General features: G+C 73.2%; 43 protein-coding genes and 3 pseudogenes (1 of these 46 running past the window's edge). 27 read left to right on the plus strand and 19 right to left on the minus strand.

Annotated features, from left to right (window positions below; genetic code table 11):
- Positions 1 to 256: 256 nt before the first annotated feature.
- Positions 257 to 847 (minus strand): hemerythrin domain-containing protein, encoded by a 591-nt coding sequence (locus ABZ920_RS09900; protein ID WP_361501014.1) that lies wholly within the window; start codon positions 845 to 847, stop codon positions 257 to 259.
- An 8-nt stretch (positions 848 to 855) separates the two neighbouring features.
- Complete coding sequence (locus ABZ920_RS09905; protein ID WP_361501017.1) at positions 856 to 2,055, minus strand: hypothetical protein; 1,200 nt, start codon at positions 2,053 to 2,055, stop codon at positions 856 to 858.
- Positions 2,056 to 2,491: 436 nt separating this feature from the next.
- Between ABZ920_RS09905 and ABZ920_RS09910 the strand changes: the two genes are divergently transcribed.
- From ABZ920_RS09910 to ABZ920_RS10020, 23 genes are all read left to right on the plus strand, one after another.
- Positions 2,492 to 3,415, plus strand: coding sequence for a GNAT family N-acetyltransferase (locus ABZ920_RS09910; RefSeq protein WP_361501019.1), 924 nt, complete (start codon positions 2,492 to 2,494; stop codon positions 3,413 to 3,415).
- Positions 3,416 to 4,051: 636 nt separating this feature from the next.
- On the plus strand, positions 4,052 to 4,765 hold the full coding sequence (locus ABZ920_RS09915) for a GAF and ANTAR domain-containing protein (protein ID WP_361501022.1): 714 nt from the start codon (positions 4,052 to 4,054) through the stop codon (positions 4,763 to 4,765).
- A 1,171-nt stretch (positions 4,766 to 5,936) separates the two neighbouring features.
- Positions 5,937 to 7,400 (plus strand): sugar transferase, encoded by a 1,464-nt coding sequence (locus tag ABZ920_RS09920; protein WP_361501025.1) that lies wholly within the window; start codon positions 5,937 to 5,939, stop codon positions 7,398 to 7,400.
- A 73-nt stretch (positions 7,401 to 7,473) separates the two neighbouring features.
- Positions 7,474 to 8,790 (plus strand): nucleotide sugar dehydrogenase, encoded by a 1,317-nt coding sequence (locus ABZ920_RS09925; RefSeq protein WP_361501028.1) that lies wholly within the window; start codon positions 7,474 to 7,476, stop codon positions 8,788 to 8,790.
- Positions 8,780 to 10,042 (plus strand): glycosyltransferase family 4 protein, encoded by a 1,263-nt coding sequence (locus tag ABZ920_RS09930; RefSeq protein WP_361501031.1) that lies wholly within the window; start codon positions 8,780 to 8,782, stop codon positions 10,040 to 10,042. The genes ABZ920_RS09925 and ABZ920_RS09930 overlap by 11 nt, the downstream gene beginning before the upstream one ends.
- On the plus strand, positions 10,039 to 11,400 hold the full coding sequence (locus tag ABZ920_RS09935) for a polysaccharide biosynthesis protein (RefSeq protein ID WP_361501034.1): 1,362 nt from the start codon (positions 10,039 to 10,041) through the stop codon (positions 11,398 to 11,400). The genes ABZ920_RS09930 and ABZ920_RS09935 overlap by 4 nt, the downstream gene beginning before the upstream one ends.
- Positions 11,397 to 12,953 carry a Wzz/FepE/Etk N-terminal domain-containing protein gene (locus ABZ920_RS09940; RefSeq protein WP_361501037.1) on the plus strand — a complete coding sequence of 519 codons (1,557 nt, stop codon included), beginning with the start codon at positions 11,397 to 11,399 and terminating at the stop codon, positions 12,951 to 12,953. Before ABZ920_RS09935 ends, ABZ920_RS09940 begins: the two co-directional genes overlap by 4 nt.
- A gap of 3 nt (positions 12,954 to 12,956) precedes the next feature.
- Entirely contained in the window at positions 12,957 to 14,891 is a 1,935-nt protein-coding gene (gene asnB / locus ABZ920_RS09945; protein WP_361501040.1) for an asparagine synthase (glutamine-hydrolyzing), read from the plus strand.
- A gap of 17 nt (positions 14,892 to 14,908) precedes the next feature.
- Complete coding sequence (locus ABZ920_RS09950; RefSeq protein ID WP_361501043.1) at positions 14,909 to 17,098, plus strand: bi-domain-containing oxidoreductase; 2,190 nt, start codon at positions 14,909 to 14,911, stop codon at positions 17,096 to 17,098.
- Positions 17,095 to 19,047, plus strand: coding sequence for an alginate lyase family protein (locus tag ABZ920_RS09955; RefSeq protein ID WP_361501045.1), 1,953 nt, complete (start codon positions 17,095 to 17,097; stop codon positions 19,045 to 19,047). Before ABZ920_RS09950 ends, ABZ920_RS09955 begins: the two co-directional genes overlap by 4 nt.
- A gap of 9 nt (positions 19,048 to 19,056) precedes the next feature.
- Positions 19,057 to 20,577 carry a right-handed parallel beta-helix repeat-containing protein gene (locus ABZ920_RS09960; RefSeq protein WP_361501048.1) on the plus strand — a complete coding sequence of 507 codons (1,521 nt, stop codon included), beginning with the start codon at positions 19,057 to 19,059 and terminating at the stop codon, positions 20,575 to 20,577.
- A gap of 1 nt (position 20,578) precedes the next feature.
- Positions 20,579 to 21,811 carry an O-antigen ligase domain-containing protein gene (locus ABZ920_RS09965; RefSeq protein ID WP_361501051.1) on the plus strand — a complete coding sequence of 411 codons (1,233 nt, stop codon included), beginning with the start codon at positions 20,579 to 20,581 and terminating at the stop codon, positions 21,809 to 21,811.
- 2 nt (positions 21,812 to 21,813) lie between these two features.
- Positions 21,814 to 23,088, plus strand: a complete 1,275-nt coding sequence (locus ABZ920_RS09970; protein ID WP_361501054.1) for a glycosyltransferase — start codon at positions 21,814 to 21,816, stop codon at positions 23,086 to 23,088.
- The gene (locus ABZ920_RS09975) at positions 23,085 to 24,374 is read left to right on the plus strand and encodes a class I SAM-dependent methyltransferase (RefSeq protein WP_361501057.1); all 1,290 of its coding nucleotides are present in this window, start codon (positions 23,085 to 23,087) and stop codon (positions 24,372 to 24,374) included. The genes ABZ920_RS09970 and ABZ920_RS09975 overlap by 4 nt, the downstream gene beginning before the upstream one ends.
- Positions 24,371 to 25,195: a glucose-1-phosphate cytidylyltransferase gene (locus tag ABZ920_RS09980; protein WP_361501060.1), complete on the plus strand. Its 825-nt coding sequence runs from the start codon at positions 24,371 to 24,373 to the stop codon at positions 25,193 to 25,195. The genes ABZ920_RS09975 and ABZ920_RS09980 overlap by 4 nt, the downstream gene beginning before the upstream one ends.
- Positions 25,192 to 25,839 (plus strand): PIG-L deacetylase family protein, encoded by a 648-nt coding sequence (locus ABZ920_RS09985; protein WP_361501063.1) that lies wholly within the window; start codon positions 25,192 to 25,194, stop codon positions 25,837 to 25,839. Before ABZ920_RS09980 ends, ABZ920_RS09985 begins: the two co-directional genes overlap by 4 nt.
- A gap of 3 nt (positions 25,840 to 25,842) precedes the next feature.
- Complete coding sequence (locus tag ABZ920_RS09990) at positions 25,843 to 26,868, plus strand: SDR family oxidoreductase (protein ID WP_361501066.1); 1,026 nt, start codon at positions 25,843 to 25,845, stop codon at positions 26,866 to 26,868.
- Positions 26,856 to 28,139, plus strand: coding sequence for a DUF4910 domain-containing protein (locus ABZ920_RS09995; protein WP_361501069.1), 1,284 nt, complete (start codon positions 26,856 to 26,858; stop codon positions 28,137 to 28,139). Before ABZ920_RS09990 ends, ABZ920_RS09995 begins: the two co-directional genes overlap by 13 nt.
- A complete protein-coding gene (locus ABZ920_RS10000; RefSeq protein ID WP_361501072.1) occupies positions 28,136 to 29,464 on the plus strand; it encodes a hypothetical protein in 1,329 nt (442 codons plus the stop codon). Before ABZ920_RS09995 ends, ABZ920_RS10000 begins: the two co-directional genes overlap by 4 nt.
- On the plus strand, positions 29,461 to 30,408 hold the full coding sequence (locus ABZ920_RS10005) for a glycosyltransferase family 2 protein (protein WP_361501075.1): 948 nt from the start codon (positions 29,461 to 29,463) through the stop codon (positions 30,406 to 30,408). The genes ABZ920_RS10000 and ABZ920_RS10005 overlap by 4 nt, the downstream gene beginning before the upstream one ends.
- Positions 30,405 to 31,637, plus strand: coding sequence for a polysaccharide pyruvyl transferase family protein (locus ABZ920_RS10010; protein WP_361501078.1), 1,233 nt, complete (start codon positions 30,405 to 30,407; stop codon positions 31,635 to 31,637). The genes ABZ920_RS10005 and ABZ920_RS10010 overlap by 4 nt, the downstream gene beginning before the upstream one ends.
- Positions 31,638 to 31,648: 11 nt before the next feature.
- On the plus strand, positions 31,649 to 32,200 hold the full coding sequence (gene rfbC / locus ABZ920_RS10015) for a dTDP-4-dehydrorhamnose 3,5-epimerase (RefSeq protein ID WP_361501433.1): 552 nt from the start codon (positions 31,649 to 31,651) through the stop codon (positions 32,198 to 32,200).
- A 7-nt stretch (positions 32,201 to 32,207) separates the two neighbouring features.
- A complete protein-coding gene (locus ABZ920_RS10020) occupies positions 32,208 to 33,572 on the plus strand; it encodes a glutamate-1-semialdehyde 2,1-aminomutase (RefSeq protein ID WP_361501080.1) in 1,365 nt (454 codons plus the stop codon).
- Positions 33,573 to 34,255: 683 nt separating this feature from the next.
- Here the strand turns inward: ABZ920_RS10020 and ABZ920_RS10025 are convergent.
- The 10 genes and pseudogenes from ABZ920_RS10025 to ABZ920_RS10070 all read right to left on the minus strand — a co-directional run bounded on the left by ABZ920_RS10025 (position 34,256) and on the right by ABZ920_RS10070 (position 43,875).
- Entirely contained in the window at positions 34,256 to 34,939 is a 684-nt protein-coding gene (locus tag ABZ920_RS10025; protein ID WP_361501083.1) for a phosphatase PAP2 family protein, read from the minus strand.
- 396 nt (positions 34,940 to 35,335) lie between these two features.
- Positions 35,336 to 36,451 (minus strand): MerR family transcriptional regulator, encoded by a 1,116-nt coding sequence (locus ABZ920_RS10030; RefSeq protein ID WP_361501086.1) that lies wholly within the window; start codon positions 36,449 to 36,451, stop codon positions 35,336 to 35,338.
- Positions 36,445 to 37,227, minus strand: a complete 783-nt coding sequence (locus ABZ920_RS10035; RefSeq protein ID WP_361501436.1) for a HEAT repeat domain-containing protein — start codon at positions 37,225 to 37,227, stop codon at positions 36,445 to 36,447. Before ABZ920_RS10035 ends, ABZ920_RS10030 begins: the two co-directional genes overlap by 7 nt.
- Before the next feature lie 221 nt (positions 37,228 to 37,448).
- Positions 37,449 to 38,498, minus strand: coding sequence for a CU044_5270 family protein (locus ABZ920_RS10040; protein ID WP_361501089.1), 1,050 nt, complete (start codon positions 38,496 to 38,498; stop codon positions 37,449 to 37,451).
- Positions 38,495 to 39,100 (minus strand): RNA polymerase sigma factor, encoded by a 606-nt coding sequence (locus ABZ920_RS10045; protein ID WP_361501439.1) that lies wholly within the window; start codon positions 39,098 to 39,100, stop codon positions 38,495 to 38,497. Before ABZ920_RS10045 ends, ABZ920_RS10040 begins: the two co-directional genes overlap by 4 nt.
- A 297-nt stretch (positions 39,101 to 39,397) precedes the next feature.
- The gene (locus ABZ920_RS10050) at positions 39,398 to 39,916 is read right to left on the minus strand and encodes a hypothetical protein (protein ID WP_361501092.1); all 519 of its coding nucleotides are present in this window, start codon (positions 39,914 to 39,916) and stop codon (positions 39,398 to 39,400) included.
- A 206-nt stretch (positions 39,917 to 40,122) separates the two neighbouring features.
- The gene (locus tag ABZ920_RS10055; protein WP_361501095.1) at positions 40,123 to 40,281 is read right to left on the minus strand and encodes a hypothetical protein; all 159 of its coding nucleotides are present in this window, start codon (positions 40,279 to 40,281) and stop codon (positions 40,123 to 40,125) included.
- 99 nt (positions 40,282 to 40,380) lie between these two features.
- Positions 40,381 to 40,899 carry a hypothetical protein gene (locus ABZ920_RS10060; RefSeq protein ID WP_361501098.1) on the minus strand — a complete coding sequence of 173 codons (519 nt, stop codon included), beginning with the start codon at positions 40,897 to 40,899 and terminating at the stop codon, positions 40,381 to 40,383.
- Positions 40,900 to 41,105: 206 nt separating this feature from the next.
- Positions 41,106 to 42,593: pseudogene (locus ABZ920_RS10065) on the minus strand (hypothetical protein); the annotation flags it as partial.
- Positions 42,594 to 43,050: 457 nt separating this feature from the next.
- Positions 43,051 to 43,875 (minus strand): SDR family oxidoreductase, encoded by an 825-nt coding sequence (locus ABZ920_RS10070; RefSeq protein WP_361501101.1) that lies wholly within the window; start codon positions 43,873 to 43,875, stop codon positions 43,051 to 43,053.
- Positions 43,876 to 44,123: 248 nt separating this feature from the next.
- Here ABZ920_RS10070 and ABZ920_RS10075 point away from each other — a divergent pair.
- A pseudogene (locus ABZ920_RS10075) lies at positions 44,124 to 44,430 on the plus strand (transcriptional regulator); the annotation flags it as partial.
- A gap of 164 nt (positions 44,431 to 44,594) precedes the next feature.
- Here ABZ920_RS10075 and ABZ920_RS10080 read toward each other — a convergent pair.
- A complete protein-coding gene (locus tag ABZ920_RS10080) occupies positions 44,595 to 45,110 on the minus strand; it encodes a GNAT family N-acetyltransferase (RefSeq protein WP_361501103.1) in 516 nt (171 codons plus the stop codon).
- Between the two features lie 331 nt (positions 45,111 to 45,441).
- Here ABZ920_RS10080 and ABZ920_RS10085 point away from each other — a divergent pair.
- Positions 45,442 to 45,810: pseudogene (locus tag ABZ920_RS10085) on the plus strand (NAD-dependent DNA ligase LigA); the annotation flags it as partial.
- Between the two features lie 63 nt (positions 45,811 to 45,873).
- On the opposite strand, the gene ABZ920_RS10090 reads toward ABZ920_RS10085, so the two are convergent.
- The 6 genes from ABZ920_RS10090 to ABZ920_RS10115 all read right to left on the minus strand — a co-directional run bounded on the left by ABZ920_RS10090 (position 45,874) and on the right by ABZ920_RS10115 (position 55,877).
- Positions 45,874 to 47,109: a beta-ketoacyl-[acyl-carrier-protein] synthase family protein gene (locus ABZ920_RS10090; protein ID WP_361501106.1), complete on the minus strand. Its 1,236-nt coding sequence runs from the start codon at positions 47,107 to 47,109 to the stop codon at positions 45,874 to 45,876.
- Positions 47,106 to 47,363, minus strand: a complete 258-nt coding sequence (acpP, locus tag ABZ920_RS10095) for an acyl carrier protein (protein ID WP_361501109.1) — start codon at positions 47,361 to 47,363, stop codon at positions 47,106 to 47,108. The genes ABZ920_RS10090 and acpP overlap by 4 nt, the downstream gene beginning before the upstream one ends.
- Positions 47,364 to 47,419: 56 nt before the next feature.
- A complete protein-coding gene (locus ABZ920_RS10100) occupies positions 47,420 to 50,017 on the minus strand; it encodes an aminotransferase class III-fold pyridoxal phosphate-dependent enzyme (RefSeq protein ID WP_361501112.1) in 2,598 nt (865 codons plus the stop codon).
- 69 nt (positions 50,018 to 50,086) lie between these two features.
- Positions 50,087 to 52,582, minus strand: coding sequence for a hypothetical protein (locus ABZ920_RS10105; protein ID WP_361501115.1), 2,496 nt, complete (start codon positions 52,580 to 52,582; stop codon positions 50,087 to 50,089).
- A gap of 253 nt (positions 52,583 to 52,835) precedes the next feature.
- Positions 52,836 to 55,112 (minus strand): MMPL family transporter, encoded by a 2,277-nt coding sequence (locus ABZ920_RS10110; RefSeq protein ID WP_361501118.1) that lies wholly within the window; start codon positions 55,110 to 55,112, stop codon positions 52,836 to 52,838.
- Positions 55,113 to 55,247: 135 nt separating this feature from the next.
- Entirely contained in the window at positions 55,248 to 55,877 is a 630-nt protein-coding gene (locus ABZ920_RS10115; RefSeq protein ID WP_361501121.1) for a helix-turn-helix domain-containing protein, read from the minus strand.
- A 152-nt stretch (positions 55,878 to 56,029) separates the two neighbouring features.
- On the opposite strand from ABZ920_RS10115, the gene ABZ920_RS10120 reads away from it, so the two are divergent.
- Entirely contained in the window at positions 56,030 to 57,157 is a 1,128-nt protein-coding gene (locus ABZ920_RS10120) for an MFS transporter (RefSeq protein ID WP_361501124.1), read from the plus strand.
- On the plus strand, positions 57,154 to 57,671 hold the 5' portion of the coding sequence (locus ABZ920_RS10125) for a thioesterase family protein (RefSeq protein ID WP_361501127.1). 298 nt of this gene lie beyond the right edge of the window; 518 of the gene's 816 nt are visible here — the first part of the coding sequence; it begins with the start codon at positions 57,154 to 57,156; the stop codon falls past the right edge of the window. Before ABZ920_RS10120 ends, ABZ920_RS10125 begins: the two co-directional genes overlap by 4 nt.

The raw sequence follows: 57,671 nt of genomic DNA on the forward strand, positions 1-57,671 counted from the left end.
CCGGCCCAAGTCCGCCCGCAGGGCCAACGGACCGGGCCTACCCCAGGGCTGCCGGCCCAAGTCCGCCCGCAGGGCCAACGGACCGGGCCTACCCCAGGGCTGCCGGCCCAAGTCCGCCCGCAGGGCCAACGGACCGGGCCTACCCCGGGGCTGCCGGCCCAAGTCCGCCCGCGAGGCCATCGGACCGGGCCCGCCCCGCGGGGCCGTCGGACCGGGGACGGTGCTCCCGCGGGCGGGGGCGACGCGCAAGCGCCGTTCAGTCCTTGCCCATGACCTTCCGGACGGCGTCCCTGGTGCGGTCCATGAGGGCCGCGACCGGTCCGAGGGCCACGTTGGCCACCCCGGACTCGACTCCGGGGTGGGGCCGGGTCGGGGCCATGGCCTCGGCCGCCTTGACGGCCTTGGCCATGGCGGCGAGAGCGGTGACGTCGGTGCTGCGGCGGATGTGGGCGAACTCGTAGCGCTCCTCGGCGCGGGCGTGCTCCTGCACCTCCGTGCGCAGCGTTCTCAGCGCGGGCAGGAAACCGGGGTCGTCGGTGTCCATGTCGTCGAGGGCCGCGAGGGTCTCCTTGGCATGGTGTTCCTCGGAGAGGCGGTCCTCGACGACCTGCGCGCCGCCCGGCAGGGCGCGCCGGGCGAAGGGGTGGACGACCTCCTCCTCGGCGGTCTCGTGCACGGCGAGCAGGCGCACGAGATGGCGGAAGGCGGTGCGGCGCTCCTCACCCTTGCTCCGCTCGACCTCGTCGAAGAGGTTGCGGATGTCGCCGTGCTGCCGCATGAGCAGGGCGACGACGTCGATGTCCGCGGCCTGGTCCTGACCGGCCTGGGGGGTCTGCAGCTTGGTCATGCGCCTCCTCACTTCTCCCGCATGGCGGGGTCGGGGTGCTCGCCCTCGGACTGCAGGCGGTACTCGCGGCCGAACATCCCGTCGTGTTCGGCCATGACCCGCTCGCTCGGCGGCTCCTCGCCCCCGTGGATCTGCTCCTGCATCTTCTCGAACCGCTCGTGCGCCTCGCGCACGTACCCGGCACCGAGCGTGGTCAGGTCCATCTGCGTGTCCAGCAGCTCGCGCAGGTACTGCTTGTTCGGCTCGAAGGTGAGCACGTTCGGCAGCTCCGGCGCCAGGACCTCCTGCGGGTCGCGGCCGTCGTGACGGCGCATCAGGTCGCAGGCGATGTGCAGGTGCTCCAGCTCCATGTTCAGGTGCAGCTCCCAGATCGCCCTGACCTTGGGGTCGCTCTCCTGCTCCATGAAGGAGTAGTACAGGTAGCACTCGTTGTACTCGTGGTTGACGAGCTGCTCCCACCACGTCTCACCCGGGTCGACCAGCGACTCGTAGTGGGTGACGTGTTCCTCCTCGATCAGCCCGATCTCCTGGTAGAGCTGACGGGCGATCGGCTCCATGTAGGTGGGGCCGGTGTTCATGTAGAAGTTCATCGTCTGCTGCTCCGCCGACATGATCGTCAGCGCGTGCAGCTTCGACAGCGGGTTCGTCGTGTTCTTGTCGTACGGGTCGCGGACGTTGTCGACCGGGTCGCGGTGGTGGTACTTCGTGGGCCGGCCCGGCATCACCTCGGTGAGGTTGTCGACGATCGACTCCGCCTTGCGGTGCTCGATCATCTCGTACAGGTTGGCGTACCGGTACAGGTGGTCGAAGTCCTCCAGCACGCCGAACTGGTACGCCTGCTTCAGGTACGGGTCCGGCTCCATGCGCGCCACCCACGCCGTCAGGTCGACGGCGACCTGCTCGTAGGCGATCGTCGTCTCCAGCACCGAGGAGACCCCGGGCAGCAGCCAGTTCACGACCTTCTGCTGCTGGGCCTCGATGTAGCGGGTCCTGGCGAGCTGCCGCTTCACCTCGATGTCTGCCGTGTTGCGGGCGAGCTGGTGGCTGAAGAGGATCGCCTCCACCTCGATCCCGTTCATGGTGATGATCCGACAGCGGGTGTACGGGTCACACCGGTCGGGGTCGATCGGCTGGACGTTCAGCTCACGCCAGCTGCGCAGCTGACGGTCCAGCGGGATGCCCCGCTGCTCGAGTGGATTGAAGGTCATGTGGGGGTGCCTCCCGGGGGCAAGGGCAACTCGTGCGCCGGCGGGTTCCCCGCCGTGGTCGACACGCACAGGTCTGCTCCCGAGTCTGTCCACGAGCGAACACTTCCGGCCACCGCTGGAGCCCGAACCGCGCAGGGTTCCCCCTGCCGGGTCAGCCCGGATGCCCTGTCGGCCGACCTATGACATGACCGGATCGGGGCGGTCTCCGGTCGCGGACGGCGGGCGGGACGGAGCCGCCGGCGGTCCGGGGCGGCCGGGGCGGCACGCACCGCCTGACTCCCTCGTGCCGCGTCGTGACCCGCTCATGCCACACGACGTGCCGCTCATCCACACGACGTGCCGAGGACGGCTCCGCGCGCGGTGGTACGGACGAGGCCGCAGCGTCCCGATGGTCGACCGGGTCGACTTGGAGGTGCGGATGACGCAGGGTTCACCCATGTCTGCTCATTCAACGACGTGGCTGCCGATCGGCTACCGCAGCAGATCGGCGACCCTCGCCGACGCACCCGCGATCCACCGCCTGATCACCGCGTGCGAGTACGCACTCCACGGTCGCGCCGCGACCGGCTCCGACCGCACGGCCGCCGATCTCACCGTGCCCGGTCTGGACTGGGACCTGGACACGGTGCTCGTGCACGACTGCGGGGGCGAGCTGGCCGGCTGGGGCCGGGTGAAGGGCCGGCGCGCCACGGCCCACGTGCACCCGGGTCACACGGGGCGGGGTCTCGGCGGTGCGCTGCTCGGCTGGGCGGAGGCGCGGGCGCGGCAGCTCGACGGCGACCGGCTCGCCCAGACGGTGCCCGACAGCGACCACGCGGCGATCGCGCTCCTCAGGTCCCGCGGGTACTCCCGGCTCGTCACCGAGTGGCTGCTGGAGATCGCGACGCCCGTCGAACCGGAGGTGCCCGAGCCGTCGGCGGGCATCACGGTCCGGGCGTTCCGCGCCGGCGACGCACGGGCGGCGTACCAGCTCACCGAGGACGCGTTCGACGAGTGGCAGCAGCGGCGGAAGACCTATCCGGAATGGGCCGGCCACACGGTCGAACGAGCGACGTTCGCACCCGAGGCGTCGCCCGTCGCCTTCGCGGGCGACCACATGGTCGGCGCGGTGCTGTCCCTGGACGTCCCCGGCAGCGACGAGGGGTACGTCGAGCGGGTGGCGGTCCGACGGGACCAGCGGCACCGGGGAATCGCCCGCATGCTGCTGCGGGAAACCTTCCGTGCCTTCCACCAGAAGGGCAAGCGGGGCTGCACGCTGTGGACGCACTCGGACACCGGCGCGCTGGCGCTGTACGAGCGCATCGGCATGACGGTCCGGCGCAGCTCCACGGTCTACTGCAAGGCGCTCACCACCGGGTAGCCGGGGCGGCGGGGCCTTGTGCCGCCGTACGGCTGGTGCCGGGGCCGCGCGGGGGCTCCGCGCGGGCGTGAACACGCGACGGGGGCGACCGGCCGTCCGCCGCCGGCCGCCATGTCGGCATCCGGCGGTCACCAAGCGGGCGTCCGGCGGTCACCACGTCGGCGTCCGGCGGTCACCAAGCGGGCGTCCGCCCGCCACCACGTCCGCGTCCGCCGACCACCACGCCGGCGGGCGGCCGGCCACCACATCGGCGTCCGCCGGCCGCCACGTCCGCGTCCGCCTACCACCACATCGGCGTCCGGCGGTCACCGCGTCGGGCGTGCGCTCGCCACCACGTCCGCGTGCGCCGACCACCATGCCGGCGTGCCGGCCACGACGGCGGCGTCCGCCCGCCACCACGTCCGCGTCCGCCACCACGCCGTACGGGCCGTGGGCGCGGCTGGGCGCTGCGCAGTCCGTAAGGCCCGTAGCGCCGTGACCGCCCACGCGTCGCGGCGACGTGGCCGGGTACTCCCCCTGCATGGGCCCTCATCAGCAGACAAGGGGGACGCGGCACCCCCGGCGCGCCGCCGGTCACCCGCGTCAGGCAGACCTCGCGCCCCGCGTGCCGGACGTCCCACGGCAGCGGAGGGCCGGATGACGACCGGAGGGACGAAGGCGGCGCGGCTGGTCGCGGAGGCGGCGGCGGGCGCACGGGCCGAGGAGGTCCCGCAGCGGGTGTGCGCGGCCGTGTCCGAGGGGCTCGGCGTGGACGGCGCCACCCTGTCACTGCTCACCGACACCCCCTCCCGGCAGCTGCTCGCCGCGTCGAACGACGACGCGCTGGTGCTGGAGGAGATCCAGTTCACCGTCCTGGAGGGTCCCTGCCTCACCGCGGCGCACAGCGGGGAGCCGCTGGAGGTGGACGACCTGCGGCACGAGCTGACGCCGTGGCCCCTGTTCGGGGCGACCATGCGGGAGAAGCTGCCGCACGTGCGCTCGGTGTACGGGCTCCCCCTCTTCTTCGGCGACTACGTCCTCGGGTCGGTCGACCTGCTGGCGCATCGGCCCCACGCGCTCGGTGCGGAGGCCCTGGAGGAGGCGTCCGAGGTGGCCGACGCGGTGTCGGCGGCCCTCCTCCAGATCCGCGGGACGCTCCTCAGCGGGGACCGGGCCCCGGCGTGGGAGCCGGAGGAGGTCGTCCGGACGCACTGGTTCGACACGGCCCGCGCCATCGGAACGCTGGTCTCCCGCCAGGGGCTCACCCCGGAGAACGCGCTGGCCCTGATACGCGCCGAGGCCTTCCGGACCGGCAGGTCGCTGGCGGACATCACCACGGACATCCTGCGCCAGCCGCCCGCTGCGTCCTGAGGGGCGGCCGGCATGGCCCGCGGAGCTGCCGCCCCCGCTGCGGCCGACGCGCGACCTCGCCCTGCCGATCACGGGGCCGGCTTCCTGGACGCGGGGCCGGCGCCCCGGTCACGGGCCCGGATTCCTGGACGCGGGGCGGGCTCCCCGGTCACGGGGGGCCGGCTCACCGGCCCGTCCCCGGCGGACACCTGCGGCGGCTAGCGCGCCGCGGGCGGCGTCCGCCCGCGGCCGCTCGCCGGCCGTCCGCTCGTACGGGCGCCCCATGGCCCGCTCGCCGCGCCGCCTCAACGTCACCACCGTCACCACCGACGGCCGGCTCGCCCGGCCGTCGCCGCCGACCCCACATGGCCGAGCTGCTGCACCGCGACCTCTACGACGCAGAGCTGGCGCTGCGCGGTATCGGCCGGGCCGTGCAGGACCTGGCGGGCCTCGACGTGCCGCCGCCTACTCGGACAGGATCGGCCCAACTACGCACGCCCGACGGCCGCCACAGAGGTCACGCTGACTTACCGGCCCCGTCGACGCAGGTCGCGCGACGCGAAAGGCGCTTCCCCCGTCCTGCGCCGGGGCCGGGCGAGCCGCTGGAGCGCGCGGTGACGTCAAGGGGCCCGTAGCCGTCACCAATTGGGCAGATCCGGCCCGCTCTCGAACCTTGCACACAAATTACACACACCCCCTCTCCATACCGGCCGGGATGGTCTAGATTGACCGTGCTTCAGATGTTGGGGCACGAGGCGACCTTAATGATCAATAGGTCCGGCGCTGCGGAAAGCCAGTGGTCACGTCCCCGGTGCCGGATGTGGGGGTGATCGGTCCGCGGAGTCCGGGAGGGCCCCGGGTGCGGGGAACACCCTGGTTTCGACGGGTTCCCGCGTACCTCGGGAGTCCGGCGGGACCTGCGAGTCCGCTGCCGCCGCGGCGGGTTGCCGGAGCGGCCGTGGAACGGCTGAGGACGTCATGCGCGGGGGGCGGGGGCCTTCCGCGGGGGAGAACAGCGCGGCGCGGGAGGCGGGGGCCTTCCGCAGGGGAGAACAGCGCGGTGCGGGGAGGCGGGGGCCTCCCCGGGGGAGGAACAGTGCGGGGGGCGGGGGCCTCCCGAGGTGGAGAAACAGTGTGGGGCGAACACGTCGAACCACTGGGGACCTGGGGGGGTTCTGTGCGGCAAGGGGGATTGGTCAGCCCGTATGCGCCGGCGCGCGATCGGCTGGCGGACGGGGAGGTCAGCCGGCCCGCGAGTGACTGGGAGCAGCGGTACCGCCGTACCGTGATCACCAGCGACACCGCGGCCACCGCCCTCGTGGTGGCGGCGATCGGCAACTTCTTCGGTGCGCGGGACGCGGCCAACTGGCACGAGAAATGGGGCATCCTCGCCTTCGGCACCGAGCTGCTGGTGCTGGGGGCGCTCGCGGTGAACCGGTCGTGGGCTCCGGCCGTGCTCGGCCAGGGCGCCGAGGAGTTCCGCCGGCTCGGACGCTCACTCTTCACGGCGACCGTCGTACTGGCGCTCGGCGGGATCGCCCTCACCTCGCGCAACATCAAGCTCTGGATCTTCGTCGCGATCCCCGCGATCGCGCTCACCACCATGACCGCGCGGTACCTGCTGCGCCTCTGGCTGCACAAGCAGCGCAAGGAAGGACGGTGCCTGAGACCCGTCCTCGCCGCCGGCAGCCCGGCCACCGTGCGCGACCTGATCACCCGGACCCGCAAGTTCCCGCACCTCGGCTGGCGGGTGGACGCGGTGTGCACGACGGACGGCCTCCGGCTCGACGGCGGCCAACTGGACGGAGTGCCCGTCGTGGGCCGGCTGGCGGACGTCGCCGGCCACGTCCGCCGCGACGGCTACCGGGTCGTCGCGGTCACCCCGGACCCGCACTGGTCACCGGACCGGCTGCAGCGGCTGGCCTGGAACCTGGAGGGCAGCGACGCCGAGATGGTCGTGGCGCCCGTGCTGATGGAGGTGGCCGGCCCGCGGCTGCACGTGGACGCGGTGCTCGGGATCCCGCTGCTGCGGGTCAGCATGCCGGCCTTCACCGGGGGCCGCCGGGCGGTCAAGGAGGTCGTCGACCGGGTGGGCGCGGCGATCCTGCTGATGCTGTGCGCGCCGCTGATGGTGTTCGTCGGGCTGCTCGTGGTGCTGGACAGCCGGGGTGGGGCGTTCTACCGCCAGCGCAGGGTCGGCAAGGACGGCCGCGAGTTCACCATGCTGAAGTTCCGCACCATGGTCGCCGGGGCCGACACCGCGCGCGCCGCGCTGGCCGACCGCAACGAGGGCGCCGGCCCGCTGTTCAAGCTCCGCCGGGATCCGCGGGTGACCCGGGTGGGAGCGGTGCTGCGCCGGCACTCGATCGACGAGCTCCCGCAGCTGTTCAACGTGCTCACCGGATCGATGTCGCTGGTCGGTCCGCGGCCTCCGCTGCCGGAGGAGTGCGCCGCGTACGACCCGGACATCCGGCGGCGGCTGCTGGTCAAGCCGGGCCTCACCGGCCTGTGGCAGATCAGCGGGCGCAGCGACCTGTCGTGGGAGGAGGCGGTCCGGCTGGACCTGCGGTACGTGGAGGACTGGTCGCTCGCCCTGGACACCGTGATCTTGTGGAAGACGCTGCGCGCGGTGTTCTACGGGCAGGGCGCCTACTGATGCGCCGGGGGCCGTCGTCCGGCCGGCGAGCGAACCGCAGGCCCGGGGGCCTGCCTGGGGGGAGGAACGGGTCATGAGGGTCAGCGTGTTCGGGCTCGGCTACGTGGGCTGCGTGTCGGCCGCGTGCCTGGCCGGCATGGGTCACGAGGTCGTCGGGGTGGACGTGAACCAGGTCAAGGTCGACCTGGTCAACGACGGGAAGGCACCGCTGGTCGAGGAGCGGATCGGCGAGCTCGTCGCCGAGGTGGTGCGGACCGGGGCGTTACGCGCCACCGGCGACGTCCGTGAGGCGATCGCGGGCAGCGAGGTGTCGCTGGTCTGCGTGGGCACGCCGTCGGAGCCCAACGGCAGCCTGTGCACCACGTACCTGGAGCGGGTGACCGAGCAGATCGGCGCCGCGCTGGCCGGGCGGAGCGGGCGGCACACCGTCGTCTTCCGCAGCACCATGCTGCCGGGCACCTGCCTGAACCTGCTGGTGCCGATCCTGGAGAAGTACGTCGGCGGCACGGCCGGGGTGGACCTGGGGGTCGCGGTCAACCCGGAGTTCCTGCGCGAGGGCACGAGCGTGCGGGACTTCTTCGACCCGCCCAAGACCGTCATCGGCGAGCTCGACCCGGCGAGCGGCGACACGGTGGCGGCGCTGTACGACGGCCTGCCCGGCGAGGTGTTCCGGGTGCCGGTCCCCACGGCCGAGGCGATCAAGTACGCGGACAACGCGTTCCACGGTCTGAAGATCGGCTTCGCGAACGAGCTGGGCGCGGTGTGCCAGGCGCTCGGGGTGGACTCCCACCAGGTGATGGACGTGTTCCTGGCCGACCGCAAGCTGAACATCAGCCCCGCCTACCTGCGGCCCGGCTTCGCCTTCGGCGGCTCCTGCCTGCCCAAGGACCTGCGCAGCCTGGTCCACGCGGCGCAGCGGGCCGACGTCTCGGTGCCCATCCTGGCCCACGTGCTGCCCTCCAACGCCGACCATCTGCAGCGCGCGGTGGATCTGGTCGAGCGCACCGGCAAGCGCCGGGCGGGCCTGTTCGGGCTGTCCTTCAAACCGGGCACCGACGACCTCCGTGAGAGCCCGCTCGTCGAGCTGGCGGAGCGGCTCTTCGGCAAGGGGTACGACCTGCGGATCTACGACGCCCACGTGAGCCTGTCCCGGCTGCTCGGCGCGAACCGCGAGTACATCGAGACCCGGCTGCCGCACCTCGCGCACCTGCTCGCGGACTCCGTCGAGGAGGTACTGGAGCACGCCGAGGTGTGCCTGGTCGGCACCAGGGATCCGGCCGTGCTGTCGGCGCTGCCCCACGGTGACGGCCCGGTGATCGTCGACCTCGTCCGCCTCCCCGACGCCGAGGCGCGCCGGGCCGAACCGGGGTACGTGGGCCTTGCCTGGTGACGCGAGCGGCGTCCGGCCCGGCCGGCGCGCGCTGATTCTGGTGGAGAACCTGTCGGTGCCGTTCGACCGGCGGGTGTGGCAGGAGTGCACGACACTGCGCGACGCGGGCTGGGAGGTGCACGTCGTCTGCCCCCGGGGCGGCAAGCGGGACACGGAGGCGGAGGCGGAGATCGACGGGGTGCGGATCCACCGCTACCCGTTGCGCGCGGCCACCGGAGGGCCGGCCGGCTACCTGAGGGAGTACGGATCGGCGCTGTGGCACACGTTCCGGCTGGCCCGCACGGTCGGTCCGGTCGACGTGGTCCACGCCTGCAACCCGCCCGACCTGCTGTTCCTGCCGGCACGGTGGCTGAAGCGGCGGGGCGCGCGGTTCGTCTTCGACCAGCACGACCTGGTGCCCGAGCTGTACCTCTCCCGGTTCGGCCGCGGCCGGGACCTGCTCCACCGCGCCGTGTGCGCGCTGGAACGGCTCACCTACCGGGCCGCCGACGTCGTGCTCGCCACGAACGAGAGCTACCGGGACGTCGCGGTGCGCCGTGGCGGCCGGCGGCCGGAGGACGTCTTCGTGGTGCGCAGCGCGCCCGACACCGAGCGGTTCCACCCGGTACCGCCCGAGCCGGAGCTGAAGCGCGGCAAGCCCCATCTGCTGTGCTACCTCGGGGTGATGGGCCCGCAGGACGGCGTCGACTACGCCTTGCGGGCCCTGGCGAAGCTGCGCGACGAGCTCGGGCGGACGGACTGGCACGCGGTGTTCGTCGGCGCCGGCGACACCTTCGACGCGATGGTGGAGCTGTCGCGGCGGCTCGGGCTGTCGGACCAGGTGCAGTTCACCGGGCGCGTCCCGGACGCCGACCTGGTGCGCTACCTGTCCACCGCGGACGTGTGCCTCTCCCCCGACCCGCGCAATCCGCTCAACGACGTGTCGACCATGAACAAGGTCCTGGAGTACATGGTGATGGGCCGGCCGATCGTCTCGTTCGACCTGAAGGAGGCGCGGGTCTCCGCCGGTGACGCCGCCGTCTACGCGCCCGCGAACGACGAGGCCGCATTCGCCGGGCTCGTCGCGCTGCTGCTGGACGATCCTGAGCGGCGGGCCCGGATGGGCAGGATCGGCCAGGAGCGGATCGGCGGGCCGCTCTCCTGGCGGAACTCGCAGGCCTCGCTGCTCGCCGCCTACGCCGCCGCCTGCGGTGACCGCGCCGCGGCGCCGGCGGGCGACCCGGACCGGGCAGGCAGGGGGCCGCGGCAGTGAGCGAGGACCCGATACGCCTGGTCACGATCGGGCGGATCATCCGTCGGCGCCGGCGGCTCCTCACCGTCCTCGCCGTGGTGGGCGCGCTGGTCGGCTACGGCGCCTCCCTGGTGTTCCCGCCGCGCTACACGACCTCGGCATCGGTGCTGCTGCCGGGTGCGTGGGAGGAGCGCGAGCTGCTGACCCAGGCGGAGATCGCGACCAGTTCGGTGGTGGTCGACCGCGCGGCCGTCCGGCTCGGCTGGGCCGGGACCGGCGGCGAGCTGCGGGACCGGGTGAGCGCCGAGGCCACCGACGGGAACATCATCAGGATCTCGGGCACGGCCGACACCCCGGAGCGCGCACAGCAGCTCTCCGACCAGGTGGCCCGGCAGTTCGTCGCGTTCGCCGCGCGGATCGTGGGCGACGGCGCCGACCCCGAGGCGGGGGAGCAGCAGGAGGCACTGCGGCGGCTGGTGGTGCGGACCAGCGGCCGCATCACCGAGCTGGCCGACGCGGCCGGTCCGGGGCGGACCGTGGAGAGCGTGCAGGCCCGCACCGACCTGGAGAAGCTGCGCACCACGCTGCAGGGGGCCATGAAGAAGCTGGACGAGGCCGACCCGGCCGCCGGCAGGGCCGACATGGTCGTCATGGGGCCGGCGCCCCGGCCGGACGGCGAGGCGCCGCCCACGCGGATACAGCTGGTCGTCGCCGGGGCGCTGCTGTTCTTCCTGCTCGCCGTCGTCGGCCATCTCACCGCCGCGCGGACGAGCCGCCGGCTGCGCTCCGAGCCGGAGATCGCCGCGGCACTGGGCTCCCCGCTGCTGGGCAGCGTCGACGTACCGGGTGAACGGCCCGCGCGCCGGCCGGAGGACCGTGGCCCGCGGGACCGGATCCGGCGGCTGCTGGGCGTCGACGTCCGGTGGGACGTGCCCACCTTGCCGGCCGGTGACGAGGCCGGCCGGCAGATCCGCTGCCGGAGGGTGTGCGCCCGTGTCCGGGACCGGCTGCCGGCCCCCCGGCGGCTGCTGGCTGTCGTCCCGGAGGGCGACGAGACCGCCCGCCGGGCCGCCGCGCAGCTCGTCGCCGCGGCCGGGGGCGATCCCCTGCTTCGGGTGGTGAGGGTCTCGGTGTCCCGGCCGATGGTGCCGGACCGCGACGGCGAGTCCGGTGCCCTGGTCGTGGTCAGCGCGGGCGGCTGGACCGCGGCGGAGCTCGCCGGCATCGCCGAGGCGTGTACGGACGCCGGGCACGACGTCGTCGGCGGCGTCCTCGCCGGCCCGGTCCGCGCCGTCGCGAAGCGGTCCGGCGGCCGCCCCCGGCGGGCCGCCGCGCCGGCGTTCGCGACGGCCGACGACGCGACGGGAGGCTCGGGGTGACGACGAGTACGACGCAGGAGTCGCCGGCCGCCGCCCCACTGCTGGATCTGCAGGCGCTGGTGGCGGCGGTGCGCAGACGCCGCCGTCTGTGGCTCTGCGCGGCGCTGCTGGGCCTGTTCGCCGGCGCGGCGGTGGCCGTCCTGCTGCCACCGCCGCCGACCGCGGTGACCAAGGTGCTGGTCGCGCACCAGGAGGACCAGCCGAACGACCCGGGAACGCTGATCCGCACCGACGTCGCGCTGCTGCGCACCACGCGGATCGCCGGTGCGGCCCTGCGGTCCCTCGGGTCCCCGCAGAGGCCGGAGGACTTCATGCGGGACTACGAGGGCACCGGCCTGACCAACAACCTGCTGCAGATCACCGTGTCCGGTGACAGCGACGCGGAGGCGGTGGCCCGGGCCGGGGCGCTGGCCGACGCGTTCGTCGCGGACCACGTGCGGCGGATGCGGGAAGCCGCGGACGCCGAGGCCAAGGGCCTGCTCGACCAGCGTGACCGGCTGCGGGACGAACTCGCCCAGGTCGACAGGGCGATCGGGGACGGGGACGGATCGCCGCAGGGCGGGCAGGAGGCGGCCGACCTGGAGTCGCTCTTCGCCCGCCGGGCCGAACTCACCTCGCGGATCACCGATTTCGGCCAGCGCGCCGCCGAGGCGCGCATCGGCACGCCCCGCCTCGTCGCCGGCACCCAGGTCGTGGACGCCCCGCGCGCGGTGCGGCACTCCCTGCCCCGGGCCGCCGCCACCGACGCCGCGATCGGGCTCGTCCTCGGGCTCGTCCTCGGGCTCGCGGTGGCCGCCGTCGGCTCGGTGGTGGCGGACCGCCCCGTGCTGCGCCGGGACATCGCGGCGCACCTCGGCGCCTCGGTCGTCGCCGAGCTGCCCCGCCGGCCGGCCGGGCCGTGGCGGCGCCGCCGGATCCGGGCGGCACGCGCACGGCTCACCGCCGCCCTGGTCCGCAGCGTGCGCGGCGGGGAGGGACCGGTGTCGCTGCTGGAACTGGGCTGCGCGCGCGGCGCGGTCGAGATCGCCGTGGACGTCGCCCGGGCGCTGGCGGCGGAGGCACCCGTCGTCGTGATCGACGCTCTGCCCGGCCCGCAGCTCGCCCGCCGGCGCCCGAAGCCCGGGGACCCGGCCGTGGTCGGCGGCGAGCGGGCCGCGGCCGTGCCGCACGAGCAGCGCCGGCTCGGCGTCGGCTCGGTGGCACCCGGCACGGCGTGGACCGACCTGCAGTACCTCGGCACCAGGACCGTGCTGGTCGTGCGTGCCGGGCACGCGAGCACCGCATGGCTGCACACCGTGGCCCGGCAGCTCGCGGACCGGCGCATCGCGGTGATCGGCGTGGTGCTGGTCGACCCCGATCCGCGGGACCGGACCGACGGCACGCTGTGGGACGGGCCGTACACCGCGCCGCGCGGCCGGAGCGAGGGGCCGGCCCGGCACCACGGCGGAGGAACCTCCCACGCCGTTCAGGCAGTGGGGCAGGACCGGCGGCGGACGGAGCGGCTGCCGATGTGGGCGGCGCGGGTCCCGGACAGCGACCAGGAGGCGCGGTAGGACATGTGTGGCATCGCAGGCGCTTACCGATGGCCGGACGGGAAGGCCGTGACCGACCGGCTCACCGACACCCTGGCCCACCGCGGTCCGGACGGGGCGGGCCGGTACGGCCACGCCGCCGGAGACGGCGAAGTGCACCTCGGGCACCGCCGGCTGGCCGTCGTCGACCTGTCCGGGACCGGCGCCCAGCCGATGGTCTCGGGCGGCCTCGCCCTGACGTACAACGGCGAGCTGTACAACGCGCCCGAGCTGCGTGCCGAGCTGACGGCCGCCGGGGTGCGCTTCCGCGGCACCTCCGACACCGAGGTGCTGCTGGAGGCCTGGCGGCGCTGGGGCACGGACTGCCTGCCCCGGCTGCGCGGCATGTTCGCGTTCGGGATCTTCGACGAGCGGACCGGTGAGCTGGTGCTCGCCCGCGACCAGCTCGGCATCAAGCCGCTGTTCCTGCTGCGGCGCGGCGAGGGCCTGGTGTTCGCCTCCGAGCTGAAGGCGCTCGCCGCCGTGACCGGCGGGTCGCTGCGGGTGGACCACGCCGCGCTGGTGGCCTCGCTGCTGTACTACTGGGTGCCGGACTCACGGTGCGCGTTCCGCGAGGCGGAGAAGCTGCCGCCGGGCAGCTGGCTCAGGTGCCGGCCCGACGGCCGGGTGGAGCGCGGCCGGTTCTGGCACCTGAAGGACGTCGCCGCCGAGGCCCGGGAGCGGGCCCGGTCCGGTGAGCAGCCGGACGTCGCCGCCGTCGTCGAGGAGTCGACCCGGCGCCACCTGCTCTCCGACGTGCCCGTGGCGACCTTCCTCTCCGGGGGGCTCGACTCCAGTTACCTGACCGCGCTGGCGGCCCGCGACCGGCCCGGGATCTCCGCCTACACGATCGGGTTCCGCGCGGAGGACGCCAGGTTCGAGGCGATGCCGGACGACCTGCGTCATGCCCGGCGGGTGGCCGAGCGGTTCGGCGTCGACCTGCACGAGATCGAGATCGCGCCGGACGTGCACGACCTGCTGCCGCGGATGACGTACCACCTGGACGAGCCGATCGGCGACCCCGCCGCGATCAACACCTACCTGATCTGCTCGGCCGCCCGGGAGGCCGGGGTCAAGGTGATGCTGTCGGGGATGGGCGCCGACGAGCTGTTCGCCGGTTACCGCAAGCACCTGGCCAACCTGATCGCGCTGCGCTACCAGCGCGTGCCGCGGCCCCTGCGGCGCGGCGTGTCCAGGGCCGTGGACCGGCTGCCGGTGGCGACGAGGCGCCGGGGGTACCGGTCGGTGCGCTTCGCGAAGCGGTTCCTCTCCTTCGCCGATCTGCCCGAGGAGACGGCGTTCCGGCGCAGCTACACCCTGTACGACCGGGACGAGCTGCTCGCCCTGGTCGATCCGGACCTGGCCGGGACGGTCGAGGACGTGCTGACCGAGCACGCGGACGTCTACCGGGACAACGACCTGGACGACTTCGTCAACCGCATGTGCCTGAGCGACGCCCGGATGTTCCTGCCGGGCCTGAACCTCGCCTACACGGACCGGTCGAGCATGGCCGCGTCGACCGAGGTGCGGGTGCCGTACGTGGACGTCGAGGTGGTCAGGGCGGCGTTCGCCGTGCCCGGTCACCGCAAGATCGCCGGACGGCAGGGCAAGGCGGTCCTCAAGGAGGCGGCCGCCCAGGTCCTGCCCCGGGAGGTCGTGTACCGGCCCAAGGGCCTGTTCAGCGCCCCGCTGCGGGCCTGGATGAGCCGGGACCTGGCACCGCTGGTGCGCGAGGTGGTGCACGACGGCGAGCTCGTCCGTTCCGGCTTCCTGCGGCGCGACGCGCTGCAGCGGCTCGTCGCCGAGGACGCCGCCGGGCAGCGGGACTTCTCCAAGCATCTGTGGCACGTGCTGACCCTCGAGTACTGGTACCGCGGCGCGACCTCCGGGTCCGGCCGGAGCTCGACCCTGACCGCGTAGAGACAAGAGGACATCGGGTGAAACAGGTCGTACAGAACTACAGGAGCGGTGAACTGGCGCTGCTCGACGTGCCGGTGCCGGAGTGCAAGCCGGGCGGTGTGCTGGTCCGCAGCGCCTACTCGCTGATCTCCACCGGGACCGAGCTGATGAAGGTGTCCGAGGCCGGCATGTCGATGCTGGGCAAGGCCCGCTCGCGGCCGGACCAGGTGGCCAAGGTCGTGCAGAGCGTGGCCACCAACGGGCTGCCCGCCACCTACCGCAAGGTGATGGGCAAGCTGGACTCCTACACGCCGCTGGGCTACTCGCTGTGCGGGGTGGTCGAGCAGGTCGGCACCGGGATCGACGACGTCACGGTCGGCGACCTCGTGGCCTGCGCCGGCAATGAGCACGCCTTGCACGCCGAGCTGAACTGGGTGCCGAGGAACCTCTACGCCCGGGTCCCGGACGGCCTGGCGCCGCGGCACGCGGCCTTCGGCACCGTCGGGTCGATCGCGTTGCAGGGCGTCCGCCGCGGCGAGCCGCAGCTCGGCGACGTGGCGCTGGTCATCGGCCTCGGGCTGATCGGGCAGCTGGTGGTGCAGCTGCTGGCCGCCTCGGGAGCCCGCGTCGTCGGGGCCGACCCCGACCCGGTGCGCTGCGAGCTGGCGGAGCGGCTGGGCGCGGCGGCCTGCGGGGACCCCGCCTCGGCGGCCGTGGAGACCGCCGTCGCCGAACTGACCGGCGGTCACGGAGTGGACCAGGTGTACCTGGCCGCCGGCGGCGGCAGCAACCAGCCCGTCGAGCTGGCCGCCCGGCTGAGCCGGGACCGCGGCCGGGTCGTCGACATCGGCAAGTGCCGCCTGGACCTGCCGTGGAACGCGTACTACGAGAAGGAGCTCGACGTCCGCTTCTCCCGCTCCTACGGCCCCGGGCGCTACGACCCGGAGTACGAGCTCCAGGGGCGGGACTACCCGATCGGCTACGTGCGCTGGACCGAGCGCCGCAACCTGGCGTGCTTCCTCGATCTCGTCGCCCGCGGCCGGGCCGACGTCGAGCCCCTGGTCTCCCACGTCGCCGACTTCGACGACGCCGTCGAGACCTACCGGCGCCTGGACGAGGGCGAGTTGAAGGCCGTGGCCGTGCTGTTCCGGTACCCGGAGCACGCGGCCGAGGCGCCGGTGCCGTCGGTGTCCGTGCCCGCGGTGCGGCGGCCCGGCGGCCGCGTGCCCGCCCCGGGCCGGGCCGCCGGGACGCCGGTGCGGCTGGCGTTCGTGGGCGCGGGGAACTACGCGACGTCGATGCTGCTGCCGCACCTCGCGCAGCGCGAGGGCGTCGAGCTGTCCACGGTCGTCACCACGACGGCGCTGTCCGCGGCCAACGCCCAGCGCAAGTTCGGCTTCGCCGCGGCGACCACCGACCTCGACGCCGTGCTCGGCGACAAGTCCGTCGACGCGGTGTTCGTGGTCACCCGGCACAGCTCGCACGCCGAACTGACCCGCAGGGCGCTGCTGGCCGGCAAGGCGGTGTTCGTGGAGAAGCCGCTGGCGCTCACCGGCGACGAGCTGGCCGGCGTGCTCGCGGCGGTGGAGGAGTCCGGCAACGACCGGCTGCAGGTGGGCTTCAACCGCCGGTTCGCGCCGCTGCTCCAGGAGGCCAGGAGGCGGTTCGGCGCCCGGTCCGGCCCGGCGAGCCTGCGCTACCTGGTCAACGCGGGCCGGCTGGCGCACGGCAGCTGGTACCTCCAGCAGGGCACCGAGGGCTCGCGGTTCGCCGGCGAGGGCGGGCACTTCGTCGACACGGCGAGCTGGCTGCTCGACGCCGATCCGGTCTCGGTGTACGCGGTCGCCACGTCCGGCCACGAGGACCTGCAGGTCGTGCTGCGCTACCCGGACGGGTCCACCGCCACCGTCAGCTACGTCACCACCGGCGCGCCCGGCTACCCCAAGGAGACCCTGGACCTGGTCGCGGACGGCAAGGTGCTGCGGCTGGACGACTTCGTCCGGGCCGCCGTGTACGACGGCCGCCGCAGGCGGTGGGTCGGTTCCAGGCTGCCCAAGGCCCGGGACAAGGGCCAGTCCGCCCAACTGGCCGCGTTCGTCCGGGCGGTGCGGACCGGCGGGCCGATGCCGGTGCCGCTGCAGTCGCTGGTCGCCACCACGGCGGCCACCCTCGCCGTGCAGACCGGCCTGGCCGGCGGCGCGCCGGTGACGCTGGCGAGGGCGCGATGACCGCGCGCTCGGGGAGTCCGGGCTGGTACCTGCGGCGGCTGTCCCGGATGGGGCCGCGGGAGGTCGGCGGCCGGGTGGGCGACGCGGTGCGCAGGCGGCGGTGGCGGTCGGCGCGGCCGGTGGCCCCGAGCGTGACCGGCGCCCGGTTCACCGCGGTGCTGCCCGCGGGGACGGTCGCCGCGGTGCCGCCGGACGCCGCGAAGCGTCTCGTCGCCGAGGCGGACCGGCTGATGGCCGGGCACGCCGAGTTCTTCGGGGTGCGCCGCGACGACCTGGCCGACCCGGACTGGTGGTACGACCCGAAGACCGGGCGCCGGGCTCCGGGGGGCTACGCCTTCGACGTGCCGTACCGGGACGAGGACGCGGCCGGGGACGTCAAGCAGATCTGGGAGCCGTCCCGGCACCAGTACCTCACGGTGCTCGCCGCCGCGTACGCGGTCACCGGCGACGAGCGGTACGCCGAGCGGGTGGCCGGGCACCTGCGGTCGTGGTGGGCGGCCAACGCGCCGCTGCGCGGGGTGCACTGGGTCAGCGGCATCGAGCTGGGGATCCGGCTGCTGTCCTGGGTGTGGATCCGCCGGCTGCTCGACGGCTGGCCGGGCGCGGCCGGGCTGTTCGAGGACAACCCGGAGGCGCTGGACCAGATCTGGCACCACCAGCGCTGGCTGGCCGCCTTCCCCAGCCGGGGGTCCTCGGCGAACAACCACGCCGTCGCCGAGGCCGCCGGGCAGTTCGCCGCGGCCTGCGCGTTCGGCTGGTTCCCCTCCTCGGCGCGCTGGCGGGCCGACGCGCTGCGGTCGCTGGAGCGGCACCTGCGGGGCAACACCTTCGGCTCCGGCCTCAACCGCGAGCTGGCCACCGAGTACCACGGCCTGGTGCTGGAGCTCGGCCTGGCCGCGGTGGCCGAGGGCGACGCCGCCGGCGTGCCGGTCCCGGCCTCGGTCCGGCTGGTGCTGCTGCGGATGACCGACGCGCTCGCGGCCGTCGTGGACAGCCGGCTGCGGCCGCCCCGCCAGGGGGACGCCGACGACGGGCACGGTCTGGTCCTGGACGGCGCGGGCACCGACCGCTGGGGCTCGCTCCTGGCCACCGGGGACGCCGTGTTCGGCCGGCTCCCCTGGTGGCCGGCGGTGACCGGCACCGACGTGCGCACCCCGCTGCTGGCCGCGCTCCTCCGGCCCGCCGCGCCGGCCGTGTCCCGCCCCGCGCGCCGGCCGGCCCACTTCGCCGACGCCGGCCTGACGATCCTGCGCGGGCCCGGGGAGATCTGGTGCCGCTGCGACGGCGGTCCGCACGGCTTCCTGTCCATCGCCGCGCACGCCCACGCCGACGCGCTGTCCGTGGAGGTCCGGCACGACGGCGTCGACGTGCTCGCCGACCCGGGGACGTTCTGCTACCACGGTCAGCCCGAGTGGCGGCGGTACTTCCGGTCGACCCTCGCCCACAACACCCTGCAGCTGGACGGCGGTGACCAGTCCGTCTCCGGCGGCCCGTTCCTGTGGACCCGGCACGCCCGCAGTCGCGTCCTGGCCGCGGACACACCCGAGGACGGGGTGGCCCGCTGGTGCGCCGAGCACGACGGTTACCGGCCCTCGGTGCACCGCCGCCGGGTGGAGCTGGCGGCCGCGAGCCGGGAGCTGACGGTGGTCGACGAGGTCCGCGGCCCGCGCCGGGCCGTGCGCCTGGCCTTCCACCTCGGGCCGGCGATCGCCGCCGACCTGGCGGGCAACCGGGCGGTGCTCACCTGGAGCCGGGACGGCGAGGACCGCTCCGCGGTGCTCGACCTGCCCGGGCAGCTGGTGTGGCGGGCGCATCGCGGCGAGACCGATCCGCCGCTGGGCTGGTACTCCGCCGGCTTCGGACGCAAGGAACCCGCCACCACGCTGGTCGGCACGGGCTTCGCCGACGGCGCGCAGCGGTTCACCACCGTACTCGGGTTCCGCGGCTAGGGAGGGCGCGTGGGGATCAAGTGGCGGCACCGGGCGCTGCCGGCGGCACCGCTGGCGCTGGCCCTGCTGGCGGCGACCGGCTGCGAGAGCACGCCGGAGGCGCGGCCGGAGCCGACCGCTGCGCGATCCGCGCCCGTGGGCCGGGTGTGCGCCAGGCCCGCGGCCGGGCCGGCGAAGCCGCCGGCGGGCGCGGTGACGGTCGACCCGTCGGTGGCCGGCGACCTGGCCACGAAAACCAGGAACAGTCCCCCGCACACCACGTTCTGGCTGCGGCCGGGCAGGCACCGGCTCGCACCGGACCGCTACGCCCAGGTCGTGCCCAAGGAGGGGGACAGCTACCTCGGCGCGCCGGGCGCGGTGCTCGACGGCCGGCGCACCAACCAGTACGCGTTCGGCGGAACCGCCCGAGACGTCGGCATCCGCCACCTGACCGTGCAGGGTTTCGTCGCGCCGCACGACGAGGGCGTGGTCAACCACGACTCGGCCGACGGGTGGGTGATCGAGCACGCGACGATCCAGAACAACTCCGGCGCGGGGCTGATGGCCGGCGCCCGCCAGCGGGTCCGCGCCAGCTGCCTGCGCGGCAACGGCCAGTACGGCATGAACGCGTACAAGGCCGACGGCCGCATCAGCGGCCTGGTGGTCGAGGGCAACGAGATCGCGGGCAACAACAGGGACGACTGGGAGAAGCGGCGGCCGGGCTGCGGCTGCACCGGCGGCGTGAAGTTCTGGGCCGTCGACGGCGCCGACGTGCGCGGCAACTGGGTGCACGGCAACCGCGGCGCCGGGTTGTGGGCGGACACCAACAACAACGACTTCCGCGTCGAGGACAACGTGCTCGAGGACAACGACGGCGCGGCGCTGATCTACGAGACCAGCTACAACGCGGTCGTCCGCAGGAACACGATCCGGCGGAACAACTGGGCCGAGGGCCGCGGGTACGCCGACCGCGGCGACTCCTTCCCGTTCGCGACCGTGTACCTGTCCGAGTCCGGCGGCGAACCGCGGATCCGGGCCCGCACGGACAGGATCGAGATCTACGGGAACACGCTGGAGAACAACTGGTCCGGGATCACCCTGTGGGAGAACGCCGACCGCTTCTGCAACAGCCCGGCCAACACCTCCTCCGGCGACTGCACGCTGCTGGTGCGGGACTCCGGCCGCTGCGCACCGCCGGCGATCCGCACCCCGCCGCTCTACGCCGACTGCCGGTGGAGGACCCAGCGGGTGGACATCCACGGCAACCGCTTCGTGCTGGACAAGTCCGTCGTGGACTGCACGGTGAAGTGCGACCGGATGGCGGTGCTGGCCAACTACGGCACCTACCCGGACTGGTCGCCGTACCGGGGCGAGCGGGTGGCCGAGGCGATCACCCGCCGGCAGGACAACCGCTGGCACGACAACGTCTACGTCGGGCCGTGGAGGTTCGTCGCCCACGACCCGAGCCGGATCCTCGACTCCGCGCAGTGGCAGGCGGCGCCGTACCGGCAGGACGCGGGCAGCACCTTCCGGGCACAGGACGGTGGTTGAGATGGGCGCGGACCCCACGTCGAGGACGGTCGGAGCGGTCTGGGGACTGCTGGTCCTCAACACGCTCGGCTCCGCCGGGGCGAGGACCATCGTCACCCTGCCGCGCTCCCTCATCCAGATGGTCACCATGGGCGCGCTGGTCGCCGCGTTCGCGCTGGCCCTCGCCCTCAACCTCCGGCTGCGCATCCGGGCCGGCGCCTTCCTGCTGCTGCTCACCCTGCTGGCCGCGCTGAGCGTGATCTCCAGCGTGCACCTGGAGTCCGGGTTCGGCGCGCTGTTCCGCTGCGCCCGGCTGGCCGTGTTCGTCGGCACGCTCTGGCTGCTCAGCCGCTGGTGGGACGGCGGTCTGATGTTCGTCCGGCACCACATCCGGATGTACTTCGCGGTGCTCGGGTCGGTGGCCGCCGGCCTGGTCGTCTCACCGGGCACGGCCATGCCCGACCTCTACGGCGGGCGGCTGGTCGGCGCGCTGTGGCCGCTGACCCCGCCGCAGATCGGCCAGTACGCCGCGGTGATCACCGGGCTCACCGTGCTGCTCGTGCTGGACCGCCGGACCGACGGGGCCGGCGCGGCGGTCGTCATCGTGCCCTCACTCGTCCTGCTCGCCCTGACCCACACCCGCACCGCCACCCTGGGCCTTGTCCTCGGGCTGGCGCTGGCGATCGGCTCGCTGGTCCTGACCAGCGCCGCCGCGCGCCGGTTCTTCGCCTGGGCGGTGCTGTGCGCCGTGGTGGCCGCGGTGGGGTTCGCCTCCGCCCTGCAGGCGTGGTTCCTGCGCGGGCAGAGCAGGGAGAACTTCTCCAGCCTCACCGGCCGGGCCAAGGTCTGGGACGCCCTGCTGACCGCGCCCCGGTCCACCTCGGAGCAGCTGTTCGGCGTGGGTCTGGGCGACAAGTCGTTCGGCGGGCTGCCGATCGACAACAGCTGGCTGGCCGTCTACCACGAGCAGGGCCTGACCGGCGTCGTCCTGGTGGCGGCGGTCGCCGTCGTGCTGGGCGGCGTCGCGCTGCTGCGGCCCCCGTCGCTGCCGAGGGCCTGCGCTCTCTTCCTGATCAGCTACTGCGCGATCGCGTCGTACACCGAGGCCGGGCTGGGCGACGCCTCGCCGTACCTGCTGCACCTGGCCGTGGCCGCCTCGCTGCTGGCCTCGCCCGCCGCGCCCGCTCCCCCGCCGGTGCCCGGAGTCTCCCGCCGGCCCGTCCCGCGATGGGCCCGCGGATCGGAGGTGACCTGACCATGCACGTCCTGGTGGTGCACAACCGCTACGCCTCGGCGCAGCCGAGCGGGGAGAACAAGGTCGTCGACCAGGAGGTGGCGCTGCTGCGCGGGGCCGGGCACCGGGTCGAGGTGTTCGAGCGGCGCAGCGACGACATCGCCGCCCGGTCGCTGCCGGGCAAGGCCGCACTGCCGCTGCTGGTGCCGTGGAACCCGGCGGTCCGCGCGGAGCTCGCGGCCCGGCTCCGCGCCGGGCGGCCGGACGTGGTGCACGTCCACAACGTCTTCCCGCTGCTGTCGCCGGCGGTGCTGGCCGCCTGCGCCGACACCGGTGTGCCCGCCGTCGCCACGCTGCACAACTACACCCAGGTCTGCCCGCCCGGCACGCTGCAGCGGGACGGCCGGCCGTGCGCCGAGTGCGTCGGGTCCACGCCGCTGCCCGCCGTCCGGCACGGCTGCTACCGCGGCTCCCGGCTGGCGACGGTGCCGCTCGCGGTCAGCCTGTCGGTCAACCGGCGGCGGTGGTGGTCCGGCGTGGAGCGGTTCTTCTGCATCTCCGCGGCGCAGCGTGACGTCCTGGTGCGGGCCGGCATGCCGGCCGAACGGCTGGCGGTCAAGCACAACTTCGTGCCCGACCCGGGCGTCCGCCGGGCGGGCGCCGGCGAGCACCTGCTCTTCCTGGGCCGGCTCGCCGAGGTCAAGGGCGTGCGGCTGCTCATGGCCGCGTGGGACGGGATCGCCGCCGGCGGCGGTGTCGGCGTGCCGCTCCTGGTCGCCGGCGCGGGACCGCTGGAGCGTGAGGTGGCCGCCTGGGCGGCGGGCCGGGACGACGTGCGGTACGCCGGCCTGTACGACGCCGAGCAGTGCCGGCAGGCCGTCGCGCGGTCGGTCGCCGTGGTGGCTCCCTCCACATGGCGGGAGGCGTTCGGACTGGTGGCCGTGGAGGCGATGGCGGCGGGGGTCCCGGCCGTCGCCGCCGGTCACGGCGCCTTCGTCGAACTCGTCGAGGACGGGGTGACCGGGCTGCTGCACCGGCCGGGCGAGCCGGCCTCGCTCGCGTCCTGCCTGCGCCGGATCACCGCGGACCCGGCGCGCAACCAGGAGATGGGACAGGCGGCCCGGCGCCGTTACGAGCGGGACTTCAGCCCGGCCGTCGGGCTGGAGCGCCTGGTGGAGGGGTACCGCACCGCGATCGCGGGTCGGTCCGGCGGCGGGGTCGGCCCGCCGCCGTCAGGGGACGCAAGCACTGGCTCGCGGCGGGGGCGCCCGCGCGAGCGGGATGGGGGCAGTAGATGACACGATGCCGACTCTGCGGCTCGGCGGCGCTGGCGAGCGTCGTCGATCTCGGGGCGACCCCGCCGTGCGAGAGCTTTCTCGCCGCGGACCAGCTGGACCGGCCGGAGCCGACGTACCCGCTGCACCTGCGGGTCTGCACCGACTGCTGGCTCGCGCAGATCCCTCCGCTGATCACGCCGGAGGAGACGTTCACGCAGTACGCGTACTTCTCGTCCTACTCGACCTCCTGGGTGGAGCACGCGCGCACGTTCGTCGCCGGCGCCGTACAGCGGCTGGACCTCGGCCCCGACGCCTTCGTGGTGGAGGTCGCGAGCAACGACGGGTACCTGCTGCGGCACGTGGTGGACCGCGGGCTGCGCTGCCTGGGCATCGAGCCCTCCGAGAACGTCGGCGCGGCGGCGCGGGAGGCCGGGGTGCCCACGCTCACCGCGTTCCTGGACCCCGCGACCGGCGCGGCCGTCCGCGCCGAGCACGGCCCGGCCGACCTGGTCGTGGCCAACAACGTGTACGCGCACATCCCCGACGTGGCCGGGTTCACCCGGGGGCTGCGCGCCCTGGTCGCCGACGACGGCTGGGTCTCCATCGAGGTGCAGCACCTGCTGACCCTGATCGAGGAGAACCAGTACGACACGATCTATCACGAGCACTTCCAGTACTACACGGTCGCGTCCGCGACCCGGGCCCTGGCGAGCGGCGGACTCACCCTCGTGGACGTCGAACTGCTGCCCACGCACGGCGGCTCGGTCCGGCTGTGGGCCCGGCCGGCCGAGGCGGCGGGCGACCCGGCGAGCGGGGTGTCCCCCGCCCGGGCGGAGCCGGGAGCCCGGGAAAGGGTGGCCGACGTGCTGGCCCGCGAGAAGGCCGCCGGGCTGCAGGAGCTGTCCGGGTACACGGAGTTCTCCGCACGGGTGGCCAAGGTGCGCCGGGACCTGCTGCGGTTCCTCGTCGAGGCCGCCGAACGCGGTGAGACGGTCGCCGGCTACGGCGCCCCGGGCAAGGGCAACACCCTGCTCAACCACTGCGGCATCCGGCCCGACCTGCTCCCGTACACGGTCGACCGCAACCCTTACAAGCACGGCAGGTTCACCCCCGGCACCCGCATCCCGGTCCTGCCGCCCGAGCAGTTGGCCGCCGACAGACCGGACTACGTCCTCGTCCTGCCCTGGAACCTGCGGGCCGAGCTGGTCGAGCATCTGTCGTACGTGCACGAGTGGGGCGGCCGGCTGGTCTTCCCCATCCCCGAACTGAGCGTCGTCGAGGCCGCGTCGAGAGAGGTCACAGCATGAAGGTCGTCCTGTTCTGCGGCGGTTACGGGATGCGGATGCGCAACGGCGCCTCCGACGACGTGCCCAAGCCGATGGCCATGGTCGGCCCGCGGCCGCTGATCTGGCACGTCATGCGCTACTACGCGCACTTCGGGCACACGGAGTTCATCCTGTGCCTCGGGTACGGGGCGCACCACATCAAGGACTTCTTCCTCACCTACGAGGAGACGGCGTCCAACGACTTCGTGCTGCGGGGCGGGCGGACCGAGCTGCTGTCCACCGACATCTCCTCCTGGACGATCACGTTCGTGCAGACCGGCATCGAGTCGCCGATCGGGGAGCGGCTGCGCCGGGTGCGGCACCACCTCGACGGCGACGAGATGTTCCTCGCCAACTACGCCGACGTGCTCACCGACGCCCCGCTGCCCAAGATGATCGACTCCTTCGCCCGGCGCGACGCCGGCGCGTCGATGATGGTGGTGCCGCCGCAGTCCTCGTTCCACTGCGTGGACCTGGGCGAGGACGGCCTGGTGGGGGGCATCACCGCGGTGAGCGAGTTACCGCTGTGGGAGAACGGCGGCTACTTCGTGCTCCGCCAGGAGATCTTCGACCACATCCCTCAGAACGGGGACCTGGTCGCCGACGGGTGCGCCCGGCTGGCCAAGCGCGGACGGCTGGTGGCGCACCGGCACCGCGGCTTCTGGAAGCCGACGGACACCGTGAAGGAGCGGGCCGCGCTCGACGCCGCCTACGCCCGGGGCGAGCGCCCGTGGGCCGTGTGGGAGCGGGACGCCGTGGGGGCGGGCGCGACCGGCGGGAACAGCTTCGGAGCGAGGACGTGATCCGGCTCGGGACCGGGCGCCTGGACCGGCTCGTCGCGGTGGGCGCGCACTGCGACGACATCGCCATCGGCGCCGGCGGCACACTGCTGGCGCTGTGCCGCGCGCGGCCGGGCGTCCGCGTGGACGCGCTGGTGCTCTCCGGCGGTGGCAGCGAGCGGGAGCAGGAGGAGCAGGCCGCGCTCGCCGCCTTCTGCCCGGGCGCCGATGTGCGGCTGACCGTGCTCAAGCTGCCGGACGGCCGGCTGCCGGCGCACTGGGACGAGGCCAAGGCCGCCGTCGAGGAGCTGCGGGTGCGGAGCGAGCCGGATCTCGTACTGGCCCCGCGCACCGACGACGCGCACCAGGACCACCGCGGTCTGGCGAAGCTGGTGTCCACCGCGTTCCGCGACCACCTCGTGCTCGGCTACGAGATCGTCAAGTGGGACGGCGACCTCGTCCGTCCGGTGGCGTACCAGCCGCTGTCGCCGGAGACCGCCGAACGGAAGGTGCGGCTGCTGCAGGAGCACTACCCCTCGCAGCGGCACCGGCCCTGGTACGACCGGGAGGCCTTCCTCGGTCTCGCGCGGATCCGCGGCATCGAATGCCACGCGCGCTACGCCGAGGCCTTCGCCGTCACCAAACTCACTCTCGACCTGGGGGAATGAACCTTGCGCGTACTGCTGACGGGACACCAGGGCTACCTGGGCACCGTGATGGCCCCGGTCCTCGCGGCCGCCGGGCACGAGGTCGTCGGGCTGGACGCCGGCCTGTTCGCCGACTGCGTGCTGGGCCCGGGGCCCGCCGACCCGCCGGGGCACCGGGTGGACCTGCGCGACGTCACGGCCGAGCACGTGGCCGGGGTGGACGCCGTGATCCACCTGGCCGCGCTGTCCAACGACCCGCTGGGATCGCTGGCGCCCGAGCTCACCTACGACATCAACCACCACGCGTCCGTGCGGCTGGCCCGGCTGGCCCGCGACGCCGGGGTCCGGCGCTTCCTGTACGCGTCGACCTGCTCGGTCTACGGCGCCGCCGGCGGGGACGACCTGGTGACCGAGGACGCCCCGCTGCGCCCGGTGACGCCGTACGCGGAGTCCAAGGTGCGGGTGGAGGACGACCTGCACGCGCTGGCCGACGGCGACTTCACCCCGGTGTACCTGCGCAACGCCACCGCCTTCGGCTACTCGCCCCGGCTGCGTGCCGACATCGTGCTGAACAACCTGGTGGGCCACGCGCTGCTGTCCGGCGAGGTGCGGGTGCTCTCCGACGGCACCCCCTGGCGCCCGCTGGTGCACGCCGCCGACATCGCAGGGGCCTTCGCGGCCGCGCTGGCCGCGCCGCGGGAGGCGGTGCACGACCGGGCGTTCAACATCGGCAGCGAGACCAACAACGTCACGGTCGCCGAGATCGCCGAACTGGTCGCCGAGGCGGTGTCCGGCGCGAAGGTGGTGATCACCGGGGAGACCGGTGCCGATCCGCGGTCCTACCGCGTGGACTTCTCCCGGTTCCGCGCCGCGGTGCCCGGCTTCGACTGCGCGTGGACGGTGAAGCAGGGCGCGCTCGAACTCGCCGACGCCTACCGGCAGCACGGGCTGGGCCGGGAGGACTTCGAGCGGCGCTTCACCCGGCTCGCCGTGCTGCGCGCGGCGTCCGACGCCGGCGCGGTCGACGACACCCTCAGGTGGCGCCGGTGACCGCGGCGGGTGAGGCGATGTACGCGCTGGTGGAGCGGCTGTACCCGCTGTGCCGCAGCATCACCGGCGACGGTGTGCGCGCCACCTTGGACATCGTCGGCGAGTACGTCCCGCTCCAGGTCCACGAGGTGCCGACCGGCACCGAGGTGCTCGACTGGACGGTGCCCCGGGAGTGGAACATCCGGGACGCGTACATCGCCGACGCGGCGGGCAACCGGGTCGTCGACTTCGCCGCGTCCAGCCTGCACGTGCTCGGCTACAGCGTGCCGGTGTCGGCGACCATGCCGCTGGCCGAGCTGCGCGGGCACCTGCACACCCTGCCGGACCACCCGTCCTGGGTGCCGTACCGCACCAGCTACTACCAGCCGGAATGGGGGTTCTGCCTGGCCCAGGAGACCCTGGACGCGATGCCGGACGGCGCGTACGAGGTGCGCATCGACTCCACGCTGACCGACGGCCATCTCACCTACGCCGAGCACGTGGTTCCCGGGCAGGTCCCCGACGAGGTGATCGTCTCCTGCCACGTCTGCCACCCGTCGCTGGCCAACGACAACCTGGCCGGCATCGCGGTGGCGACGTTCCTGGCCCGGGCGCTGGCCGAGCGGACGCCGTACCACACCTACCGGTTCCTGTTCGCGCCCGGCACCATCGGGGCGATCACCTGGCTGGCCCGCAACGCGGAGCGGGTGGACCGGGTCAGGCACGGGCTGGTGCTGGCCTGCGCCGGCGACCCGGGCCGGCTGACGTACAAGCAGAGCAGGCGCGGCGACGCGGAGATCGACCGGGTGATGCGCCACGTGCTGGCCGCCTCCGAACGCCCGCACCACATCACCGAGTTCACCCCGTACGGCTACGACGAGCGGCAGTTCTGCTCGCCCGGGTTCGACCTCGGCGTGGGCTCGCTCAGCCGGACCCCGTACGCCGGCTACCCCGAGTACCACACCTCGGCGGACAACCTGGACCTCGTCACCCCGGAGGCGATGGCGGACACGCTCGCCCTGTGCCGGGAGGCGTTCTCCGTGCTGGACCGCAACCGGCGGTACGTCAACCTCAGCCCTTATGGCGAGCCTCAGCTGGGCCGGCGCGGGCTGTACGACTCGCTCGGCGGCCGCAGTGACGCCAAGCAGGCGCAGATGGCCATGCTCTGGGTGCTCAGCCTGTCCGACGGCGAGCACAGTCTGCTGGACGTCGCCGAGCGGTCCGGGCTGCCCTTCGACACCGTCGCCGACGCGGCCGGCGCCCTGCGGGGCGCCGGGCTGATCAAGGCATGACGCCGATGACCGCCGGGGAGGGCAGGGCGACGGCGTCGGCGGCCCCCGCCGGACCGGCCCGGCGGGCCGCCGAGCGGGCCGTGGTCGGCCGGCTGTCCTGGGGACTGGCCGACCAGGCGGCCTCCAGCCTGTCCAACTTCGTGGTGGGCGTCTACGTGGCCCGCTCGCTGGGCGTGACCGCGTTCGGTGTGTTCAGCCTGGCCTGGGTGACCTACGGCGTGGTGCTCAGCGTCTCCCGCGGGCTGGCCACCGACCCGCTCGTGGTCCGCTTCAGCGGTGTGCCGGACGCCTCCTGGCGCGTGGCGGTGGCCCGGTCCTCGGGGACCGCGCTCGGCGTCGGCGCCGCCATCGGCGCGGCGTGCGTGGCGGCCGGACTGGCTGCCGGCGGCCGGGTGGGACTCGCGTTCGCCTGCCTCGGCGCCGTGCTGCCGGGCCTGCTGCTGCAGGACGCCTGGCGGTACTCGTTCTTCGCCGCCGGCGCCGGGCGGAAGGCGTTCGTCAACGACCTCGTGTGGGGCGCCGCGCTCGCCCCGGCCATGGTGGTGGCGGCCCGCTCGGGCAGCGTGGCCGCCTTCGTGCTCGCCTGGGGCGGATCCGCCGCGGTGGCCGCGGTGTACGGCTGCTTCCAGTCCCGGATCCGGCCCCGCCCGGCCGGAGCGCGCGCCTGGGTGCGCGACCATCGCGACCTCGGCTGCCGGTACCTGGTCGAGAACACCTGCGTCAGCGGCGCGGGCCAGCTGCGGGCGTACGGGCTCGGCGCGATCGTCGGGGTGGGCGCGGTCGGGGTGGTCCGGGGCGCCGAGCTGCTGCTCGGGCCGTTCCTCGCCGTGCTGATGGGGCTGTCCCTGGTCACCGTCGCGGAGGCGGCACGGGTGCTGCGGCGGGCCCCGCACCGGCTGGGCGCGTTCTGCCTCCTGCTGGGCGGCGGGCAGGCCGCCGCCGCGCTGCTCTGGGGCGCGGCGCTGCTGCTGGTGCCGGACCGGCTCGGCGAGCTCGTGCTCGGCGGCGTCTGGCACTCCGCCTCCCAGCTCGTCGTGCCGGCCACGCTCGGCGTGGCGGGCGCCGGCCTCGGCACCGGCGCGGCGGCCGGGCTGCGCGCGCTCGGCGCGGCCCGGCGCAGCCTGCGCTGCCAGCTGTTCGCCTCCGCCTGCTACGTCGGCGGCGGGCTCGGCGGGGCGGTGATGGCCGGCACGGTCGGCTCGGCCTGGGGCGTCGCCGCCGCGACCGTCTGCGGCTCGGCCGTGTGGTGGCTGCACCTGCGGTCCGCCCTGCGCGAGCGCCACCGGCCACCCCTGGACTCCATCCGTGAAGTGAGGACGCCATGACCGCCCATCCCCGGCTGAGCATCGGCCTGCCCGTGTACAACGGCGAGGAGTACCTGGCCGAGGCGCTCGACGCCCTGCTCGGCCAGACCTACGAGGACTTCGAGCTGGTCGTCTCCGACAACGCCTCGACCGACGGGACCCGGGACATCTGCCGCCGGTACGCCGCGCGGGACTCGCGCATCCGGTACATCCGGCTGACCCGGAACATCGGCGCCGCGCCGAACCACAACCACGTGTTCACCCAGTGCCGCGGCGAGCTGTTCAAGTGGGCCTCGCACGACGACCTGTACGCCCGGGACCTGCTGCGGCGCTGCGTCGAGGCGCTCGACGAGCGGCCGGACGTGGTCCTCGCGCACAGCGGCCAGGCGGTCGTCGACGCCGCCGGCCGGGTGAAGGTCCCCTACGAGTACGGGCTGGCCACCGACTCGCCGCACGCCCCGGAGCGGTTCCGCAGCCTGCTGTTCGAGCCCGGCGGCGACGACTTCTACGGGGTGATGCGGGCCGACGTGCTGCGCCGGGTGAGGCCGCACGACAGCTACCACCACGCGGACCGCACCTTCGTCGCCGAGCTCACCCTGCACGGGCCCTTCCACCAGGTGCCGGAGCTGCTGTACTTCCGCCGCGACCACCCCACCCGCGCCGAGCGGGCGAACCCCTCCAAGCGCTCCCGGTGCGTCAACCTGGACCCGCGCCGGGCAGGCCCGCTGCACCCGACGCCCCGGCTGCTGGCCGAGTACGTCTGGGGCTTCGTCTCCGCCGTCCGGCGGGCGCCGCTGTCCCCGGCCGACCGGCGCGCGTGCTACCGCCACCTCGCCGCCTGGATGACCAGCAGGGTCCGGCCGGGCGCCGGCGAGCGGGTCGAGGACCGCGCCCCGGTCGACCCGGCCCGGCTCACCGTCTCCGTCGACGCCCTCGTCGCCGGCCGCGAGGGGAGGCGGGCATGACCTCCCCGAACGGTGCTCCGGTGCGCGTCGGGCTGTTCGGCCTGCTCGGCTCCGGCAACCTCGGCAACGACGGGTCGCTGGAGGCGGTGCTCGGCTACCTCCGTGCCGAGCACCCGGAGGCGGTCGTGGACGCGCTGTGCGGCGGACCCGAGGTCGTCGCGGCCCGGTACGGGATACGGGCGACACGGCTGCACTGGTACCGCGGGGAGTACCGGACGGCGTCGGGTGCGGGCGCCGTCGCGGCGAAGGCCGCGGGCAAGCTCGCCGACGCCGTCCGCACCGCCGTCTGGGTCCGCCGGCACGACGTGGTGATCGTGCCCGGCATGGGCGTCCTGGAGGCGACGCTGCCGCTGCGGCCGTGGGGCTTCCCGTACTCGCTGTTCCTGCTGTGCGCGGCCGGCCGGCTGTTCGGCACCCCGGTCGCGCTGGCCGGTGTCGGCGCCGCCGCGATCGGCAGCCGGCCGACCCGGGCCCTGGTGCGCTGGTCGGCGCGGCTGGCCGCCTACCGCTCGTACCGGGACACGCTGTCCCGCGACGCGATCCGGGCGATGGGCGTGGACACCGCGCACGACGAGGTCTACCCGGACCTCGCGTTCGCCCTGCCGGCGCCGCCGGCGAGCGCGCCCTCGGGACGGCCGGGCCGGGTCTGCGTCGGGGTCATGGACTTCCACGGCGGCGATGACGACCGGGCCCGGGCCGGGGAGATCCACCGGCGCTACCTCGACGAAACGACCCGCTTCGTCCGCGCGCTGGCCGAGCAGGGCAGGCCGGTCCGGCTGCTCACCGGTGACGAGTGCGACGCGCCGGTGGCCGCCGCGATCCTCGACGCGGTGGACTCGCCGCTGGTCACCGCCGCCGGGGCGGCCTCGCTGACCGACCTGATGAAGGAGGTGGCGGCGGCCGACAGCGTGGTGGCGACCCGGTACCACAACCTGGTCTGCGCGCTGAAGGCCGGCACGCCGACGCTCGCCGTCAGCTACGCGGCGAAGAGCGACGCGCTCATGGCCCGGATGGGGCTCGGCGCGTACTGCCACCCGGCCCGCGAGGTCGACGCCGAGCGGTTGCTCGAGCAGTTCCGGGAGCTGGAGCGGCGATCGGCGGAGCTGCGGCGGACCCTCACCGAGCGGAACCTGCTCGCCGCCCGGCGCCTGGAGCACCAGTTCACCGCCCTGACAGCGGCCCTGTTCCCGGCGGCCGACCACGCCCACGCCCTGCGGGAGGCTTCATGAGCACGCCAGGAATGAGAGCGACCGAGGTCCCGGCGATCGCCGGCGCGTACCTGTTCGAGCCGACGCCGCACGCCGACGAGCGCGGCTTCTTCTGCCGCACCTTCGACGCCGACGTGGTCCGCTCGGTGGGCCTCGACCCGGACGCCTTCGTCCAGGACAGCCTGTCCCGCTCGGTCCGGGGCGTGCTGCGCGGCCTGCACCTGCGCTCCGGCGCCGGCGAGGCCAAGCTCGTGCGGTGCTCGTACGGGGAGGTCTTCGACGTCGTCGTGGACCTGCGGAAGGACTCGCCGACCTACCTGGGCCGGGCCTTCTTCGAACTGTCCGGCGAGACGCAGGCGACCGTGTACGTCCCGGCGGGATGCGCGCACGGCTTCCAGGCCCTGACCGGGACCGCCGACGTCTCCTACCGGATCGACCGCCCGCACGACCCGGCCGAGGACGTGACGATCGCCTTCGACGACCCGCAGCTCAACATTCCGTGGCCGCTGCCGGTCACCACGACGTCCCGGCGGGACCGGGAGGCGCCCAGCCTCGCCGAGGTCCTGCGGAAGGAAGAGAGCTGAGGCCGGCGTGGACACCGAACACACCGAAGAGCTCCCGCTGCCCCGGTCGCGGGCGGCGAACGAGCGGCTGCACGCCCTGATCCCCGGGGGCGCGCACACCTACGCCAAGGGCGACGACCAGTACCCCCAGGACCTGGCCCCGGTCATCAGCCACGGCCGCGGCGCCCACGTGTGGGACGTCGACGGCAACCGCTACGTCGAGTACGGCTCCGGACTGCGGTCGGTCAGCCTCGGCCACGCCCACCCCAGGGTGACCGAGGCGGTGCGGCGGGAACTCGACCGCGGCAGCAACTTCGTCCGGCCGTCCGTCCTGGAGGCGGAGGCCGCGGAGCGCTTCCTGGCCACCGTGCCGACCGCCGACATGGTGAAGTTCGCGAAGAACGGCTCCGACGCCACGACCGCCGCGGTGCGTCTCGCCCGCGCCGCCACCGGGCGCCCGCGGGTGGCCGTCTGCGCCGACCACCCGTTCTTCTCCGTCGACGACTGGTTCATCGGCACCACGCCGATGTCCGCCGGTGTCCCGGCGGCGGCCAAGGAGCTCACCGTGGCGTTCCCCTACGGGGACCTGGCCGCCACGGAGGAGCTGCTCACCCGGTACCGGGACGAGGTCGCCTGCCTGATCCTCGAACCCGCCTCCCACACCGCGCCCTCCCCGGCCTCTTCGAGCCGGGAGGACCCCACTGCCGGGTATCTCGCCGGGCTGCGCGAGCTCGCCGACCGGCACGGCTGTGTACTGGTCTTCGACGAGATGATCACCGGCTTCCGCTGGTCCGAGGCGGGCGCCCAGGGCGTGTACGGCGTCGTCCCCGACCTCTCCACGTTCGGCAAGGCGCTGGGCAACGGCTTCGCCGTCTCGGCGCTGGCCGGGCGCCGCGAGCTGATGGAACTGGGCGGGCTGCGCCACTCCGGTGACCGGGTGTTCCTGCTGTCCACCACGCACGGCGCGGAGACGCACTCCCTGGCGGCCGCGATGGCCGTGCTCACCACCTACGTCGAGGAGGGCGTCACCGCGCGGCTGCACGCCCTCGGCGAGCGGCTGGCCGCCGGCGTCCGCGAGGCCGCGGCCGCCCTGGGCGTCGGCGACCACGTCGTCGTCCGGGGCCGGGCCAGCAACCTGGTCTTCGCCACCCTCGACGAGAACCGGCAGCCGTCGCAGCCGTACCGCACCCTGTTCCTGCGCCGGCTCCTCGCGGGCGGCGTGCTGGCCCCGTCGTTCGTGGTGAGCAGCGCACTCGGCGACGCCGACATCGACCACACCGTCGACGTGGTGGCCCAGGCGTGTGCGGTGTACCGCAAGGCACTGGACGCCGCCGACCCCACCCCCTGGCTCGGCGGACGACCGGTGAAGCCCGTTTTCCGCCGCCGGGCGTGACGGGAGCCAGCGGTGCTCCGGCCGTCCGGCGCATGGTGACTGGGGGTCAGCGGCCTTCCTCCGGCCGGCACCGGGGGTGACCGATCGTCAGCGGGCCTGCCGGTGAAGGCCGCCAGTGCTGCCGTCGAACCGGCGCCGTGAGTGTGTTCCACCGACCGGCGCCGGGCCTGACCGGACGCCAGCGCTGCTCCCACCGACCGGCGCCAGGCCTGACCGGACGCCAGCGGTGCTCCCACCGACCGGCGCCGGACCTGACCGGACGCCAGCGCTGCTCCCACCGACCGGCGCCAGGCCTGACCGGACGCCAGCGGTGCTCCCACCGACCGGCGCCAGGCCTGACCGGACGCCAACGGGTGCTCCGGTCGACGCCGCCCGTGACCTCACCGATCAGCGACCGGATTGGACGACGCATCCAGCGGTGACATCTCACTCACCGACCCGGCGCCGGGCATGACCGGACGTCCACGGTGTTCCCGCCGACTGCCGCCGGTGCTCCGCCGACCGGACTCGAAGTGACGGGCACGTCAGCAGCGGTGTTTTCCGGCGACCGCCCGCCGCTCGGGCGTGATCGGACATCAGCGAGGCCTCCCCGGCCGCCGCCGGGCGTGGCCGGACGTCAGCGGTGCTCCCGCCGAGATGCCCCCAGTGCTACCGCCGACCGGCGGACTGGAAGTGGCGGCACGTCAGCGGTCGTGCTCGCGCCGGCCGACGCCGACCCTCCAGTCGGCCGACCGGTCGGCCACCCGGTCGACCAGCCACGCGGTCGCCGGTGTCACCGCCAGCGCGGTGCACCAGCCGCCGAGGACGTCGGTCGCGTAGTGCGCGCCCAGGGCGACCTGTGCCCAGCCCATGGCGGCGCCGGCGACCAGCGCCGCGGCGAGCACGACGGACGTGCCGGCCGCTCTGCCCAGGGCGAGCCGGCCGGTCGCCAGCAGCGCCACCACGAGGGCCAGCGCGGTGAGGAAGGCGGTGTGCCCGCTCGGGTAGGACAGGCTCCCGTCGTGGATGGTGCGTCCCACCAGGGACTTCAGCAGCGTCGCCGCCCCTACGGCCAGGCCGGTGCCGGCGACGGCGACCACCGCCGCGCGAGGACGGCGAAGCAGCAGGCAGCCCGTCACGACGGCCACGACCAGCGCCGCCGCTCCCCCGGGCTCCCCCAGGAAGTCCGTGGCCAGAGCGGCGTACCGCCACGGCGGCCCCACACCGTCCACCGCCGCCCCGATCCGCGCGTCCACCGCGCCGGGCCCGCTGTCGCCGGCGTACCGGACTCCGAGCACGGCGGCCACCAGCGCGGCGAGGGCCGCGACCAGCCCGAGCCGCACGCGCAGCGACGCGGGCAGCACCGCGGGCACCGGCCGGCCGGTCACCCGCCCACCGCGTCGGGCCGGCCCGCGGTGTTCCACCTCCCACCCCGCCCAGGAGGCCCGCCGGTCCGGCCTCTCGCACCAACGGCCGACCGGTCGCCCACCCGGCGGCCAGGGCCGGCGCCCCGCGCATCGCGCGTCACCAGGACGGGCCGGCTTCCGGGCCTCGTCCGGCCGAGCGATCCAGCGCAACTGGCCTCGGCCGATGTGAACTGCGACTTCCGCCCGGACCAACTCCCCACGAACGACCCCCCGTCGTGTCCGGCCCGGCCCGCGCCGGAGCCGTCAGCCTGTGCGGCAGCCCCGAACTCGCCGGCCCGTCCGTCACCCCGGCCAAGGGCAACGGGATCGGTCACCACGCGCCACCCTAACCAACAACGCGGCCGCGGCGCTCCGCCGTCAGAGAGCCGATGTGTCCAACTCCGCGGACGTCGGTTCCGGACTCCGCGGACGTCGGTCCCGGACCGCGGTCCCACGCCGGAGCCTCTCCGTCGAAGTCGCCGCCGGGGACCGCTCGTCGACAACCGTGGCGAGGGCGGAGGCGACGAGAGCGACAGCGCGGTCGTCGTCGTGGGCCAGTTGGCGCAGGACCTCCCGCACGGTGGTCCCCGGCAGCTCGACCAGCGCCTGCGTCAGACGTATCCGCGTCGCGGAGTCCGCGGTGGGCGCGGCGAGTTGGTCGACCAGTGCGGTCAGGATCCGGTCCGCGCACCCGGGGTCCTGGGACAGCGCTCCCAGGACCTCCGCCGCTTCGACGTCGTGGGAGCCCTCGACCACCATGCCGACGAGTGCCGGCACGGCCTCGGTCACGCCATGCCGGCCCAGTGCCAGAGCGGCGTGCCCGCGCACCGTCGCGTCCGGATCCCCGAGCGCCTCCACGAGCACCGCGGTCGCACCCGAGGCCCCGGCCATCCCGGCGATCGCCAGCACCGCGCGTCGCCGGACGTCGACGTCCTCCGCGTGCACGCCGGCGGCGAGCGCCGCCACGCCGTCGCCGCCCGATCGGGCGAGCGCCCAGCGCAGGGCCCCGGCGACGTTGGGCTCGGATTCGGCCAGGACCGCCCCGGCCAGCAGCTCGGCGGGAACCGACACGCCGTCCGGCTGGGCGAGAACGGCTTGCTGCCTGCGCGCGGCGCTGGCCGAGTCGAGCCCCTGCATGAGTTCGACGATGCGCAGGACGTCCTGCCATCCAGTGGGGGCCGACGCATCGACGGCGCGCAGCCGCTCCAGCAACTCCCGCTCCCGCTCCAAGCGGTTCTGCGTCCACCGGATCAGGTCGCTGACCAGGGCGGACGGAGTGAAGGCCGGATCCTTGAGCGCGCGCCCGACCTGCTTGAGCGAGAGCCCGAGGGACCGCAGGCTCTCCACGTGGAAGATCCTGCGGACGTCCTCGGCGGAGTACTCGCGGTAGCCGCCGACGGTGCGACCCGTCGGTCGCACCAGTCCGAGCGCGTCGTAGTGCCGGAGCATTCTGGGGCTCACCCCGGAGTGACGCGCCACATCACCGATCAGCATTGCGCGTCCCCCACGTCAGCCGTGGCGGCCTCGGCAGCCTTCATCGACCCGGCGGTCTCGTAAGCCCCAGCGGTCCCCGCCGTTCCGGCGGTCTCGAAGGCCCCGGCGGTCTCCGTGGTCCCAGCGATTCCCGGCACAGCCGCCGCGGCGGCGACTCGCTCCGGGCCGAGCGCGACGACTCGCTTGGCCTCCTCAACAGCCGCGTCGAAACCGGTCTCCGGGTTCTGCCGGAGGAACTCGGTGGCACGGGCGTGCGCAGCCACCCCACGGTCGGGGTTCGCCGCAGCCCTCGCCAGGGCGGGCCCGGCCACGTCTCCGAGGTCGATGAGGGCCCGGCTCAGGCTGAGCCGCACACCGCGGTCTCCGCGGCCGAGCTGCATGACCAGTTCGTCGACGAGACCCTCCCTCGCGTCCTCGGGCACGAGGACGACCGCGACCCGCCACGCGGTCCGCGCGACCTCGTCGTCGGCGTCGCGCAGCATGGAGCGCGTGAGCCAGGCCCACGCCCTTCTGTCACCGATCTTGGAGAGCGTGTGCAACGCCTGGCTGCGGGCCTGAGGACGCTCCGAGGCGAGTTCCTGGCCCATCCGGGGCACGGTGACCTCGGGCGGGAGGCGGGTCAGCGCCCAGGACAGCATGTCCCGCACGAAGAAGTCCGGTTCGACCGCGCACCGCTCGACGAGCGTCTCCAGGAAGTGCAGGTGAGGGTCCGAGCCGATCGCCAGGGCCGCCTGCAGCCGGACCGACGCGTCCGCGGCACTCAGGGCGCCGGCCATACGGGCGTTGCGCGGGGTTCCGTCCGCCGTGTTGATCGCAACCACCTCCTGCACTCAGGGGACACCTTGTCACCATGTCAAGGTCAAGCCGTCGGGAGAGCCGTGCAACAGGAGACCGGGCCGTTGCCCGGTGATTCGGCGGGCAGCCGGCGAACCGGGGGCGGCGGTGAGCTGGGCGGCCGGAGCGCTCAGCAGCGAGGTCCGGACGGTCGGCTCCGGAGTCAGGTCCGTGTCCGGTCCGCGTCCGCGGGCTGCCGGCCGGCCTTGTCGACGACGGCGACTTCCAGTTCGGCCTCGCTGGACAGCAGCGCTCCGGCCTTCCCGTACGAGGTCTCCTTGGTCAGGTAGCTGCGGGAGCCGAGGAAGGAGAAGTCCTTCTCGTCGAAGACCCACTCGGTCCGGATGCCGTAGCGCGTGTCGTTTCGGGCGATGCCGAGGCCCCGGCGGCCGATCGCGTCGCGGGCCTGCGGAGCCGGGGTGACGCCGGGGATCTTCGCCGCGGCCCGATAGAGGGCGGCGGCCGTACGGGGCGGCATCATCGTGCCGAGCAGGGACCCGATCTGCTCGAAGACCGCCTGATCTCGTTCCCGGCCCGCAATGTGCGGCGTCTTGGCGTAGAGGTGGGCCAGCAGCCTGTCGGGGTCGGTGGGCAGCGAGCTGAGCCAGCGGTAGGTGGGGCGGCCGAGGCCGGCCGGGGTGCCGTCGGTGTCACCGAGTTCGGCGTTGACGGGGAAGGTCTCACCGTCCTCCCGGATCAGTCCGAGTGTGTGCAGGGGCCCCGGCTCCTGCGCGGTCCACGTCTCGCGGTCCAGCAAGGGGCCGAGGACGGCCTTCCCGCTGGTCAGGTCGGCCCCCCGGCTCTTCTCCCGCGTGTAGACGAACTGGTCGTCCCGGACAGTGGACGTGTCGCGTTCCTCCACGGCGTCGGACATGCGGCCCAGGAGCGCCGCGGCGGGCTGCATGTTCCTGGCCGCACGGTGCGAAGCGGTGCCGGAGGGGTCCGGGGCGCCGCCGTCCAGGGCGACTCCCGCGGCCAGTGCGCAGGCCAGGGTCAGCGCGGTCGCCGGGGCCAGGAGCGCGGGCCGCAGCAGCCTACGGGCCGGGCCGGTGCGGGGCGTCTTGTCTCGGTCGATGTGGTGCATCAGCAGTTCCTTGCGCCGAAGGTGCTGCTCGCGCGGAAGGTCCCGGTCGGCGGGGACCGGCAGCAGGCGGGCGATCTCTTCGCGGTCGCCGTCGCGCTCCGGAGAAGCGCCGGTGGTCATGTCGTTCATATGAGCTCCTCCCGCACGGGCAGGGCCGCGATCGCGGCCGCACTGGTCATCTCTCCGCGGGCGGCGTGCGGTTCCCGGTCTTCTTCCGCGAGGCGCGCGAGTTTCTTGCGGGCGCGTGAAAGGCGGGAGCGTACGGTGCCGACGGCGATGCCCAAGGCCTCGGCCGTCTGCTGGTAGTCCAGGCCGGACCACACGCACAAGGCCAGCACCTCCCGCTCCTGGCGCCGCAGCCGGGCCAGGGCGGCCTGTACCGCACGCAGGCGCCGTGCGTCGTCGATGCGCCCGACCGTCCGGGGCGCGAAGTCCTCCTCCACCGGCGGCTGCGGCTGACGCGCCATGAACAGCCGGCGTCTGCGCAGTGCCCGGCGGGCGTTGTCCGCCTTGTGGGTGGCGATGCCCAGCAGCCAGGGCAGCAGGGAACCGCCGTCCTCGTGCACCCGGGCGCGGGTCCGCCACGCGGTCAGGAAGGTTTCGGACACGATCTCCTCGGCTGCCGACCAGTCACCGGTCAGCCGCAGCCCGTGGTTGTACACGGCTCGGGCGAACTCCTCGTACAACCAGGCGAACGCCTCACGGTCCCCCTCGCGTACGCGGCGGCGCACATCGTTCTCTGAGTTCCTCACGATCACTTCTCTCCACGCCGCGCATGGAGTTCCTGTGGGCTGCGTCACGTGCGGGCAGGGCTCCCGAACCAAGATCGCGCCCGAGCGGGATCAGGGCCGGGCGCGTGCATGTCCGGCCTCTCGGCATCGAGTGTCAGGGAACGGAAAGGCGGGAAGCAGATTCCTCGGCCGTTGTGGGGCTGCGCAGGACGAAAAGACAGCGAGCGGAGTGGGCCGAGGAGTGCGGCCGCGGCCTCGCAGCTGTGATAGGTGCGGCTACCACAGCTGGAGAAGCAATTACGCCGGATCCAGCACGGGCCGCGCGGGGAGCCCGCCGTTGTTCTCGCAGCGCAGCTCCTTGGCCATCGCCAGCGAGACGGAGTGGGCCACGGTGGCGTAGGCGTCCTTCAACGCCTCGATGTCGCCCTCGGGCTCCGTCGGCATAGCCCAGTGCCGCACGCCGATTGCGATGTGGGCTTCTTCCAACGAACCGCCCAACTTGTCGCTACGGCACGCGAAAAAGACATATGCCTTGTCCGCCGCCGCGACGGCCAGCTCCCCCATCTTCAGCTCGGTGAACTCCGGGGCCGACCGGCCCTTCGGGGCGCCGTCTTCAAGACTCCAGGTGATTCTGAGCTCGAACCCCGGCGAGCCGATGGGCATGTAGACGCGGCAGACGTCCTCCGTCACCGTGGGAACCGGGAACGCCTCGACGATGTCCACCGCAGCCTGCGCGACGGTGTACTCCTCCGCCGACGCCTCGAATCGCGAAGACCCCGTGATCACCTTCAGCGCCTTGGACGCGTCGGCGGACATGGCCCTGCGACCGCAGAGTTGTGTCCCCCCAACGACCTTGTAATCCTTCGGAGTATGCGGAGTGCCGTCCACTTCTCCGTCCCCTCCGCACCCCGTGGCCCCGAGAAACAACGAGCCGGCCACGGCCGCGGAGAGCAGCCCCCCGCGCACCGACCCACTACTGATCACTGTCCGCATCCCCATGTCCCCTCGGCCGCCCACCGGCATCAGCCGGTCTCCGGGTCATTGCCCTGCTGGTTCCCCTGGTCGCTGCCGACCCCATAGCCGATCAGCCGCCTGAAAAGTCGGAGCAGTTGTCGATCAGGCTGGCCGTCCTTGTCCTTGCCGAGGTCGTCCGTTGGGACCGCCCGCCGCCAGTGGGTCATCCGGGCACCGCTCGTCAGCGGCGCACCTCATCAGCAGGCGGCCCCTCCTCCGGCCAGGAACGATCGCCTGATCAGGGTCGCTTCCGCTTACGCAAGCGGCTACGCGGGATCCAGCACGGGCCGCGCGGGGAGCCCGCCGTTGTTCTCGCAGCGCAGCTCCTTGGCCATCGCCAGCGAGACGGAGTGGGTCACGGTCGCGTAGGCGTCCTTCAACGCTTCAATGTCGCCCTCGGGCTCCGTCGGAAAACCCCAGCGCCGCACGGCGATTACGATGTGGGCCACTTCCGTCGAGTCGAACGACCTGTCACTCCTGCACGCGAAGAAGACGTACGCCTTGTCCGGCGCCGCCACGGCCCGCTCCCCCATCTTCAGCGCGGTGAATTCTGGGGCCGAGGGGCCCGTCGGAGCGCCTTCGGCCAGCCTCCAGGTGATTCTCAGCTCGAAATCCGGCGCGCCGATGGGCGTGTAGACACGGCAGACGTCCTCGGTCACTGTGGGAACCGGGAACGCCTCGACAATGTCCGCCGCAGCCTGCGCGACGGTGTACTCCTCCGCCGACGCCTCGAACCGCGACAACCCCGTGATCACCCTCAGCGCCTTGGACGCGTCGGCGGACATGGTCCTGCCACCGCAGAGCTGTGTCCCCCCAACGACTTTGTAGTCTTTCGGAGTCTTCGGAGTTCCGTCCACATTTCCGCCCCCTCCGCAACCCGTGGCCGAGAGAAACAACGAGCCGACCACGGCCGCAGAGAGCAGTCTCCCGCGCACCGACCCACGACTGATCACTGTCCGCATCCTGATGCCTCCTCGGTCGCCGACCAACATCAGCCGGACTCCGGGTCGTTGCCCTGCTGGCTTCCCCGGTCGTTGCCGACCCCGTAGCCGATCAGCATCGATTCGTACAAGTCCTGCCCGAACACGTCGTCGTCGCTCATACCGTGACGCACCAGGAACGCCTCCACCGGGGCCTCGGCCATCCTCTCACCGGCGGAGTAGATCCTCTTTCTCTCCCTCTCGGAAAGGTCCTCCACCTTCTCCTTGTGCTCATCCACCGCTTTGTCGGAGATGTCCCCGACCTTCTGACTGATGAACTGTTCGGCAGCACCACTGGCGGTGTCGGTCGCCAGCGGGATGAGCACCGCGGCCGCGCCCACGGCCGCGGTCGCGGGCAGGAAGGCGACGCCCGCCGCGACGCCCGCCGTGGCCCCGAACTCGATCCAGCCCGCCCGCTTGGCGACCGCCTTCTCGTAGTCCTCGTGGGTCTTGAGGTTCGTCGCCTCCACCTGGTCGGCCCGGGACTGGTCGAGCATGCCCTGCACCTCGGCGCCCACGCGCACGGTCGCCCTGGCCCTGGCGGCGACCTCGTCGGTGATCTTTCCGTCCGGGCCCACTGACCCTTCCAGGACGCTGCGGGTGTAGACCTGCTCCGCGGCCGAGACCGTCGCGTAGGCATCCGGGTGCTGACCCAGGGTGCTGAGGAAGCCCCGGACGACGCTCCGCCCGTCCCCGTCCACGGTGCCCGCGAAGTCGATGTGCCCGTTCGGTTTGTCGGGCGCGAACACGCTCCCGGGATAGTTCTTGGCCAGCGCCCAGTTGATGTCGTCGATGTAGCCGGCGCCCATGACGCCCAGGCTGTCGACCATCGCCTCGTGGTGCTTCTTGAGCAGGCCCGGGTCCGCACCGTACTTCTCCATGACCTTCTGCATGACCGCGGCGTTGTCCGCGTCCCGCACCACGCCGGGGTCGGGGTGCCCGGCCGGGTAGCCCAGGGTCGCTGCCTCCAGGGCGTGGCCGAGGGCGTCGGGCATCTGGTCGAGCGACGCCTTGAACTCCTTCTCGTCGAGCGAGTTGACGTCGGGGAAGGACTCCCACTTCTCGTTGCTGAAGAAGTCGAAGTAATTGTCGATCGCCTCGCCGTCCTTGTCCTTGCCGAGGTCGACCGTGGCACCGTGGTTGACCGTGCCGTCCTCGTTGTACGCGGTCGGGGGGTCGGTGAAGAACTTCTTCGCCGCTTCCGGACTGTTGCCGAGCGCTTCCAGCATGGCGGTAGCCGGGTCGTAGCCGGCCCCGTTCACGCCGGAGGGGTTGTACGGGTTCTTGAAGGGACTGTTCACCACCTTGCTGTCGGCGAACATGTCCGGGTGCTTCGCGTGCAGCTGCGCCACGTGTTCGGCGATCGGGTTGAGGAACTTCGCGTCGTAGTCCCCGTACCTCATGATGCCGCCGAGCAGCTGGTATCCGAACGGCCCGCTGTAGTCGTGCCTGGCCAGCGGAATGCGCTCCGTACCCAGCTTGCGAAGCTCCGGACCCCAATTTCCGAAGCCCGGCCGACAACGGTCGAATCCCGGCAGGATCACGCCCCAGCTCACACCTCACGGGGGCAACGCGCTCGCGATTCAGCCGCCGGCCCAGTCGGCGCAGTGCGGCGTCGATGCGCGCAACACCGAAGGTGCGCCGGTAGGCGACGTGCAGCACGTTGATCTCGTTGCGAGCGCGTAGTCGTTGGTCTGCCGCTTGCCGCGGCCGGCCTGCCTCATCCTTGCCCCAGTCCGCCCCCGTCCGGGGCCGCCCCCGTCCGGGGTACCAGCCGCGCAGGAACTTGAAGCTGATCCCGAGTACCCGGGCGACAGCCCTCGTGTACACCTCGATCCCGGGGCGGCTGCCCGTTCCCCGTTCGGCGGTCTGGGGGCCAGCGGCGGGCACACCGGCGCCGTGATCATGGCGCAGTTCGTGCGTACCCTGCTTGCGGACTCCGCCTGCCCAGGGCTCTTATTCGGCCGGCGCGTCGCGGCGTGGCGCGACATGGAAGTCGAACGCGAGCGTCCCGGGATCCAGGGCCGTCGCCCCGCCGTCGACCGTGAGCACGGAGCCATTCACATACGACGCTGCCGGGGAGAGCAGCCAGGCAACGGCCTCCGCGATCTCACGCGGCTCACCGGGCCGTCCCAGGGGAAGAACTCTGGTCACCTCTTCGTAGGCCGTCTCCACGCCGTCTCGCCGTAGGTCCGCTTCCGCTGCGAAGCGCGCCATGCGGCGGTCGGCCATCTCACTTCTCACCCAGCTCGGACACACGACGTTGGCCCGGACCCCCTGACGGCCGTAATCGACGGCGACGGAACGGCACAGCTGGAGCAGGGCCGCCTTGGACGTGGCATACGGGGCGTTGCTCGTGCCGTTGCGCAACGCGGACACCGAAGCGACGGCGACCACCGCGCCGCGCGCCTCGAGCAGGTGCGGGATCGCCGCGCGCAGGAGCAGCAGCGGGCCGGTGACGTTGGTGCGCATCACCTCGTCCCAGTCCTCCATCGACAGGTCGGCCACGGCTCCTCCGCGTCCAATGCCCGCGTTGAGCACCAGTCCATCGAGCCGTCCGTACGCGGCCAGGGCCGCCGCGACGAGACCGTCGGCCGCCTCGGGGTCCCGCACGTCGGACGGGTGTGCGAGCACCCCGGTCTCCTGTTGAAGGCGCCGCAACGGCTCGCTGCGCCGGCCGGAGACGACCACGTGGTGTCCTCCCTCGCGCAGCAGCCGGGCGGTGGCCTCCCCGATGCCCGTGCCTCCACCGGTCACGATGACAACTCGCTCGTCGGTCACTGCTGTTCCGGCTCCTTCTCGTCCACAGGGCGCAATCGAGCCTAGGACCCCTTGAATCCCTGCTGACGACTTTGAGACAAGCCGTCCCGCCCCGACGCTGGAGCGCGGCGGCCACCTGCGCGGTTCGGACTCGCCGGCACGCAGCCCTGCCTTCGGCCAGCCCCGCAGCCCTGCGGACGCCCTTCCTTGCCGGCCACGCCCTTTTCGTTGAAGCCGTACTTCGCGGTGGCTCTGGCTCCTCCGTAGCCGTGGGCTATCCCGGCAAGCAGCCACGCGTGGACCACGAGGCCGTCGCCCGCCAGCTCGACGCCCTCGCCGGATACATCGCCACCCCGGTCACCACGCGGCGCGGCCTCATGGCGGGCCTGCACTACCTCACCCGCACCGACCGCGCCCGCACAGCCGCCCGCGAAGCCAGCCTCACCGTCACCGACCGCACCCTGCGCGCCTGGCTGGGAAGGACGGCGCGCCACGTCCCGGCAGAACCTGGCCCGCATCGAAGACGCCTACCGCATGGTGCGCCGTCACAACGTCGCTCGCCACCCGCCGGCCCGCTGGGCTATCCGGAGCTGCCCGTCTTGACGGTCACTTCACGGTGGTCCCGCCGGCGGCCACCTCGCTTCGGCGTCCGGTCAGGGAGCAACGGCCCGATCCGCGCCCACTGCGCATCAGTCAACGGCACAGCCGGGCCAACGACCGACTGATCCAAACGAAACTGCCTAGAGCTGGATGCGGAGGTCGAGCACGGGCCCGGTCGCGTCGAGCGGCGTCGCATCCAGTTTCTCCAGGACATGGAGCATCGGCTTGTTGCTCGCCACCACCGCGGTGGTCAGCGTGTGGTGTCCCTCGCGGCGGGCCAAGGTCGCCGCATGTTCGGCCAGCGCGGTGCCGAGCCCCCTGGCCTGCCACGCGTCCTCGACCAGGATCGCGAGTTCCCCCACCCCTTGCTGATGTGTGCGCATGACGTTGGTCATGGCGATGATGTGGTCCGTACGCTCGGCCGGAGCGGTCACCAGCGTGGTGCCGCGTTCCGGGCTGGACAGCTGACGCCATTCGGCAGGCGACAGCCCGGACTTGCCCGCGTGGTACCGCAGGGCTCGGCTGCCCGGCGAGCAGCGGCGGTGCAGTTCCTGGACCGGCACCAGGTCGACGGGGCCCGCCTCACGGGTCTGCGTGGCGGTGCCGTCGGTCAGCGTGATCGAGTGTGCGGCGTCTTGACGGCTGGCGTCGGCCATCGGCGTTCTCCTCCCATTGCGATCGTGACTGTTGTGCCGCGGCTCCCGGGATGCAGGCGCGGCCTTGCTTACCGCAGCAGTCTTCAACCGCCTGCAGGCCGCCTCAAGAGGACTTCGCGCCACTTTGACTACTCTACGCATCCGGTCAAATACGAAACGAAGCGAAAACATTGAGGAGTCGCGGTCCTCGTCGACGCCGATGCTGGGCATCGCTCGCGTCATCGCTCAAGGATTTACACGGAGGGCCGCCCGATCCTCGCCATCAGGACAGGCCGATGAACGTCCACAATTCGCATAAGTGACCCGATGTCAGTGGTGGCAGGCAGGATGACGGGTGCTGCCGGACTCTCCGACGGGGAAGGTCGCCGGCGGGGCCGTGGAGGGCGATGTCCCTCACACGGGAGCGATGTTGAGTCTGGACAACGTGTTCTCGCCGAAGGAGTTCACCGCCTGGACCGCGTCCCTGGCCCGGCGCATCGGCCACGACGTCGAGCGGTTCAGTGTCGAGCCGGAGCTGGACGGGCTCGCGGTCGCCGCCCGTTACGCCGGCGGTCGCCCGAGACAGCTGATCACACGTGGGGACGGGACGGCCGGGGAGGATGTCTCGCACGCGATGGGCACCATAGGGGGCCTGCCGGACGAACTCGCCGAGCCGGTCACCGTGGAAGTCCGGGGCGAAGTCCCGATGGCGACCGCTCAGGGCGAAGCCCACTGGTGGCGGCCGCGGGGTGCCGCCCCCAGAACCGGGGGCGGCACCGCGCGGTCAGGGGCGGCCCAGCGCGAGGACCACGTTGTGGCCGCCGAAGGCGAAGGAGTTGGACAGGACCACGGAGACCTCGGTGTCCCGCGGCTCGCCGGTGACGACGTCGAGGCCGACGGCGGGGTCGGGGTGGTCGAGGTTGGCCGTGGGCGGTACCACCTGGTACATCAGGGCCTGCACCGCGGCAACGGCCTCGATCGCCCCGGCCGCGCCCAGCGTGTGGCCGGTCAGGGACTTGGTCGCGGTCACCGGGACCCGCCCGGCCACCGACCCTAGGGCAGCCTTGAGCGCGGCGGCCTCGGCGGCGTCGTTGAGGACGGTTCCGGTGCCGTGCGCGTTGATGTGGGACACCTCCTCGGGGGTGATGCCGGCCGAACGGATCGCCGCGGTCACCGCGCGGGCGGCCGCGGACCCGTCCGGCCGGGGCGCCACGATGTGGTGCGCGTCGCTGGTACGGCCGTAGCCGCGCAGCACGGCCATCGGTTCGGCCCCCCGGGCCCGCGCGTGGTCGGAGCTCTCCAGGACCAGGACGGCCGCGCCCTCACCCAGGACGAAGCCCGCACGGTCCGCGGCGAAGGGGCGGCTCGCCCGCTCAGGTTCGTCGTTGCGGGCGGACAGTGCCTTCATCCGGGCGAAGCCGCTCACCAGCAGCTCCGTCAAGGGGGCCTCCGCTCCCCCGGCGAGCACCACGTCCGCCTCGCCCGAGGCGATCATCTGATGCGCCGTCGCCAGCGCGTCGGCGCCGCCGGCACAGGCGGTGACGGTCGTGGTGACGGGGCCTCCCAGCCCGTAGCGAATGGCGAGGAAGGCGGCAGCGCTGTTCGACATCGCCATCGGTATGAATCGGGCGCCGACCGCGCCGGCACCCTTGAGTGCCCAGGCCGCGGCGTTGTCACGGATGCTCCCGGCGCCCCCGCACCCGGTGCCGAGCACGACGCCGACGCGGTCGCGGTCGGTCGATTCCAGCTCCAATCCGGCGTCCTGGAGGGCGAGTTCGGCTGCCGCCGCCGCCAGGTGGGTGACGCGGTCGGTGATGGTCTCGTCACGCCGTTCCAGACGCAGCTCCTCGGGCAGGTCCACTTCTCCAGCGATCCGCACCGGCAGGCCGGAGGCGTCGAACCGGCTGATGGGCCGCACTGCGCTGCGTCCTTCCAGCTGGCCCACGTGGAACGCCTTGGCGCCGACTCCCACCGGGGTCACCGGGCCGAGCCCGGTGACCACCACGCGACGGCCGCTCATGCGGCGGGCTCCGCGGCAGCGCGCTGGGAGTCCACGTAGGCCACGACGTCGCCGAGCGAGGTGAGGGACAGGGCGACCTCGTCGCTCACGGGGACGCCGAGCTCGTCCTCCATGGCCGAGACCAGTTCGACCATGTCGAGCGAGTCCAGCCCCAGGTCCTCCTTGAAACGGGCGTCGGGGGTGAGTTCATGGGGCTCCAATCCCAGACGCTCCACCATGACCTCGATCAGGCGCTGTTCGGTGGTGCTGCTCATGAAAGCTCCTCCTGCGTTGTCTTCTCGGTGTTCATGTGTGGTGTGGGGGGCCGGGCTCACGCCGTGGGCGGGCGCCAGGCGTCGAGGCCGGCGTGGAGTGCCAGGTCCGCGCAGACCGCCTCGACGCCCGCGACGAACTGGTCGGCCTCCGCGAGGGACAGCACCAGCGGGGGCTGGATGCGCATCACCTGCGTGCGGTTGGCCGTGACGAAGGTGAGGATGCGGTGGTCACGGGCGAGTGAGCCGACGAAGCGCAGGCACATGAGGTCGCCGAGCGTGGACTCGACGGCCTCGCCGGCCCGGGTCAGCGCCGTGCGCAGGTCGTCGGGCAGCCAGTCGGTGAGCGCGTGCAGGTCGCCCGGGAGCCGCGTCAGCAGCTCCTCGGTCAGGGAGGAGACCGCCCCGGAGAAGTCGCCGTCGAACTCGATCGCGGTCATCAGGCCGATGCCCCGGACGTCCTTGATGAAGCCGTACGGGTCCAAAGCCTTGCGCAGGGAGCCTCGCAGGTGCTCGCCGACCTTCTGTGCGTGCTCGGGAAGCCGCTCGGTGGTGAGGACGTCCAGGGTGGCCAGGCCCGCCGTGGCCGCGAAGTTGCCGCCGCCGAAGGTGGAGGAGTGCAGCAGGGCGCGGTTGGTGCTGCCGTAGGCGGCGTCCCACAGGTCGGCGCTGCACAAGGTCGCCGCGATGGGCACCAGGCCGCCGGAGAGGGACTTGGCCAGGCAGAGCACGTCGGGGTCGAGGTCGTCGTGCTCGGCGGCGAAGAGGCGTCCGGTGCGGCCGAGGCCGGTCTGGATCTCGTCCAGGACGAAGGCGGCCCCGGCCCGGCGGCACAGCTCACGTGCGGCCTTCAGGTAGCCGGCCGGGGGCAGCACGACGCCGCCCTCGCCCTGCACCGGCTCGACGATGAACGCGGCGGCTCCGTCGATCACGGCGGCCAGCGCGTCGAGGTCCCCGTAGGGGACTTCGGCCGTGTCCGGCAGCAGCGGGCCGAAGGGCCGGCGGTGCTGGGCGCGGCCGGTCACGGACAGGGCGCCCAGCGTCTTGCCGTGGTAGCTGTTGGCGGCGTACACAAGCCGGGTACGCCCGGTCGCCGCGCGGGCCACCTTCAGCGCGGCCTCCACCGCCTCGGTACCGGAGTTGCTGAAGAACACCCGCTCCGGCCGGCCGGGCGCCGCCTCACTCAGCCGCTCGGCGAGTTCTGCGGCCTGTTCCGGCATGGACACGTACTGCACGAAGGTCGGCGAGCCCCGGTCGAGGAAGGTGCGCAGCCGCTCGCTCACCGCGGGATGGTTGTGACCGAGGTTCAGGCAGCCGTACCCGGCGACGAAGTCCAGGTAGGCGGTGCCGTCCTCGGTGGTCAGCGTGCAGCCCTGCCCGGCGGTGAACACCCGGTCCAGGCCGTGCGCGCCGAAGAGCCGGGCCATCGGAGGGTTGATCCGCTCCCGGAACCGCCGCTTGGTCGGTTCGGTGATGCCCGCGTCGGCCCCGGTGCGGGCCGGGCGGTGGTACCGGGCCAGGCGCAGCACCTGCTCGTCGGTGACGGGCCGGCCGAAGGAGGCGAGCGGGACGGGACTGAACCCGTGCCGGGCCGCGAGCGCGCCGATGGCGCGGACGCGCTCCAGGGGGAGCTCCCGGCCGAGCGAGAAGGACTCCGTGCGTCCCTCCAGCGCCAGCACCACCGTCTCCGCGAGACAGCCGTTGAGCTGCTGAGTCGGCCCGGGCAGGCCGCCGTCCCCGAGGACGACGCCCTCCGAGCCGCTGACCAGGCCGCCGTCGATGACCAGCACATCGCTCGTCGCGCGGGGCGGTCCCGTCACGTCGCGGGGCAGCGCCACGTCGACGACGACCGAGCCGGGCGGCAGGCGGTCGGTATCCACCAGTCCGCCGACCGACGAGGCGGTCACGAACAACCGGGTCTCCGCGGCGCACTGGGCGACCTCGTCGACCAGCCGCACCCGGCCGTGGTCCTCAGCAGCGAGGTGCTTGAGCAGCGCCGACGGGGCCCGGTTGCCGCGTCGGCACACCAGATCCAGCTCGAAGCCGTCGGCCAGCAGCAGCCTCGCCACGGCCAGCCCGATCGAGCCCGGGTAGCCCACCACGGCCACCCTGGTCGACTCCGGTTTCAGCTCCAACAGGCGCACCACATGCAGAAGTTCCTGATGAGCGGCGTACACGGTCAGTGAGTTGCCACTGGTCACCGCCGTACCGACCCGGTGCTGTGTCCACACGCCGCGGTCGCCGACGATCGAGGTGGCGCCCCCGAGGCCGATCAGCCGCGCACCCCCGTCCCGCAGCCGCGCCGACTCGGCCGCGACCATCTCGCGGGCTGTGGTCGGGCGGCGCAGCAACTGCTCGGCGGTGTACGGCAGGTAGCGCACCTCGCCGGTGCAGCGGGCACCGGTCGGCGAGGTGACCGAGGTGAACAGCGGCACCGGCACGCTGTGGCGGACACCCGCCTCACGTTCGATGCCGCGGTGCTCGTCCAGGAGCCGCCCGAAGAGATCGAAGGCGCGGACCTGGTTGCGGTGTCCCGAGCTGACGGGGTGGGCGAGGAAGCCGAAGCGGACCGGCGGGGCTGAGGAGTCGGTCTCGGACCCGGACGATGCGGGACGTATCGGGGTCGACTGGGCAGGGGTGGTCGCCGTATCGGACAAGACTGTGCCTCCGAAAGGAAGAACAAAGACAAGGGAAGGTGTGGTCGAGCGACAGCGTGGGCGCCGTGCTCAGTCGCGGCCGCTCGGCGTGACCGATCGGGCGGACCGGCGGGTGGGCAGGGTGAGCGCGGAGAGTTCGTCGCGCTGCCAGCCCATCGACGACAGCAGACTCAGCCCGTCGCCCTCGTTGTTGTGCGACAGCAGGACCGAGCAGACGTTGACGGTGGCCGGCTGCGTCAGCCAGTCGCGCAGCTGGTCCGCCGCGACGTCCTCGACGTGCCGGTGCTGGAGCGTTAGGTGACCGAAGTTTTTGGTCCACTCGGGATCGAGCAGGTGCAGCACCTGGTTCTGGCGGTGCAGCTCGCTGCCCGTGCGGCCCTCGTGGTACGAACGGATCACCGAGTGTCCGCCGTCGACGAGCCGGAAGACGGTCACGTTGCGGCGCAGCCGCTGCCCGTACAGGCACACCTGCTGGACGAGCGTGGGCACGATGTCCGGTACGAGGGCCGAGGCGCCGTCGCCGATGAAGGCCAGCACGTTGTCGTCCCGGGTCAGCGCCACGGCGGGTACGGCCTGCAGCGCGTCGCCCATCAGTGCCCGCCCGTACCAGCCGGAAAAGCCGGGCCCGGTCCTCGGGAGGTTGCGGACCGCCGAGAAGCCCCCTCGCCCGACGTCGAAAACGCCGGTGTAGGTGTAGCCCTTCTCGGTGATCAACTGCTCCAGTACGTGGCCCAGCCGGTGGAAGAAGTAGTTGGCGGACATCGGTAGCACGGGCAGCGCGTGGACGGCGTCGTCCGGGCTGTGCCGTGCCTCGGTGAGGGCGGCCCGGCGCCGGGCGAGCAGCTCGGGGTCCACGTCCAGGCGCTCGCGCAGCGCCCGCAGGAACGGCAGGGCCTCGGCGTGCACCGGGTGGTCGGTGAACGGTGCCAGGTGCGCGGCCTCACGGGTGACCTGGGCGATCCGCAGCTGACGGGCGAGGGCCCTGGGCGAGAAGGGTGTGGAGGCCTCGCCGACGCGGCCCTTGAGGAAGAGCAGGGCCTGTTCGTCGCGTGGGCGCAGTCGGCCGCCCTGGTGCAGGTAGGCGTGGACGCGGGCCGAGTAGCCGTACAGGCCGAGGCTGCCCAGGTACTCCTGCACCTTACGGCCGCCGCGGTAGGCGGACACGGTGCCGGGACGGGTCAGGGAGTCGGTGAGGGCGATGCCCGCGCGGGCCGCGATCTCGTGGACCAGAGCGGACTCCTCGCCGTCGAGCCGGCCGCACTGCCACAGCATCCTGGCGGGGCCGGAGTTGACGAGTTCCGCGACCGGAGCGAGCTGGTCGTCCCGGACCTGCAGGACGGAGCGGGGCCGAGGGGGCACGTCCGCCGCGAGGGGCGCGACGGAGGTGAGCACCGAGGGTGTGGCGAGCAGGACGACCGGGCCGTCGTTCCGGTCGTAGGCGGTGTACGCGGCCGCGAGGCCCTCCTCGAGCGTGGCGGGGTCGTCCAGATACACGTACGGGATACGACGGGCCTCCAGCACGGCGCGGGAGTCCTCGGCGGCGTGCACCGTGCCCTGGAAGGGGAACCAGGCGCCCTGCGGCGCGTCGGCACAGACGATGAAACCGCGGGCCTGCGCCTGTCGTAAGTTGGCGAGCGTGCCCCGGAACTCGTCGACCATCCCGCTGGTGACGACGATCAGGAAGGGTGCCTCGTCCAGCTGCCAGCGGGCCAGCGCGCCGCAGGCCAGACTGTGTTCGCTGGGCCCTCGCAGCACGGGGTTGCCCTGCCCGGCGGCCAGCCGGTCCAGCTCGGCGATGAGGCCCGAGACGACGGAACCGGTGTAGTAGTGCAACCCCCAGGTGGCACCGGCCCGTTCGCCGAGGAAGTCGAACAGTGCCCGCGCCAGCGCCGGAGGTCCGGTGCGTGAGGCGGACCTCAGCGCCGACTGCCCGCGCTCCCGCTGCACATGGTCCGTGAACCGGCGAACCACGTCCGCCATCAGCACCCATTCTTCCTCGGGAAGTTGAATCACCTCGTGGGGCTGGGCCACGCGTACGGCGACGAGCGGACCCTCCGTGTAGACGGCCACGTTCTGTGCCGGCAGGGCATCCGCCGGCGCTTCGGCCCGGCGGGCGGTGAGGGCGTCCAGCGCCTCGGCGAGCGAGGGGTCGAGCGGCGCGGTCCCGAATCCCGCGCCCGCCGCGTCGACGAGTACGAGCGGCTGGACCGCGCCGGATCCGGTGGGCTGCTGTTCGAGCCACCGGGCGGCCTGCGGCAGAGTGTCGGTGGTGATGAGCTGGATCTCCGCATCGGGCACCGCCTCGACGAGGAAGCGCCGCGCCTTGGCGCGCACGCCCTCGTAGGCGGGCTGTCGCACGGTGCCGGCGCCCTCATCGGTGCGGGCACGGCTGTCCGTGCGGGAGGTGTCGGACACGACGCGCCCCGAACCGACGACCAGGTCTGCGAGCGCGTGCCGCACCGTGGAGTGGAACCTGGCGCGTTTGCCGACGGTGAGGACGAGGAACCGCGGCCTGTTCTCCATGCTGTGGACAGGATTCAACTTCTTGATCTCCGTTCCGGTCATGGCGCGAACGCGCGAGGGCACGCTGCAGCGGCTGACCAGAACGAATCTGTTGATCCCCGTTTTCCCCCGCAGCGCGCAGCACCGGAACGAGTCCGGTGTTCGGTCGCGCGCTCTCACTATAGGCACACTCTAGTTCCGGCCTCTACAAAAATAGGGTGAACAGGCCTCCCCGTCCGGTACGGCGACCGGAGAAGCGGGGAGGCCTGCCCCTCTCGACGGCGGGAGCGACGCGGACAGCCGGACCAGAAACCGGTCAGCCGTCGCGCAGTCCCACCTTGTCGTGAAGTCGGCGCAGCGGAGCCGGAGCCCACCAGTTCGCCCGGCCGCTCACCTTCATCACGGCCGGCACGAGGATTCCGCGCACCAGGGTGGCGTCCACCAGTACCGCCAGGGCGAGCCCGGCCCCCAGCAGCTTGAGCAGGCTGAGTTCCGATGTCGCCAGCGCGCCCAGCACGGTCGCCACGACCAGCGCGGCGGCTGTGATGAGGCGGCCGGTGTGGTCGATGCCGAAGACGACCGCCCGGGTGTTGTCGCCCGTCGCGAGATACTCCTCCCTGATCCGGGACAGCAGGAAGACGGTGTAGTCCATGGACAGTCCGAAGGCCACGCAGAACATCAGCACGGGGACCGTCACCTCCAGCTGTCCGGTGTGCACGAAGTCGCCGACCAGCCACTTGAGGTGCCCGTCCTGGAAGACGTAGACCATCGCCCCGAAGGAGGCCGTCAGGCTCAGGGTGTTGAGCACGAGTGCCTGCAGGGGCACCACCAGGCTTCCGGTGAACAGGAAGAGCAGGATCAGCATGCTCAGGGCGATCACCGCGGCCGCGTACGGGATGCGCTCACGCAGCGAGTCCTTGGTGTCCACCAGTGAGGCCGCCTCGCCGCCCACCAGGGCCTCGGCGGGCGCCCGCACTTCACGGACCTCCTTCGTGTGCCCCTCACCGGCAGCCGAGTTGGGGTTGACGTCGGAGACCACGTTCAGCCAGACGCCCCGGTCGTCGGCGAAGGCCGCGGAGGCGGGGCCGGCGGGAGCGACCTGCCGCCCGTGCGCCCAGCTGCCGAGCGGGCCGTCGACCCGTACGGTCCGCTCCGTGCGGGAGAGCTCGGCCATGTAGGAGGTGAGCTTCGCCTCACGGCCGTCCTCGGGCAGGTCGGGCAGCACCACCGTCACCGGGTCGGTGCCCGCGCCGTCGAAGTCCGCCCGGATGGTGTCCGCGGCGGTCTGGGCGGGGGCGCCCTGGGGCAGGATGCGGTCGTCGGTGAGCCCGAACCGGGCGTGCGCGAAAGGCAGGGCGAGGGCGACGAGCAACACGGCGATGGCACCGCCGGCCAGCACGGGGCGGCTCATCACCCGGGTCGCCAGCCAGTGCCAGGCCCCTTGTCCCTCACCGGAGGTACCGGGCAGCTTGCGCCGCACCCGGGCGAAGACGTCCAGCCGGTCGATGCGCCGGCCGATGACGGCCAGCACCGGCGGCAGGATCACCAGGGAGGTGAGGGCGGCCAGGCTCACCACCGCGATGCCGGCGTAGGCGAGCGACCGAAGGAACATCATCGGGAAGAGCATCAGCGCCGCCACGGAGAGGACCACCGTGAGCGCCGAGAACAGCACGGTCCGCCCGGCCGTCCGCAGGGACTCGGCGATGGCCTCCATGACCTCGCGGCCGCGCGCGAGTTCCTCGCGATAGCGGGTCACGACGAACAGGCTGTAGTCGACAGCGAGTCCGAAGCCGAGCGCCGTGGTGACGTTCATCGCGAAGAGCGACACGTCTGTGAAGGTGGCCAGCAGCCGCAGCACGGCGAGGGTGCAGACGACGGAGACGACGCCCACCACCAGCGGCAGAAGCGCGGCGACCAACGAGCCGAACGCGGCCAGCAGGATGATCAGGGTGAGGGGAGCGCCGATGAGTTCTGCCTTGGTCAGGTCCTCCTCACTCTGTTTCTCCAACTGGTCGTTGATGATCGCCCGTCCGGTCGCCGTCAGGGTGAACCGGCCCTGCTCACCGGTGAGTTCGTCCGCGAGTTCGCCGGCGCGTTTGGTGGCGTCGTTCTCGTCGCCGGACAGCCGCACCAGGATCAGGGCGGAGCGTCCGTCCTCGGAGCGCAGGGCGTGGTCCTGGGATGTCCAGTACGACGTGGCGTAGCCGACGCCGTCCAGGCGGCCGATCCGCTCGGTGAGCTCGCGCCCGGCCCGCGCCGTCGCCGCCTGCTCGACCGGCTGATCCCCCTTGGCCAGGAGAACCATGTTGGGCGACCCGGCCCCGAACCTCTCGCTCAGGATCTGCTCGGCCCGTGCGGACTCCGAGTCATCGGCCGTGTAGCCGCCGCTGGACAGGTGGTCGGCGGCGCCCGCCCCGAACAGCGCGGCGGCCAGCGAGATCGCCGCGATGATCAGGAAGACGGGGGTTCTGCCACGGATCAGGCGCCGGGCAAGTCCGGCGAGACCGCCCGTGGGCGGCCCACCGGCAGCCGGCGGGCCTAAGGTCTCGGTGGCCGCCGTACGCGTCGACGGCTGTGACTGGTTGGTCGTCAAGTCGTGTCCCTAGAAAGCGTGAGCAGGTCAGCGACCTCTCCGGTGTCCGCGAGAAGCACAGGGTCGGTCGATGGCGGGGCGCGCACCCTCTACGAGGGGGCGCACGGACCCCCGCCTGTCTTCGGGCGGTGTCCGTCAGCCCTCGCCGAGCAGATGGCGGCAGAGGCCGGCGTGGACCCAGTCCGCCCACTCCTGCGAGCTCCAGCCGCGCTCACTGACGAGCAGGTGGTAGACCTCCGGGCCGAGCAGGGTGTAGCTGGTGTCCGTGGCCCGCTCGACCGACAGACCGGACGGCAGAGGGTGCTTCTCCGCCAGGGCCGTGACCAGACGAGCCTGGACCTCGTAACGCTGCTGTTTGTTCTGCTCCCACAGCGGGGCTATCTCCTCGTTGCCGACCGCCGCGTTGCGCAGAACCTCCAGCAGTTCGCCGACCCGTTCGTAGATGTCGCGCGCCCCGTCCACCTGGTGGCGCAGCTGGTCCTGCGGGTCCTGGGCCGCGACGGCGTCACGGAACCACTGCCGCCCCACCGTCGGGACGGGCTCGTAGTCGCCCGCCACGCGGACGTCCATCAGCTCCTTGAGGATGGCGATCTTGGTGCCGAACTTGAAGTAGACGGTCTGCACCGCGACCCCGGCCTCACGGGCGATCGCCTCGATCGTCGTCCCGTCGTAGCCGTGCGCTATGAACAGCCGCAGGGACGCCTCGAGCAGTCGAGCCCTTGTTTCGTTGGAGCGTTGGCGCCTGACGCCTGTTTTCGCGGCCATGCCTGTCCTGCCGTTCCAATTGCTAGAGTCTCCATCTAGAGTATGCCAATAGATAGCGCTGTTCACTCGGGGAGGCAAGCGTGGACACTCAGGAACGCGCCACAGCCGCTCGTCCCGGGGGAAAGCAGTTACCCAAAGGTCTGCTGCCCCTGGTGACCGCGAGCATGGGCTTGTCGATGTTCGTGCTCTTCGCGTTCGGCGCGCTGGGACCCACCCTCCTGGCCGACCTTGGCATATCCAGGTCGCAGCTCGGCTCACTTCCGGCCGTGGCATTCGGCACCGCCTCCGTGCTCTCCCTGTTCAGCGGGCACCTCACCGACCTCATGGGCGGGCGGCGCGCCCTGCTGGTCCTGTTGGGGACAGTGGCCCTGGCCTTCGGCGTGCTCGCCCTGGCGGACGGTTACGGCTGGCTGCTGGCCGGGCTGGTGCTCGCCGGTGCGGCCCAGGCGTGCGCCAATCCCGCGACCAACCACCTCATCGCGGCGCATCTGCCGCCCGAGCGACGCGCCGCCGCCATCGGGATCAAGCAGTCCGGCGTCCAGTTCGGCGCTTTCGCGGCCGGTCTCCTGGTGCCCTCGCTCGCCGTGGCCACGTCCTGGCGCACCACCCTCGCCCTGGTCGTCCCGGTCGCGCTCGCCGCCGTGGCCGTCGCCTTCACGCTGCCACGCGACCGGCCGAAGGACACCGGGGCGGCACGGCTCAGCCTGCCCGAACGCCCGAACAGGGCGGCCCGGTGGCTCATCGTCTACTCGCTGGGCGTCGGCACCGGCCTCGCCGCCCTCAACACCTACCTCCCGCTGTACGCCCATGAGGAACTCGGCATGGGCGAGCGCCTCTCCGGCGCGCTGATCGCGGCCGTCGGTGTCGCGGGCATCGCCGCCCGCGTGCTGTGGACCCGGCTGAGCGGGCGGCTGTCCGACATCAGCCTGCCCCTGCTGGTGCTGGCGGGCGCGGCCGTCTGCTTCCTGCTGCTCGTGCCCGCCGCCGGCCTGCTGACGCCGCTGGTGTGGATCGGCGCCATCGGCCTGGGCGGATCAGCGGTCGCGGCCAACGCCGTCTCGATGGTCGCCGTGGTCCGCAGCCCCGCGTTCGGCGCGACCGGACACGCCTCCGCGCTGGTGTCGATGGGCTTCTTCGGAGGCTTCGTCGTAGGACCGCTCGGTTTCGGGCTGCTCGCCGACACCTCGGCGGGTTACACGGGGGGCTGGGCACTGGCGGGAGCGGCCTTCCTGCTCTCCGTCGTCAGCGGGTTCCGGGTACGGCGGGCGGTGGCGCGGTGACGACCCGTGCGAAGCCGCAGGGGCAGCCCGCGCCCCGGACCGGGAGCGCGTCGCTGTTCACCGAGGCGGACGGCGTCTGGCTCCCCTCACCGACGGCCGCCGGTCCGTGGGGCGCCGACCGGCTGCACGGCGGGGCCGTCGCCGCCCTGATGGGCCATCACGCCCAGCGGGCGCTGGGTGCCGGCCGGGCCCTCACCCGGCTCTCGACCGACTTCCTGGGACCGCTGCCCGCCCTCCCGCTCCAGGTCCGCACCCACACTCTCCGCGCAGGGCGCAGCTTCGGCCTGGTGGACGTCCGGGTGTCCGCCGACGGCACCGAGATCGCCCGGTCGAGCGCGCTCGGCGTACGGGCCGCGGAGCTGCCCCTGCCGGGGCTGCCCGGGGAACCCGCGCCACCGCCGCGCGCGAGCGGGCTGCCGTCGTACGAGCCCGGGGGCGGTGCCCCTTCGTTCAACCGCGACGCCGTGCGGGTCACCGTCGTGGACGACCCCGCCAACCCGCACGGCGGGACCGC

Origin of the sequence: Streptomyces sp. NPDC046831 (assembly GCF_040645305.1) — a bacterium.
Classification (GTDB): domain Bacteria; phylum Actinomycetota; class Actinomycetes; order Streptomycetales; family Streptomycetaceae; genus Streptomyces.

Coding starts and splice junctions, on each gene's coding strand:
- ABZ920_RS09900 (WP_361501014.1), bottom strand. CDS start 847: ATGACCAAGCTGCAGACCCCCCAGGCCGGTCAGGACCAGGCCGCGGAC.
- ABZ920_RS09905 (WP_361501017.1), bottom strand. CDS start 2,055: ATGACCTTCAATCCACTCGAGCAGCGGGGCATCCCGCTGGACCGTCAG.
- ABZ920_RS09910 (WP_361501019.1), top strand. CDS start 2,492: ATGTCTGCTCATTCAACGACGTGGCTGCCGATCGGCTACCGCAGCAGA.
- ABZ920_RS09915 (WP_361501022.1), top strand. CDS start 4,052: ATGACGACCGGAGGGACGAAGGCGGCGCGGCTGGTCGCGGAGGCGGCG.
- ABZ920_RS09925 (WP_361501028.1), top strand. CDS start 7,474: ATGAGGGTCAGCGTGTTCGGGCTCGGCTACGTGGGCTGCGTGTCGGCC.
- asnB (WP_361501040.1), top strand. CDS start 12,957: ATGTGTGGCATCGCAGGCGCTTACCGATGGCCGGACGGGAAGGCCGTG.
- ABZ920_RS09955 (WP_361501045.1), top strand. CDS start 17,095: ATGACCGCGCGCTCGGGGAGTCCGGGCTGGTACCTGCGGCGGCTGTCC.
- ABZ920_RS09965 (WP_361501051.1), top strand. CDS start 20,579: ATGGGCGCGGACCCCACGTCGAGGACGGTCGGAGCGGTCTGGGGACTG.
- ABZ920_RS09970 (WP_361501054.1), top strand. CDS start 21,814: ATGCACGTCCTGGTGGTGCACAACCGCTACGCCTCGGCGCAGCCGAGC.
- ABZ920_RS09975 (WP_361501057.1), top strand. CDS start 23,085: ATGACACGATGCCGACTCTGCGGCTCGGCGGCGCTGGCGAGCGTCGTC.
- ABZ920_RS09980 (WP_361501060.1), top strand. CDS start 24,371: ATGAAGGTCGTCCTGTTCTGCGGCGGTTACGGGATGCGGATGCGCAAC.
- ABZ920_RS10000 (WP_361501072.1), top strand. CDS start 28,136: ATGACGCCGATGACCGCCGGGGAGGGCAGGGCGACGGCGTCGGCGGCC.
- ABZ920_RS10005 (WP_361501075.1), top strand. CDS start 29,461: ATGACCGCCCATCCCCGGCTGAGCATCGGCCTGCCCGTGTACAACGGC.
- ABZ920_RS10010 (WP_361501078.1), top strand. CDS start 30,405: ATGACCTCCCCGAACGGTGCTCCGGTGCGCGTCGGGCTGTTCGGCCTG.
- rfbC (WP_361501433.1), top strand. CDS start 31,649: ATGAGAGCGACCGAGGTCCCGGCGATCGCCGGCGCGTACCTGTTCGAG.
- ABZ920_RS10030 (WP_361501086.1), bottom strand. CDS start 36,451: ATGCTGATCGGTGATGTGGCGCGTCACTCCGGGGTGAGCCCCAGAATG.
- ABZ920_RS10035 (WP_361501436.1), bottom strand. CDS start 37,227: ATGGCCGGCGCCCTGAGTGCCGCGGACGCGTCGGTCCGGCTGCAGGCG.
- ABZ920_RS10040 (WP_361501089.1), bottom strand. CDS start 38,498: ATGAACGACATGACCACCGGCGCTTCTCCGGAGCGCGACGGCGACCGC.
- ABZ920_RS10050 (WP_361501092.1), bottom strand. CDS start 39,916: ATGTCCGCCGACGCGTCCAAGGCGCTGAAGGTGATCACGGGGTCTTCG.
- ABZ920_RS10055 (WP_361501095.1), bottom strand. CDS start 40,281: ATGACCCACTGGCGGCGGGCGGTCCCAACGGACGACCTCGGCAAGGAC.
- ABZ920_RS10060 (WP_361501098.1), bottom strand. CDS start 40,899: ATGTCCGCCGACGCGTCCAAGGCGCTGAGGGTGATCACGGGGTTGTCG.
- ABZ920_RS10080 (WP_361501103.1), bottom strand. CDS start 45,110: ATGGCCGACGCCAGCCGTCAAGACGCCGCACACTCGATCACGCTGACC.
- ABZ920_RS10090 (WP_361501106.1), bottom strand. CDS start 47,109: ATGAGCGGCCGTCGCGTGGTGGTCACCGGGCTCGGCCCGGTGACCCCG.
- acpP (WP_361501109.1), bottom strand. CDS start 47,363: ATGAGCAGCACCACCGAACAGCGCCTGATCGAGGTCATGGTGGAGCGT.
- ABZ920_RS10105 (WP_361501115.1), bottom strand. CDS start 52,582: ATGACCGGAACGGAGATCAAGAAGTTGAATCCTGTCCACAGCATGGAG.
- ABZ920_RS10115 (WP_361501121.1), bottom strand. CDS start 55,877: ATGGCCGCGAAAACAGGCGTCAGGCGCCAACGCTCCAACGAAACAAGG.